At 60.9% G+C, this 55,836-nt stretch carries 50 protein-coding genes (1 of these 50 only partly in view); 29 read left to right on the top strand and 21 right to left on the bottom strand.

Annotated elements, in window-relative coordinates:
- Positions 1 to 6,830, top strand: a 6,830-nt coding sequence (locus tag ABIE16_RS14840; protein ID WP_429521425.1) for an Ig-like domain-containing protein, incomplete at its 5' end; no start/stop codon positions are given.
- 81 nt (positions 6,831 to 6,911) lie between these two features.
- Here the strand turns inward: ABIE16_RS14840 and lapD are convergent.
- From lapD to ABIE16_RS14820, 4 genes are all read right to left on the bottom strand, one after another.
- On the bottom strand, positions 6,912 to 8,858 hold the full coding sequence (gene lapD / locus ABIE16_RS14835; RefSeq protein WP_218497000.1) for a cyclic di-GMP receptor LapD: 1,947 nt from the start codon (positions 8,856 to 8,858) through the stop codon (positions 6,912 to 6,914).
- A 22-nt stretch (positions 8,859 to 8,880) separates the two neighbouring features.
- Positions 8,881 to 9,588: a cysteine protease LapG gene (gene lapG, locus ABIE16_RS14830; protein ID WP_218497002.1), complete on the bottom strand. Its 708-nt coding sequence runs from the start codon at positions 9,586 to 9,588 to the stop codon at positions 8,881 to 8,883.
- 256 nt (positions 9,589 to 9,844) lie between these two features.
- Positions 9,845 to 10,240 carry a YbaN family protein gene (locus ABIE16_RS14825; RefSeq protein ID WP_057715950.1) on the bottom strand — a complete coding sequence of 132 codons (396 nt, stop codon included), beginning with the start codon at positions 10,238 to 10,240 and terminating at the stop codon, positions 9,845 to 9,847.
- A 10-nt stretch (positions 10,241 to 10,250) separates the two neighbouring features.
- A complete protein-coding gene (locus ABIE16_RS14820; protein ID WP_057715949.1) occupies positions 10,251 to 10,838 on the bottom strand; it encodes a YecA family protein in 588 nt (195 codons plus the stop codon).
- Between the two features lie 428 nt (positions 10,839 to 11,266).
- Between ABIE16_RS14820 and recQ the strand changes: the two genes are divergently transcribed.
- The 4 genes from recQ to ABIE16_RS14800 all read left to right on the top strand — a co-directional run bounded on the left by recQ (position 11,267) and on the right by ABIE16_RS14800 (position 15,643).
- Entirely contained in the window at positions 11,267 to 13,393 is a 2,127-nt protein-coding gene (gene recQ, locus ABIE16_RS14815; protein ID WP_057715948.1) for a DNA helicase RecQ, read from the top strand.
- A gap of 119 nt (positions 13,394 to 13,512) precedes the next feature.
- The gene (locus tag ABIE16_RS14810; protein ID WP_007984163.1) at positions 13,513 to 13,947 is read left to right on the top strand and encodes a MarR family transcriptional regulator; all 435 of its coding nucleotides are present in this window, start codon (positions 13,513 to 13,515) and stop codon (positions 13,945 to 13,947) included.
- Positions 13,948 to 14,074: 127 nt separating this feature from the next.
- Positions 14,075 to 15,322: a type IV pilus assembly protein FimV gene (locus tag ABIE16_RS14805; RefSeq protein WP_218497004.1), complete on the top strand. Its 1,248-nt coding sequence runs from the start codon at positions 14,075 to 14,077 to the stop codon at positions 15,320 to 15,322.
- 33 nt (positions 15,323 to 15,355) lie between these two features.
- The gene (locus tag ABIE16_RS14800; RefSeq protein ID WP_057715946.1) at positions 15,356 to 15,643 is read left to right on the top strand and encodes a SelT/SelW/SelH family protein; all 288 of its coding nucleotides are present in this window, start codon (positions 15,356 to 15,358) and stop codon (positions 15,641 to 15,643) included.
- On the opposite strand, the gene ABIE16_RS14795 is transcribed toward ABIE16_RS14800, so the two are convergent.
- Both ABIE16_RS14795 and ABIE16_RS14790 read right to left on the bottom strand, forming a co-directional pair.
- Complete coding sequence (locus ABIE16_RS14795) at positions 15,637 to 16,530, bottom strand: DMT family transporter (protein WP_154947157.1); 894 nt, start codon at positions 16,528 to 16,530, stop codon at positions 15,637 to 15,639. The genes ABIE16_RS14800 and ABIE16_RS14795 overlap by 7 nt on opposite strands.
- Positions 16,531 to 16,607: 77 nt before the next feature.
- Positions 16,608 to 17,366, bottom strand: a complete 759-nt coding sequence (locus ABIE16_RS14790) for a helix-turn-helix transcriptional regulator (protein ID WP_090453771.1) — start codon at positions 17,364 to 17,366, stop codon at positions 16,608 to 16,610.
- A gap of 134 nt (positions 17,367 to 17,500) precedes the next feature.
- Here ABIE16_RS14790 and ABIE16_RS14785 point away from each other — a divergent pair, with 134 nt between their 5' ends.
- Entirely contained in the window at positions 17,501 to 18,316 is an 816-nt protein-coding gene (locus tag ABIE16_RS14785) for a UDP-2,3-diacylglucosamine diphosphatase (RefSeq protein ID WP_218497006.1), read from the top strand.
- 147 nt (positions 18,317 to 18,463) lie between these two features.
- Here the strand turns inward: ABIE16_RS14785 and ABIE16_RS14780 are convergent, their stop codons facing one another.
- The gene (locus tag ABIE16_RS14780; RefSeq protein ID WP_218497008.1) at positions 18,464 to 19,054 is read right to left on the bottom strand and encodes an HD domain-containing protein; all 591 of its coding nucleotides are present in this window, start codon (positions 19,052 to 19,054) and stop codon (positions 18,464 to 18,466) included.
- 27 nt (positions 19,055 to 19,081) lie between these two features.
- The gene (locus ABIE16_RS14775; RefSeq protein WP_218497011.1) at positions 19,082 to 19,393 is read right to left on the bottom strand and encodes an Mpo1-like protein; all 312 of its coding nucleotides are present in this window, start codon (positions 19,391 to 19,393) and stop codon (positions 19,082 to 19,084) included.
- 159 nt (positions 19,394 to 19,552) lie between these two features.
- Here ABIE16_RS14775 and ABIE16_RS14770 point away from each other — a divergent pair, with 159 nt between their 5' ends.
- Positions 19,553 to 20,614: an AraC family transcriptional regulator gene (locus ABIE16_RS14770; RefSeq protein WP_429521424.1), complete on the top strand. Its 1,062-nt coding sequence runs from the start codon at positions 19,553 to 19,555 to the stop codon at positions 20,612 to 20,614.
- On the opposite strand, the gene ABIE16_RS14765 is transcribed toward ABIE16_RS14770, so the two are convergent.
- Entirely contained in the window at positions 20,571 to 22,025 is a 1,455-nt protein-coding gene (locus ABIE16_RS14765; RefSeq protein WP_057715939.1) for a TrkH family potassium uptake protein, read from the bottom strand. The genes ABIE16_RS14770 and ABIE16_RS14765 overlap by 44 nt on opposite strands.
- Before the next feature lie 121 nt (positions 22,026 to 22,146).
- On the opposite strand from ABIE16_RS14765, the gene ABIE16_RS14760 reads away from it, so the two are divergent.
- A complete protein-coding gene (locus ABIE16_RS14760; protein WP_090453776.1) occupies positions 22,147 to 22,713 on the top strand; it encodes an NAD(P)H nitroreductase in 567 nt (188 codons plus the stop codon).
- A gap of 138 nt (positions 22,714 to 22,851) precedes the next feature.
- Here ABIE16_RS14760 and ABIE16_RS14755 read toward each other — a convergent pair whose 3' ends face one another.
- The 6 genes from ABIE16_RS14755 to ABIE16_RS14730 all read right to left on the bottom strand — a co-directional run bounded on the left by ABIE16_RS14755 (position 22,852) and on the right by ABIE16_RS14730 (position 27,187).
- Complete coding sequence (locus ABIE16_RS14755) at positions 22,852 to 24,195, bottom strand: sensor histidine kinase (RefSeq protein WP_218497013.1); 1,344 nt, start codon at positions 24,193 to 24,195, stop codon at positions 22,852 to 22,854.
- A 175-nt stretch (positions 24,196 to 24,370) separates the two neighbouring features.
- Positions 24,371 to 24,820, bottom strand: a complete 450-nt coding sequence (locus tag ABIE16_RS14750) for a Spy/CpxP family protein refolding chaperone (protein ID WP_090453778.1) — start codon at positions 24,818 to 24,820, stop codon at positions 24,371 to 24,373.
- Between the two features lie 248 nt (positions 24,821 to 25,068).
- Positions 25,069 to 25,746, bottom strand: coding sequence for a response regulator transcription factor (locus tag ABIE16_RS14745; RefSeq protein ID WP_007984138.1), 678 nt, complete (start codon positions 25,744 to 25,746; stop codon positions 25,069 to 25,071).
- 7 nt (positions 25,747 to 25,753) lie between these two features.
- Positions 25,754 to 26,167 (bottom strand): hypothetical protein, encoded by a 414-nt coding sequence (locus ABIE16_RS14740; RefSeq protein WP_057715935.1) that lies wholly within the window; start codon positions 26,165 to 26,167, stop codon positions 25,754 to 25,756.
- 122 nt (positions 26,168 to 26,289) lie between these two features.
- Positions 26,290 to 26,589 (bottom strand): YciI family protein, encoded by a 300-nt coding sequence (locus ABIE16_RS14735; protein WP_057715934.1) that lies wholly within the window; start codon positions 26,587 to 26,589, stop codon positions 26,290 to 26,292.
- A gap of 1 nt (position 26,590) precedes the next feature.
- Positions 26,591 to 27,187 carry a septation protein A gene (locus ABIE16_RS14730; RefSeq protein WP_090453780.1) on the bottom strand — a complete coding sequence of 199 codons (597 nt, stop codon included), beginning with the start codon at positions 27,185 to 27,187 and terminating at the stop codon, positions 26,591 to 26,593.
- Positions 27,188 to 27,274: 87 nt separating this feature from the next.
- On the opposite strand from ABIE16_RS14730, the gene ABIE16_RS14725 reads away from it, so the two are divergent.
- The 7 genes from ABIE16_RS14725 to arfB all read left to right on the top strand — a co-directional run bounded on the left by ABIE16_RS14725 (position 27,275) and on the right by arfB (position 34,959).
- Positions 27,275 to 28,138, top strand: coding sequence for a PHP domain-containing protein (locus tag ABIE16_RS14725; protein WP_349735903.1), 864 nt, complete (start codon positions 27,275 to 27,277; stop codon positions 28,136 to 28,138).
- A 13-nt stretch (positions 28,139 to 28,151) separates the two neighbouring features.
- Positions 28,152 to 28,781 (top strand): L-threonylcarbamoyladenylate synthase, encoded by a 630-nt coding sequence (locus ABIE16_RS14720; protein WP_032829738.1) that lies wholly within the window; start codon positions 28,152 to 28,154, stop codon positions 28,779 to 28,781.
- Between the two features lie 60 nt (positions 28,782 to 28,841).
- Positions 28,842 to 29,600 carry a segregation and condensation protein A gene (locus tag ABIE16_RS14715; protein WP_172435389.1) on the top strand — a complete coding sequence of 253 codons (759 nt, stop codon included), beginning with the start codon at positions 28,842 to 28,844 and terminating at the stop codon, positions 29,598 to 29,600.
- An 11-nt stretch (positions 29,601 to 29,611) separates the two neighbouring features.
- Complete coding sequence (gene scpB, locus ABIE16_RS14710) at positions 29,612 to 30,583, top strand: SMC-Scp complex subunit ScpB (protein ID WP_429521423.1); 972 nt, start codon at positions 29,612 to 29,614, stop codon at positions 30,581 to 30,583.
- A 293-nt stretch (positions 30,584 to 30,876) separates the two neighbouring features.
- Positions 30,877 to 32,097 carry a 23S rRNA pseudouridine(2605) synthase RluB gene (gene rluB, locus ABIE16_RS14705; RefSeq protein ID WP_057715929.1) on the top strand — a complete coding sequence of 407 codons (1,221 nt, stop codon included), beginning with the start codon at positions 30,877 to 30,879 and terminating at the stop codon, positions 32,095 to 32,097.
- Positions 32,098 to 32,959: 862 nt separating this feature from the next.
- Positions 32,960 to 34,381, top strand: a complete 1,422-nt coding sequence (locus tag ABIE16_RS14700) for an amino acid permease (RefSeq protein ID WP_057715928.1) — start codon at positions 32,960 to 32,962, stop codon at positions 34,379 to 34,381.
- A gap of 164 nt (positions 34,382 to 34,545) precedes the next feature.
- Positions 34,546 to 34,959, top strand: a complete 414-nt coding sequence (arfB, locus tag ABIE16_RS14695; RefSeq protein WP_057715927.1) for an alternative ribosome rescue aminoacyl-tRNA hydrolase ArfB — start codon at positions 34,546 to 34,548, stop codon at positions 34,957 to 34,959.
- Here arfB and ABIE16_RS14690 read toward each other — a convergent pair.
- From ABIE16_RS14690 to phhA, 6 genes are all read right to left on the bottom strand, one after another.
- On the bottom strand, positions 34,956 to 36,155 hold the full coding sequence (locus ABIE16_RS14690; protein ID WP_218497029.1) for an MFS transporter: 1,200 nt from the start codon (positions 36,153 to 36,155) through the stop codon (positions 34,956 to 34,958). The genes arfB and ABIE16_RS14690 overlap by 4 nt on opposite strands.
- 99 nt (positions 36,156 to 36,254) lie before the next feature.
- Positions 36,255 to 36,440 carry a hypothetical protein gene (locus ABIE16_RS14685; protein ID WP_057715925.1) on the bottom strand — a complete coding sequence of 62 codons (186 nt, stop codon included), beginning with the start codon at positions 36,438 to 36,440 and terminating at the stop codon, positions 36,255 to 36,257.
- A gap of 72 nt (positions 36,441 to 36,512) precedes the next feature.
- Positions 36,513 to 36,644: a hypothetical protein gene (locus tag ABIE16_RS14680; RefSeq protein WP_008051162.1), complete on the bottom strand. Its 132-nt coding sequence runs from the start codon at positions 36,642 to 36,644 to the stop codon at positions 36,513 to 36,515.
- Positions 36,645 to 36,918: 274 nt separating this feature from the next.
- Positions 36,919 to 38,112 (bottom strand): amino acid aminotransferase, encoded by a 1,194-nt coding sequence (locus ABIE16_RS14675; RefSeq protein WP_429521422.1) that lies wholly within the window; start codon positions 38,110 to 38,112, stop codon positions 36,919 to 36,921.
- Positions 38,112 to 38,468, bottom strand: a complete 357-nt coding sequence (locus ABIE16_RS14670) for a 4a-hydroxytetrahydrobiopterin dehydratase (RefSeq protein ID WP_007938547.1) — start codon at positions 38,466 to 38,468, stop codon at positions 38,112 to 38,114. The genes ABIE16_RS14675 and ABIE16_RS14670 overlap by 1 nt, the downstream gene beginning before the upstream one ends.
- 105 nt (positions 38,469 to 38,573) lie before the next feature.
- Positions 38,574 to 39,359 (bottom strand): phenylalanine 4-monooxygenase, encoded by a 786-nt coding sequence (phhA, locus tag ABIE16_RS14665; RefSeq protein ID WP_095963831.1) that lies wholly within the window; start codon positions 39,357 to 39,359, stop codon positions 38,574 to 38,576.
- A gap of 382 nt (positions 39,360 to 39,741) precedes the next feature.
- On the opposite strand from phhA, the gene ABIE16_RS14660 reads away from it, so the two are divergent.
- The 14 genes from ABIE16_RS14660 to ABIE16_RS14595 form a co-directional block, all read left to right on the top strand.
- The gene (locus ABIE16_RS14660; protein WP_095945466.1) at positions 39,742 to 41,301 is read left to right on the top strand and encodes a sigma-54-dependent transcriptional regulator; all 1,560 of its coding nucleotides are present in this window, start codon (positions 39,742 to 39,744) and stop codon (positions 41,299 to 41,301) included.
- A 157-nt stretch (positions 41,302 to 41,458) separates the two neighbouring features.
- Positions 41,459 to 41,626, top strand: a complete 168-nt coding sequence (locus ABIE16_RS14655) for a periplasmic nitrate reductase, NapE protein (protein WP_173677902.1) — start codon at positions 41,459 to 41,461, stop codon at positions 41,624 to 41,626.
- Positions 41,627 to 41,663: 37 nt separating this feature from the next.
- The gene (locus tag ABIE16_RS14650; protein ID WP_340314984.1) at positions 41,664 to 41,930 is read left to right on the top strand and encodes a chaperone NapD; all 267 of its coding nucleotides are present in this window, start codon (positions 41,664 to 41,666) and stop codon (positions 41,928 to 41,930) included.
- Positions 41,921 to 44,425, top strand: a complete 2,505-nt coding sequence (gene napA / locus ABIE16_RS14645) for a nitrate reductase catalytic subunit NapA (RefSeq protein WP_429521421.1) — start codon at positions 41,921 to 41,923, stop codon at positions 44,423 to 44,425. The genes ABIE16_RS14650 and napA overlap by 10 nt, the downstream gene beginning before the upstream one ends.
- Positions 44,426 to 44,466: 41 nt before the next feature.
- Positions 44,467 to 44,928, top strand: coding sequence for a nitrate reductase cytochrome c-type subunit (locus ABIE16_RS14640; protein ID WP_371319448.1), 462 nt, complete (start codon positions 44,467 to 44,469; stop codon positions 44,926 to 44,928).
- Positions 44,929 to 44,937: 9 nt separating this feature from the next.
- Positions 44,938 to 45,534: a cytochrome c3 family protein gene (locus ABIE16_RS14635; RefSeq protein ID WP_085723386.1), complete on the top strand. Its 597-nt coding sequence runs from the start codon at positions 44,938 to 44,940 to the stop codon at positions 45,532 to 45,534.
- A gap of 202 nt (positions 45,535 to 45,736) precedes the next feature.
- Complete coding sequence (locus tag ABIE16_RS14630) at positions 45,737 to 46,477, top strand: flagellar basal body rod protein FlgF (RefSeq protein WP_154910924.1); 741 nt, start codon at positions 45,737 to 45,739, stop codon at positions 46,475 to 46,477.
- 45 nt (positions 46,478 to 46,522) lie between these two features.
- On the top strand, positions 46,523 to 47,308 hold the full coding sequence (gene flgG, locus ABIE16_RS14625; protein ID WP_057715916.1) for a flagellar basal-body rod protein FlgG: 786 nt from the start codon (positions 46,523 to 46,525) through the stop codon (positions 47,306 to 47,308).
- Positions 47,309 to 47,360: 52 nt separating this feature from the next.
- The gene (flgH, locus tag ABIE16_RS14620) at positions 47,361 to 48,056 is read left to right on the top strand and encodes a flagellar basal body L-ring protein FlgH (RefSeq protein ID WP_057715915.1); all 696 of its coding nucleotides are present in this window, start codon (positions 47,361 to 47,363) and stop codon (positions 48,054 to 48,056) included.
- 27 nt (positions 48,057 to 48,083) lie between these two features.
- Complete coding sequence (locus ABIE16_RS14615) at positions 48,084 to 49,172, top strand: flagellar basal body P-ring protein FlgI (protein WP_057715914.1); 1,089 nt, start codon at positions 48,084 to 48,086, stop codon at positions 49,170 to 49,172.
- A gap of 11 nt (positions 49,173 to 49,183) precedes the next feature.
- Positions 49,184 to 50,470, top strand: a complete 1,287-nt coding sequence (gene flgJ / locus ABIE16_RS14610; RefSeq protein WP_429521420.1) for a flagellar assembly peptidoglycan hydrolase FlgJ — start codon at positions 49,184 to 49,186, stop codon at positions 50,468 to 50,470.
- A 23-nt stretch (positions 50,471 to 50,493) separates the two neighbouring features.
- Positions 50,494 to 52,539, top strand: a complete 2,046-nt coding sequence (flgK, locus tag ABIE16_RS14605) for a flagellar hook-associated protein FlgK (RefSeq protein ID WP_429521419.1) — start codon at positions 50,494 to 50,496, stop codon at positions 52,537 to 52,539.
- Between the two features lie 13 nt (positions 52,540 to 52,552).
- The gene (locus ABIE16_RS14600; RefSeq protein WP_429521418.1) at positions 52,553 to 54,124 is read left to right on the top strand and encodes a flagellar hook-associated protein 3; all 1,572 of its coding nucleotides are present in this window, start codon (positions 52,553 to 52,555) and stop codon (positions 54,122 to 54,124) included.
- A gap of 116 nt (positions 54,125 to 54,240) precedes the next feature.
- Positions 54,241 to 55,836 carry the 5' portion of a glycosyltransferase gene (locus ABIE16_RS14595; RefSeq protein WP_429521417.1) on the top strand. It continues 1,998 nt past the right edge of the window, so only the first 1,596 of its 3,594 coding nucleotides appear in the window; its start codon is at positions 54,241 to 54,243; the stop codon falls past the right edge of the window.

Raw genomic sequence — 55,836 nt, 5'->3', positions numbered from 1 at the left:
ACGCCGGCCCGATCACCCCCGGTACCTTCACCGGCACCTACGGCACCCTGGTGCTGAATGCCAACGGCACTTACACCTACACCCTCAACACCAGCGATGCGGATTTCAAAGCCCTGCACGGCGGTGGTGACGGCACCGAAACCTTCACCTACACAATCACCGATTCGGACGGCGACAGCAGCACCGCCAACCTGGTACTGCAGATCCACAACAACGATGACCCGATCACGATTGGCGGTTTGAATACTGAGGGCGGCGAGTTGACCGTCTTCGAGAAAAACCTCAGCGACGGCAGTGCACCGGATGCCACTGCCCTGACCCAGAACGGCACCTTCACCGTCGCCGCCCTCGACGGCGTGACGACCCTGACTGTCGGCGGTATCGCCGTGGTCACCGCTGGCGTGGCCGCCGGCTTCCCGCAATCGATCACTACGCCGCTGGGCAGCACCCTGACCATCACCGGGTTCAACGCGGCGACCGGCGTGGTGAGCTACAGCTACACCCTGAACGATAACGAAGCGCACCCAACCGCCAACGGTGCCAACACCCTGCCTGAGCAGTTCGCGGTGACCGTGGTCGACGACAACGGCACCACTGCCACCGGTTCTCTCGACGTGAACATCGTCGACGACCTGCCGAAAGGCGTGTACGACAGCAATGCATCAACGGCTTCGGAAACCCAGCTGACCCTCAACGGCAACGTGCTGACCAACGACGTGCAAGGCGCCGATCGGGTAACGGTTGGGGAGAGTAGCGGCCCGATCACCCCCGGCACCTTCACCGGCACCTACGGCACCTTGGTACTGAATGCCAACGGCACTTACACCTACACCCTCAACACCAGCGATGCGGATTTCAAAGCCCTGCACGGTGGTGGCGACGGCACCGAAACCTTCACCTACACAATCACCGATTCGGACGGCGACAGCAGCACCGCCAACCTGGTGCTCAACGTCTACAACAACGACGATCCGGTGACCCTCAACGGCCTCAACGTGTATGGCGGTGAGCTGACGGTCTACGAAAAAAATCTCGGCGACGGCAGTAACCCCAACGCGTCGGCCCTGACCCAGAGCGGGGCGTTTACCGTCACCGCCCTCGATGGCTTGCAAACCCTGACCGTCGGCGGCATCGCCGTGGTCACCGCTGGCGTGGCCGCCGGCTTCCCGCAAACCGCCGTCACGCCGTTGGGCAGCACCCTGACCATTACCGGGTTCAACGCCGCCACTGGCGTGGTGAGTTACAGCTACACCCTGAACGACAATGAAGCGCACCCGACCGCCATCGGCGCCAACAGCCTGACCGAGAACTTCAACGTCGTCGCTACCGACAGCGATGGCGACAGTGCAACCGGGCAGATCAACGTCAACATCGTCGATGACTTGCCGAAGGGCGTGGACGACAGCAATGCATCAACGGCTTCGGAAACCCTGCTGACCCTCAACGGCAACGTGCTGACCAACGACGTGCAAGGCGCCGACCGCGTGACGATCGGCGAAAACGCCGGACCCATCACCCCCGGTACCTTCACCGGCACCTACGGCACCTTGGTGCTGAATGCCAATGGCACTTACACCTACACCCTCAACACCAGCGATGCGGACTTCAAGGCATTGCACGGCGGTGGCGACGGCAGCGAAACCTTCACCTACACAATCACCGATTCGGACGGCGACAGCCGTACCGCCTACCTGGTGCTCAACGTCTCCAACAACGACAATCCGGTGACCCTCGACGGCCTCAACGTGTATGGCGGTGAGCTGACGGTCTACGAAAAAAATCTCGGCGACGGCAGCAACCCCAACGCGTCGGCCCTGATCCAGAGCGGTACTTTCACCGTCACTGCACTCGACGGTGTAACGACCCTGACTGTCGGCGGTATCGCCGTGGTCACCGCTGGCGTGGCTGCCGGCTTCCCGCAATCAATCACCACCCCGCTGGGCAGCACCCTGACCATAACCGGGTTCAACGCGGCGAGCGGCGTGGTGAGTTACAGCTACACCCTCAACGACAATGAAGCGCACCCGACCGCTAACGGCGCCAACACCCTGCCTGAGCAGTTCGCCGTGACCGTGGTCGATGATAACGGCACGACCGCCACGGGCAGCCTCGACGTGAACATCGTCGATGACCTGCCGAAAGGCGTGTACGACAGCAATGCATCAACGGCTTCGGAAACCCTGCTGACCCTCAACGGCAACGTGCTGAGCAACGACGTGCAAGGTGCTGACCGGGTGACGCTTGGCGAAAACGCCGGCCCGATCACCCCCGGTACCTTCACCGGCACCTACGGCACCCTGGTGCTGAATGCCAACGGCACTTACACCTACACCCTCAACACCAGCGATGCCGACTTCAAAGCCCTGCACGGTGGTGGCGACGGCACCGAAACCTTCACCTACACAATCACCGATTCGGACGGCGACAGCCGTACTGCCTACCTGGTGCTCAACGTCTCCAACAACGACAATCCGGTGACCCTCGACGGCCTCAACGTGTATGGCGGTGAGCTGACGGTCTACGAAAAAAATCTCGGCGACGGCAGCAACCCCAACGCGTCGGCCCTGACCCAGAGCGGCACCTTCACCGTCACTGCACTCGACGGTGTAACGACCCTGACTGTCGGCGGCATCGCCGTGGTCACCGCTGGCGTGGCCGCCGGCTTCCCGCAATCGATCACCACCCCACTGGGCAGCACCCTGACCATTACCGGGTTCAACGCGGCGAGCGGGGTGGTCAGTTACAGCTACACCCTCAACGACAATGAAGCGCACCCGACCGCCAACGGTGCCAACACCCTGCCTGAGCAGTTCGCCGTGACCGTGGTCGATGACAACGGCACGACCGCCACGGGCAGCCTCGATGTGAACATCGTCGACGACCTGCCGAAAGGCGTGTACGACAGCAATGCATCAACGGCTTCGGAAACCCTGCTGACCCTCAACGGCAACGTGCTGAGCAACGACGTGCAAGGTGCTGACCGGGTAACGATCGGCGAAAACGCCGGCCCTATCACCCCCGGCACCTTCACCGGCACCTACGGCACTCTGGTGCTGAATGCCAACGGCACTTACACCTACACCCTGAACACCAGCGATGCCGACTTCCAGGCATTGCACGGCGGTGGCGACGGCACCGAAACCTTCACCTACACAATCACCGATTCGGACGGCGACAGCAGCACCGCCAACCTGGTGCTCAACGTCTACAACAACGACGATCCGGTGACCCTCGACGGCCTCAACGTGTATGGCGGTGAGCTGACGGTCTACGAAAAAAATCTCAGCGACGGCAGCAACCCCAACGCATCGGCCCTGACCCAGAGCGGCACCTTCACCGTCACCGCACTGGACGGCGTGACGACCCTGACCGTGGGCGGCATCACTGTCGTCAGCGGAGGTGTGGCCGTCGGCTTCCCGCAAACGGCCGTTACGCTACTGGGCAGCACCCTGACCATCACCGATTACAACCCGGCGACCGGGGTAATCAGCTACAGCTACACCCTCAACGATAACGAAGCCCATCCAACCGCCAACGGCACCAACAGCCTGACCGAGAACTTCAACGTCGTCGCTACCGACAGCAATGGCGACACGGCGACCGGGCAGATCAACGTCAACATCATCGATGACTTGCCGAACGCCAAACCTGACTCGTCGTCGGTAGTGGAGGGCGGCACCGTCAACATCAGTGTGCTGGGCAATGACGCCAGCGGCGCCGATGGTCCGGCGACGGTGGTCGGCGTGCGTGCCGGCGGCAACACCTCGACCTCGGCCATCGGCGGACTGGGTAACCAGATCAACGGCACCTATGGCTACCTGACCCTCGATGCCAACGGCAACGCGGTGTATCACAGCAACCAGGATTCCGTCGGCGATCCGGGCGCCACTGACACGTTCACCTACACCGTGCGTGATGCCGATGGCGATGAAAGCACCACCACCATCACCATCGACGTCGCCAGCAGCACGATCAAGGCCAACCCCGATAGCGACGTGACGGTCTACGAAAAAGCCCTCGACCTGAGCAAGGACGGGCTGGACCTGGTCGCCGGTACGGTCACCGGCAGCGACCCGGGCAACACTGGCGAAACCGCGTCCGGGACCCTGGTCGGTTCGGTCTCGGGTGCCAGCGGCGCGCTCACCTACACCCTGGTCGGCAGCGCGACAGGCACCTACGGAAAGATCCTGATCAACCCCGACGGCAGCTATACCTACACGCTGACCTCGGCTCCGAAAACCTTGCCGAATGCCAACGACGGGCCGAACAGCCTGAGTGAAAGCTTCACCTACAAAGCGACCGATGCGCTGGGCAACAGCAGCACCAGCACCATCGTGGTCAACATTGTCGATGACGTGCCCAAGGCGGTGGCAACGGATCGCTCGGTGGCGGCGGTGGAGATCGATTCCAACTTGCTGATCGTGCTCGACGTCTCCGGCAGCATGGCCGACCCATCCGGCGTGTCGGGCCTGTCGCGTCTGGCCCTGGCCAAGCAGGCCATCAGTGCCTTGCTGGATAAATACGATGACCTCGGCGATGTGAAAGTGCAGCTCGTCACCTTCAGCAGCAGCGCTACCGACATGACCTCTGTGTGGGTCGATGTCGCGACCGCCAAGACACTGCTGGCCGGCCTCACCGCGAACGGCGGGACCAACTACGACGCGGCCGTGGTGACCATGCAGGCCGCGTTCAACACCTCGGGCAAACTGACCGGTGCGCAAAACGTCGGCTACTTCTTCTCCGACGGCAAGCCCACCACCGGCCAGGAAATCGGCACCGCCGACGAAACCGCGCTGAAAGCCTTCCTCGATGCCAACAACATCAAGAACTACGCGATCGGCCTGGGCAGTGGCGTGAGCAACGCCAACCTCGATCCGCTGGCCTACGACGGCATCAGCCACACCAACACCAATGCGGTGGTGGTCACTGACCTCAACCAACTCAACTCGGTGCTGTCCGGCACCGTGGTCGGCTCACCGGTCACCGGTTCGTTGCTGGGTGAGGGCGGCACGTTCGGCGCTGATGGCGGTTTCATCAAATCCATCGTGGTCGACGGCACTACCTACACTTACGATCCAAACGCCCTCAGCGGCCAGGGTTCGTTGACGTCAAGCGGCGGCACCAACCACGGCACCTTCAACACCGTGAACAACACGGTGAGCATCGCCACCAACAACAGCGGCACGTTGGTGATCAACCTCGACACTGGCGATTACAACTACACCTCGCAGAAAACCACTGCGGTGGTGATCACCGAGAACATCGGTTTCACCGCCAGCGACAACGATGGCGACCTCGCCAGCTCGACGCTGACCGTGAAAGTGATCCCCAACGCGCCTCCGGTGGCGGTGGACGACCACGTCATCACCAACGTGCTCTCGGGCACCATCGTGGTGCCGGGCGAACTGTTGCTGGCCAACGACACCGACCCCAATGGCGACCAACTTTCGGCGACACCGACCTCGTTCAACACCGGCTGGGTCGTGAAAGGCGCGGACTTCACCGGCACCGGCGCGATCAGCTTCGCCGGCGAAAACAACAACCCCGGCAACCAGAATCTGGCCAACGTGCGCAACGCCTTTGCGGCCAACGCGGCGACCATGACGGCGCTGCTGGTGGTCAGTGGCTATCTTGGCGCAGCGAACAACTCCAATGGCAACAATGAAGACTTCATCACGGTCAAGCTGAATCAAGGTGAGACACTCAACCTCAATCACAACCTGGATGCCGGGCACATCACGATGGAGTATTCGCTCAACGGTGGGGCGTTCGTAAGCATCGCCGATGGTGACACCATCACCGCAGGCGCCGATGGCACTTACCAGATCCACGTGACCAACATCGCCAACTCCAGTGGCGGCAATAAGAATGGGGCAGAAAACTACGAACTGACCATGACCGTCAACTACGCCGGAGCACACGAAGTCACTACGGACTACCACGGCACCTACACCGCCAACGACAACCACGGCGGCAGCGACTCGGCCAACCTGACCATCAGCTATCAGGACGGCCATACCCTCACCGGCACCAGTGGGGATGACGTACTGGTCGCAGGTGCGGGCAACAACATCATCAATGCCGGCGACGGCAACGATGTGCTCACTGCCGGCTCCGGCAACAACGAGCTGCATGGTGGCGCCGGCAATGATCTGCTCTTCAGCGGCCAGGGCAATGACATCCTTGATGGCGGCACGGGTATCGACACGGCCAGTTACGCCCACGCCACGGCTGGGGTGACGGTCGGTCTCAGCCTGCCAGGTGGGCAAAACACTCTCGGTGCCGGCACTGACACCCTGAGCGGTATCGAAAACCTCATCGGCTCGAACTTCAACGACACCCTGACCGGCGACAACACTAACAACACGATCAATGGCGGCCTTGGCAACGACATCCTCAGCGGCGGGAGCGGCGATGACTTGCTGATTGGTGGCCTGGGCAATAACACCCTGACCGGGGGGGCGGGGGGCGATACCTTCCAGTGGTTCAAGGGCAACAGTGGCCATGACGTGATCACTGACTTCACGCCCGGCACCGACAAACTCGACCTGTCGCAACTGCTGCAAGGGGAAAGCGGCACCACGGCTTCGCTGGATGATTACCTGCACTTCACCGTCACCGGCAGCGGGCCGTCGACAGTGACCAGCATCGACGTCAGCGCCATGGCCGGTGCCGCGCCGAACCAGACCATCGACCTGGCCGGCGTCGACCTCGCCAGTCAATACGGTGTAACGCCAGGCGCGGGTGGGGTGATCGCGGGTGGGCATGACACGGGGACCATTATCAACGGCATGCTCAACGATCATTCGTTGAAGGTGGATACCGTGTGAGCTGAAACCCGCTAAAGAACCCGCCATCCCTGTGAAGGGGAGGCGGGTTTTTTGTTGCCCGGGACAATGGTCGATGCCCGGTCAGTGGTTAGAAAACCTGGGCGCCCCGATCAATCGACCCATGGCCCCGAATATCCCCAACTCACTGATGACCTCCAGTTCCCCACGCGTCTCGACCATTTCCGCAATCAGCGGCAAATCTATGCTGTGGGTCGCGCGAAAGATCGCGTCGATGAACAGCCGTTTGTCAGGCTGCTCGTCGATGTTGCGAATGTAGGCTCCATCGATTTTCAGGTACGCCAAGCCCAATTGGGTCAGGTTGCCGATCTGGCTGAAGCGCCCGCCAAAGTGTTGCAGGCCGACTCGATAACCGGTCTTGAGCAATGTGCTGCAAAGGTTCTGCAGCACTTCGGGGGAGGGCAACTGGCGCTCGTCGATTTCCAGGGTCAACAGCGGCGCCAGTTCGGGAAGGGATTCGAGCAGGTCGAGAATTGTTCGCCATTGCACCGGGTCGCGCAGGGTGCTCCCGGACAGGCTCAATGCCAAGGGGCTGCGGTTGACCACCAGCTCGTCCAGCGTGGCTTCGAGCATCGCCAGGTCGAACCGTCCCGACCAGCCGAGACGCTCGATCCACGGCAGGAAATGCCCTGCGGCAATCGCTTCGCCCTGCGGGTCGAGCAGGCGTGCGAGTACTTTGTGATGCAGCATCTGGCGGGTGTCGGCGCATTGCACGACGGGCTGAAAGTACAGCTGCACTTTGCCATGGGTCAGGGCGTCGTCGATCCAGGTGCGCCAGTCGTGCTGGGAGTGATTGGGTGCCGTGTCACGATGGCTCAAATGAACCCAGGGGCGTTCGGGATGCTGCCGGGACTCCGTCAGCGCCTGATCAAGGCGCAGGAGAACGGTGCTGATCGGCTCACCGGGGCGGTAGGCGACAACGCCCAGATGGGCGACCGGCATGCAATCGCTGGCGCCGGTCAGGCGCAGGTTCTCCAGGCTGACGCTGACATCGGCGGCCAGGCGCGCGGCACTTTCAGCATCCAGACCCGGTGTCAGCAGGCTGAATTCGCCGCCACGGTTGCGCGCCGCCAGCCAGGTTCGACGCTCCGGCAATTGAGTCAGGCGCTTGAGCAATTCGCCGACGGCAGTGATCAGCGCATCAGTCCGTTGGCCACCCAGGCGCTGGTTGAGGCCGTTCAGGTCGTTGATTCGCAACATCAGCAAATGGCCGTCACGGCTCTGTTCGCACACGCGTAAATGGTCGGCCAGTTGCTCGTCGAGCAGGCGTCGGTTGGCCAGGCCGGTGAGGCTGTCCAGATAGGATTCGGCCCGCAGTTTTTCGCTGCGTGCAGCCTCCTCGACGAACAGCGCCTTGAGCTTTTCGACCATCTGGTTCATCGCCAGCACGACCCGTTTCAATTCCGGTGTGCGCGGCAGTTTGGGCAGACTGAGAAATTCGCGTTTGCTGATGGCCTCGGCTTGTCGGACCATGCTGTCGAGTGGGCGAAATTGCCGGCGCAGCATCCATCCTCCAATCACGGCGCTGAACAGCCCGCACAGTAGCAGCCAGATCAGGCTGCCAAGGGTGCTTTCCCAGAGCTTGGCCAGGGCGAATTGCGGATTGCTCAGCACTTCGACCCGTGCCAGTTGTTCCCAGCCGCGCATGATCAGGGCATCGCCGCCTTCCGGGCGCAGGTCGACCAGGTTGACGAACCAGTCAGGCACGCCGTCGATTTTTGTCGGTGCGGTGCGTTCCACCAGGGTTTGCTGATCCTTGAGCCTGATGACGCGGATGCTGCTGAAATAGCCGCTGTCGAAAATCGAGCTGACCATCAGTTCCATCATTGCCGGGTCATCGACCTGTGCCGTCAGCGACAGCCCCAGCGCGGTGGCCGCGTCCTGGGCGTGGGCGCGCAGTTGGCTGAGCGTTTGTTCGCGGGAGCTTTCCAGGCTGGCAAAAAAACTGCCGCTGAACGCCACCAGCAGGAACAGGCAGATTGCCAGGAACAACTGTTTTCGCAGTGTCATGCTTCGCTCCTTGCCAAGGCGGTTAGCCGTCGCCGATGTCGAACCCTTCGGCCTGCATCTTTTTCAACACGTCCTGCCAGCGCGACAGCTTTTTCGAGTCGCTGCTGCGCTGGCCGCCGTTTTTGCCCGGCAGGTACAGGCCTTCGGCATTGAAGGCGTACACCGGCAGCAAGTCTTTGCGTTGGGAGGCGGGGCGGATATCGCCGATCAGGTTGTCCAGCACCAGTGGTTCGCTCGTGGGGGTGCTGTAGAACGTCAACACCATGTGCGCCTGGTTCTGGCTCAAGGCCTTGACGTAGGTGATGCGCAGTTTTTCGCTGGGAATACCAAGCCGGCGCAGGCTGAAATACTTCGCCAGAGCATAGTCCTCGCAATCGGCGGCGCCCTTGATCAGGGCTTCGACGGGCGTGGCCCAGTAATCGGTCTGTTGCCAGATGCGCGTGTCGTCCTGGAAGTTCAGCTGTTGATCGAAGAAGCGGTTCACCGCGTTGAGCTGCTCGCGTTCGGGGGCGCCGCGTGCACTTTGCAGCATTTGACTCCAGGCCTCGATCCGGCCTCGCGCCGGTCCAAGGGGGCCGTAGCGTTTTTCAACGGTTTGCAGGATCTGCGCAAAATCCCAGTCGGCCCGGACCCCGTTGCATACAGTCAGTACCAAACCAGCCAGCAGCAACCAGCCGCCGAGCCGAAGTCGGAGCGTTGGCCATCCTGGACTACGCAGACTGCGGGCCATGTCTGGCTGCTCGAGTGTAGGTTTGTGAAGTTTAGGTGGAGTTTTGGGCGCGGTAGGTCAGGTCGTCGGCCGAAGGACGCTCGCTGAGTTTTTTGTGGCGAGGGGGCTTGTCGGAACGCCGCACCGCCCCGTTCGGTGGCGAAGCCGCCGTGAACCTGTGAGCGCGATCTATCTGGTGATCTGCGGTGAATGGCTTTAGGGCTGCTGCGCAACCCAACGGGGGCAAGCCCCCTCGCCACAATGGTCGCGGGAAATTTCAGGATTTGCGCAGGGTTTTCTGCTTGAGGATGTAAATCGTCACCAGCACCGCGCTAGTCAGCATGAAACACCGTGCCCAGTACAGCGGCACCAGGTAGCAGGAGAACAGGATACTCGGCCACATCAGGCCAATGGCGTAGACCTTGCCCTTGAGCGGAATGCCGTTGCCGTTGAGGTAATCGCGAATCCACGGGCCAAGCCGTGGATGCTCGACCAGCCATTGATAAAAGCGCGGCGAACTGCGGGCGAAGCAGGCGGCCGCCAGCAGCAGGAAAGGGGTGGTGGGCAATACCGGCAGGAAAATCCCGATCACCCCCAGCGCCACGCTCAGCCAGCCGATGGCCAGCAGCACGTAGCGCAACATCAGGGGGCGGTTGCCTATGGGGTTGTCCATAGGCAGAACCTTAGTGGTGGCGGGGCTTGAGAATCGCCGGTTTTTCGTCTGGCGCGTTGCAGAGCAGGTACAGCGCGGTCAGGGCTTCCGGGATCTGTACGATCATGTCGTCCATCAGGTTGGCATCTTTGGCGATGTCTTCGAACTCCGGCTGCTCGTCGAACAGGCCCGAACCGACCATGATCGGCAGCAGCATTTCGCTGACTTCGTCTTCGGCGCTTTCGAACCAGGCCGCTTCGCGCAGGAATACGCCTTCCATGAAGCCGATGCACCAGCCGCGCAGGTCGGAATCGTCCGGCTCGTCGCCCAGGTCCAGGTCGCATGGCAGTTCGAATTCTTCATCGGAGGCCAGCTGGCGAGCGATGTGGGCCTTGAGGCCGATCAGGGTGGCTTCGATCTCTTCGCGCTGGGCTTCGCTGCTGTAATGCGGCTCCTCGGCGAAAAGTGCATCGATCCACTCACGATCAGGAACGACTTCGGAACAGATCGACAGCGCGGTGAGGTAGCCGTGGGCGGCCACGTAGTCCAGCGCCTCGTCATGCAGTTCATCAGCGTCGAGGAAGACTTGCAGGCGGGTTAGTTGCTCAGCGAAGGACATTAAAGGACTACCTTGGGGAATGTTCGATGCGGGAATTCTAGGCCTTCTTGAGCACTTGGGCCAGCCGCACGGCATATTTGCCCGTTTGTGGGAGCTGCTCCCCTTACAGTTCGGTCAAGCGCTACCCCTGTGGGAGCGAGCTTGCTCGCGATAGCGGTGGTTCAGGCGAAATCAATGTTGACTGTGATGGCCTCATCGCGAGCAAGCTCGCTCCCACAGTTTTTTATGCACATCGGGTTTGCCGGTGTCTTCTCAGCGGTGCCCTTTGCCGGACGGGGCTCGGGTATACTCGCGCGTTTTGTGATGCCCTGCTGGCGTCACGGCTGAAATGTGAAGCGTCATGCAATGCGCACTTACGATTTATCGGTGCAGCGTCGCGGGTTCTGAACCAGCCTTGCAGGGATGTTTCGGTGATTTTTGGAGTTTTTATGCTCGAACAGGCTCAACGCGTCCTCAAGGACATCTTCGGCTACGACAGTTTCCGTGGCCGCCAGGGTGCAATCATTGAGCGCGTGGCCAGCGGCGGCGATGCCCTGGTCCTGATGCCTACCGGCGGCGGCAAGTCCCTGTGCTTCCAGGTTCCGGCGCTGTTGCGCGAAGGCCTGGCCGTGGTGGTCTCGCCGCTGATCGCACTGATGGACGATCAAGTCGCTACCCTCGAAGAACTGGGCGTGGCCGCCGCCGCGTTGAACTCCACCCTCAGTGCCGAGCAGCAACGCGACCTCGCCGCCCGTATCCGCCGCGGTGAAGTGAAAATGCTCTATCTGGCGCCGGAACGCCTGGTCCAGCCGCGTATGTTGTCCTTCCTGCAGGGCCTGGACATCTCTCTGTTCGCCATCGACGAAGCGCACTGCGTGTCGCAATGGGGCCACGATTTCCGCCCGGAATACCTGCAACTGGGCCAGTTGGCGGAAATGTTCCCCGACGTGCCGCGCATCGCCCTGACCGCCACGGCCGACAAGCGCACCCGGGAAGAAATCGTCACCCGGCTGCACCTGCAAGACGCCGAGCGCTTCCTGTCGAGCTTCGACCGGCCGAACATCTTTTATCGCATCGTGCCCAAGGAACAGCCGCGCAAGCAGTTGCTGGCGTTCCTCGCCGAGCGCCGTAGCGATGCGGGCATCGTGTATTGCCTGTCGCGCAAGAAAGTCGAGGAAGTCGCCGCGTTCCTCAGCGAGCAAGGCTTCCCGGCGCTGCCGTACCACGCCGGGCTACCCAATGATCTGCGGGCCTACCATCAGAAGCGCTTCCTCAATGAGGAAGGCCTGATCATGGTCGCGACGGTGGCGTTCGGCATGGGCATCGACAAGCCCAACGTGCGTTTTGTCGCGCACCTCGATTTGCCGAAATCCCTTGAGGCCTATTACCAGGAAACCGGTCGTGGTGGCCGTGACGGTCTGCCGGCGGATGCCTGGATGGCCTACGGCCTGCAAGACGTGGTGATGCTCAAGCAGATGCTGCAGAACTCCGAAGGCGACGAACGCCACAAACGTCTGGAGCAGCACAAGCTCGACGCCATGCTCTCGCTCTGTGAAGAAACCCGCTGCCGTCGGCAAACGCTGCTGGCCTACTTCGACGAAGACATGCCCGAGCCCTGCGGTCATTGCGACAACTGCGTCGACGGCGTGCAGACCTGGGATGCCACGGAGCCGGCGCGTCAGGCGCTGTCGGCGATCTACCGCACCGGTCAGCGCTACGGCGTCGGGCACCTGGTGGATGTATTGCTGGGCAAGGACAACGAGAAGGTCCGCAGCTTCGGCCATCAGCACCTGTCGGTGTATGGTGTTGGCAAGACGATGGCGGAGGGCGAATGGCGCTCGTTGTTCCGCCAACTGGTGGCCCGTGGTCTGGCGGACATCGACCTCGAAGGCTACGGTGGCCTGCGCCTGAGCGACAGCTGCCGGCCGCTGCTCAAGGGTGAAGTGACCCTGGAACTGCGTCGCGATCTCAAGGCGCAAACCGTGGCGAAAAGCAGCAAGAGCCAGGCGAGCCAGCTGGTCCGTGGCGAGGAGCGCGAGCAATGGGAAGCCTTGCGCGCCCTGCGTCGCAAGCTCGCCGAAGAACATGGCGTGCCGCCGTATGTCATCTTCCCCGACTCGACCTTGCTGGAGATGCTGCGCAGCCAGCCGACCTCGCTGGCGGAAATGGCCACGGTCAGCGGCGTCGGCGCGCGCAAGCTGGAGCGTTACGGCGAGGCCTTCCTCGAAGTGCTCGGCGGCCAGGTCGAGGCGCCGAAACCGGTGGCCGACGTACGTCACGAACTGATCACGCTGGCGCGGGCCGGGATGACGCCGGTGCAGATCGCCGGTCAGTTGCAGTGCTCGGAAAAGAACGTCTACACCATGCTGGCCGAAGCGATCGGCAAGCAGCAGTTGTCGTTGGAGCAGGCGCTGGATCTGCCTGAAGACCTGATGGGTGAAGTCCAGGACGCCTTCCTCGACGGCGAAGGCGAGTTGCCGCCGGTTTCCGAGATCGCCGCGCTGTTCGCGGGCCGGGTGCCGGAAGGGGTGTTGTACTGCGTTCGCGCTGCCTTGCAGTCGGAGTTCGAGATTTGAGACATCCGTAGTGCTGATGTAACGATTCACTACAGATCAAGCCTTGCCTCAAGTCGAGGCTCATGCTTAGCTGACTAATAATTAGTTTTTATTTATTTCAGTCTAATCATGAGTGTTTTATGCCGTTAACCGATCAACACCGCTTTGGCATGCAATTGGCCCAGATGTCCCGTGGCTGGCGTGCCGAACTGGACCGCCGACTGGCGGGCATGGGCTTGTCCCAGGCACGCTGGCTGGTGCTGCTGCACCTGGCCCGTTTCGAAGAAGCACCGACCCAGCGTGAGCTGGCACAAAGCGTCGGCGTCGAAGGTCCGACCCTGGCCCGTTTACTCGACAGCCTGGAAAGCCAGGGCCTGGTGCAACGCCAGGCAGTGCTGGAAGACCGTCGGGCGAAGAAAATCGTGCTCTGCGCGCCAGCGCGTCCCCTGATCGAACAAATTGAAACCATTGCCACGCAACTGCGTCACGAACTGTTCGAAGGCGTCGATGAGGCGGATTTGAAGGTGTGCATGCGGGTTCACGGGCACATCCTGGGCAACCTTGAAAAGTCTTGAGGCATAACCGAACGCCAGGTTTTTGAGAGACCGCATTGGACAGACTATAAGAACTACTCGGCAATATCGTGTTCGTAACGGATGTACGAACCCGTGCGGATGGTTTCTGTAGATCTCAAGGATGCTCATGCTCAAGTGTTGGCGATTGGTTTTACGCGGTGGTTCTCTGTGGTTGCTGGCCGGGGCCGCGGTCACTTATTCGGCATGGGCACCTGCGCTGGGCCTGGGTGAAATCACCCTGCATTCGGCGCTGAATCAACCGCTGCGTGCCGATATCGCACTGGTGGATGCTGCTGGCGTGGAGGAAAACCAGCTGTCAGTGAGCCTGGCAACGGCAGACGAGTTCAGCCGTGCCGGGGTCGACCGGGCGTTTTTCCTCAGCAACCTGAAGTTCACCCCGGTGTTGCGCGGTAATCGCAGCGTGATCCAGGTGACCTCCAACAAACCGGTGAGTGAGCCGTTCCTGAATTTCCTCGTGCAGCTCAATCAGCCTAATGGGCGATTGCTGCGTGAGTACACGTTACTGATCGATCCGCCGGGTGCGCCTGGGGTTGTTCCCGCCGCTGATGAAGCGGCATCCGGTTCCCCGGTGTCCGCATTCCCCCGTGTTAAACCGGTCGTGGCGCCGTCACCCGTGGCCAGGACGACGCCAGAAACGGACGTCGCATTGGTTGATCCCGCTGTCGAACAACTGGCCGCCAGCGCCCTGCAAAACCACCAGTTGCAAACCACTGTCGATGAGCTCAACGCGAAGCTTCAAGGCCAGGATGAGCTGATCGCCGGCCAGAAAAAACATTTGGCCGAGCTGCAAACCCAACTCGCGGAGCTCCAGAAGGTAAAGGCCCAACCGGTTGCTTCCGACGTGGCGACGCCAGCCCCTGTTGTTGCTGAAACCCCCGGGATTGGCTGGCTGCCGATTGCCGGTTTGTCGGCGCTGATAGCGTTGCTGGCGCTGGGCTGGTTTGTTCGCCGCCAGCAGCATCAAGCCACAGCGTCAGAGGCGCTGCCGTCGCAGCATGAACCGCTGGCTGAGCTCTTTACCGAGCCAGTGATGTGGCCCTCCGTCATGCAACCATCCACTGTGCATCGCGACGGGGTGCCGGCCAACGAAGAGCTTGAGCGGGTCGATAGCCATCATTCCGTCCCGGTTGCTGTTGCCATGGCGGTGGTTCCGGGTTTGGCGGTATCCGGCGAATCCGCTACTGACGATGAGTACCGGCTCAACCTGGAGGAGCTGTCCATGGCTTCGAGTTGGGACGTGATCAGCCTGACCGGGAACCCGCAGCCGGCGGCTCTGGCCATGATCGAGCCTGAGTTCGAGTTGGAGATGCAACCCGTTGCGCCGTCTCGACAGCCTCCGGTCGGGCTATCATAGCGGCGTCGTCAAACTCTGGAGTCAGGTCCCACCATGACCGTCAACAAACCGGAAATCATCATCACCTACTGCACGCAATGCCAATGGCTGTTGCGTGCGGCCTGGCTGGCCCAGGAACTGCTCAGCACCTTTGGTGATGACCTGGGCAAAGTCTCCCTGGTGCCAGGCACCGGCGGGGTCTTTCATATCTACTGTGACGCCGTGCAGATCTGGGAGCGCAAGGCGGACGGTGGCTTCCCCGAGGCCAAAGTGCTCAAGCAGCGGGTCCGCGACCAGATCGACCCGGACCGCGACCTGGGGCACAACGACCGCACTCAGTGAGACGCGGCCTCGGCTGCAATGGCTTTCTTGCTTGTGCCACTTGAGAACCGGCTGGAGACCACAATCGCCACAATGATCAGCGCACCCCCCAGCAACATGCGCAGGGTCGGGTTTTCGTTGAACAGCAGCCAGGCGACGGTGATGCCGTAGACCGGCTCCAGGGCGAACACCACGGCGGCAGTGCGGGCCTTGATCACCGCGAGGCTGGCGACGAACAGGCTGTGGGCGACACCGGTACAGAACACACCGAGCAGACCGATCCACAGCCAGTCGATGGCGCGCACTTCGCTCAATTGAGGCGCCGCCACCGGCAGCAGGCACAGGGCAACCACCACGTTCTGGCACAGTGCCGCCTGTACCGGCGGAACTCGCCCGGAGCTGGCACGGTTGGTCAGTGACAGCAGGGCGAACAGCAATCCGGAACCCACGGCCCACAGCAGGCCGGTGGTGGCGCCGCTGGCGAGGTCAAAATCGGGCGTGACCAGCACCAGGCCGACACTCACCAGCAGCACCAACACGATCTCATTGGCGCGAATGCGCTCGCGAAAGATCAACCCTTCGAGGATCACGGTAAAGGCCGGGAAACTGGCGAAACCGAGCGTCGCAATCGCCACGCCTGCGACTTTTACCGCAATGAAGAAGCTCACCCAGTGTCCGGCCAGCAACAAGCCGCTGAGCAACAACCGACGCCAGTCCATGGCCTCGAGTTTCTGCCAGCGCGTCTGGCTGGCGAACCGTGCAAAAAACGCCAGCGCGAGCACGGCGAAAGCGGCACGGCCGAAAACGATGATCGCCGGGGACGCAGCGGCCAGTTTGCCGAACACACCGGTCAGGCCGAACATCAATGCGCCTATATGCAAGGCGCCAAGGGCGGTACGGGGAGTCATTGCAATCCTTAACGACAAACGAACAGAGGCCTCATTGAAGCGCGTAATGGCCCATCAAGTCTGTCGGCAAACTCGCGTTATTTGTCGCCAGCCTCGCGCCGCAGTTTTCCGGGGGATGCCCCGAACTCGCGCAGCACCGCCGCCGCAAAGGCACTCTGGGAGCTGTAGCCGACGCGGCTGGCAATCTCGCCGATGGGCAACGCCGAATTGCGCAGCAAGCCCACCGCGATGTGCAGGCGTCGGCTGCGGATGTAGTCCATCGGCGTCTGCCCGCATTCGGCCACGAACCGCGCATGCAAACGGGCACTGGAAAGGCCGGCGACCCGGGCCAGGTCGGCCACTTGCAACGGGTACGCCGCGTACTGATCGATGTGTGCGTTCAGCGCCGCATAGGGCAGGCGCCGACCGCCGACGGCCTCGGGCCTGGCGTTGTTGAGACTGGCCAGCAAAAGCACCGCGCCTTGTTGAGCGATCAGCGGATCATCGACCGGACTGTTCGCCAGCCAACTGACCAATTGGCTTTGCCCGGCGTCCAGAGGCAGGCGCCCGGCGTTGTCGAGCAGGCGTCGGCTGGAGTCGGCGTGATCGCCCAACGACTGGGCAACCCATTGTTCGCTGGGGACATCCAGCACCAGGCAACGGCTGCCATTGGTGCTGCCACACGCGTGATGCGCTCCGGAGGGCACCACCACGAAACTCTGCTGGACCACCTGGCTGCCACGGCCGTCGACCTCGAAATCCAGGGCGCCCGAGAGCCCGAACACCAGTTGCGCGTGTTCGTGGCTATGGACGATCAGGTCGTGGCTGTATTGGCGAAGCGTGAGGATCGGTCTCATCGCGGGTCTCCCGGTTCAGGGTGTCAGTCTACACCGAGCGGGCCGACAAGCGCTGTCACAGGACTGACTTGACGCTGTCATGGACCATTAACCGGGCCGGGGCAGACTTGGCAAAACTTGTCAGAGGGTTGCCCATGACCAGCGCCGAGCTCGCCAAACCCACCCGTAAGCAACGCGTACGGACTTTATGGATTTCCGACGTGCATTTGGGCACCCGGGATTGCCAGGCTGAACACCTGTCGCAGTTTCTCAAGAGCTACCACGCAGACAAGATCTACCTGGTCGGCGACATCATCGACGGTTGGAAACTGCGCGGCGGCATGTACTGGCCGCAAGCACACACCAACGTCATCCGTCGCCTGCTGACCATGAGCAAGCGTGGTACCGAGGTGATCTACGTCACCGGCAACCACGACGAATTCCTGCGCCGCTATTCGAAGCTGATCCTGGGCAACATCCAGTTGGTCGACGAAGCCGTGCACATCACCGCCGACGGCCGACACCTGCTGGTGATACACGGCGACCAGTTCGATGTGATCACCCGTTACCATCGCTGGCTGGCGTTTCTCGGTGACTCGGCCTACGAATTCACCCTGACCCTCAACCGCTGGCTCAATCATTGGCGCGCGCGATATGGCTACGGCTACTGGTCGCTGTCGGCCTACCTCAAGCACAAGGTGAAAACCGCGGTCAGCTTCATCAGCGACTTCGAAGAAGCCATCGCCCATGAATGCGTCAAGCGCGAGCTGCACGGAGTGGTGTGCGGGCACATTCACCATGCCGAGATTCGCAAGGTCGGCGAGGTGGACTACCTCAATTGCGGCGACTGGGTGGAATCGTGCACCGCGCTGATCGAGCACTGGGATGGCTCGATCGAGTTGTATCGCCTGGCGGATGCCCAGGCGCGCGAGGCACAGATGAAGGCGGGCAGGGTTGCGGAGTTGGCCTGATAATCATTCGGTGTTCGTACTGGCCTCTTCGCGGGCAAGCCCGCTCCCACAGGGTTAACTGGCGGTCACAAGTGCTGCGTTCACCTTCGCCCATTGTGGGAGCGGGCTTGCCCGCGAATGGAGCGCGAAGCGGTCCCGCTGGATCTGTCAGGCTGGCGAATGTTCTTCCATCGCCGCCTTGTAGATCGAATTCCTGGGGTGCGCAAACAGGCGCTCCATCATCGGCTCGAAAAAGCTCAACGGCAGCGTGTCGTACGCCGGATCAAACGCCGCCGCATCGTATTTGGCGCAGAACTCGACGGTCGCCTGGTACTGCGGATGGTCCTTGAATTGCTCGCGCAAGTGCCGATCCATACCCAAGTGATGGAAGAAATAGTAGCCCTGGAAAATCCCGTGCTTTTCCACCATCCACAAGTTCTCGGCGCTGACGAACGGCTTGAGGATCGCCGCCGCGATGTCCGGGTGATTGTAGGTGCCCAGGGTGTCGCCGATATCGTGGAGCAGGGCGCAGACCACGTACTCCTCGTCGCGACCATCGCGCCAGGCGCGGGTGGCGGTTTGCAGGGAGTGGGTCAGGCGATCCACCGGGAAGCCGCCAAAATCCCCCTCCAGAAACTTCAGGTGCGCCACGATCCTTGTCGGCAATTGTCGCGCATAGGCACTGAAGTCCGCGGCGATGATCGCCCAGTCTTCCTGTGTGCCGTCCTTCATGTGGGTGAAGCGGGCATTGGCATTCATCGGTAACTCTCTTGTGACGCAAGTCAGCTAGAACGGAACGCGCCCCAGGACCATGTCCCGGTACATGACAAAATCGCCGAGCAGGCTATAGAAGGGGTGTTGGAACGTTGCCGGGCGGTTCTTCTCGAAGAAGAAATGCCCGACCCAGGCAAAGCTGTAGCCTGCCAGTGGCAGGGTCCACAACAGAATCCATGCTCCGCGACCAATGGTCAGCGTCAGAATCAAGATAACCAGGGTCGTGCCGATAAAGTGTAAACGGCGGCAGGTACTGTTGCTGTGCTCACTGAGGTAGTAAGGATAGAACTCAGCGAAGCTGTTGAATCGTTTGACGTTTTCCACGACAGCGATCTCTGTGGTTATTGTTCTTGCTGCAAGTTGTTCTGCGGGTAGCTTATTTGAGTCTAGAGTGATCAATGGCATCAGCCACTGACAATAGGCGCCACTTTAGTATCCTTCGGTCAATAGCCGTAGCATGCGGCCACCATGTAAGAAAACGCCATGAGCGAACGAACGACTTCTGCAAGCTGGGCGATGGGGATTGTCAAAGCGCTGGAGATGGACGGCCTGGATTGCCGGGCTCTGTTCAAGCAGTTGGGGCTCGACTACGCGGCACTGGATGATCCGGACGCACGCTTCCCCCAAGATTCCATGACCCGGTTGTGGCAACGCGCGGTCGAGCTGTCCGGGAACCCGGCCATCGGCCTGAACATGGGCAAGGTGCTGCGACCGGCGCAGTTTCATGTGGCCGGTTACGCCTTGATGTCCAGCCGGACCCTGGCCGAAGGCTTTCAGCGTCTGGTGCGCTATCAGCGGATCATCGCCGAAAGTGCCGACCTGAGTTTCCAGCTGCTGGAAGAAGGCTACGGGCTGATTCTGACGGTGCATGGCGATCATCTGCCGCCGATCCGGCAAAGCGCCGAAGCTTCAATGGCCTGTGCCTTGGCGCTGTGTGGCTGGTTGACCGGGCGTACGTTGCAACCGCGCAAAGTGTTGTTGCAAGGTACCGAACCGGTCAATCTGGAACCCTATAAACAAGCTTTCCATGCACCGCTGGTGTTCAACGCACCTTACGATGCGCTGATTTTCGAACCCGCCGATATGGAAGCGCCGCTGCCGACGGCCAACGAGGCCATGGCGTTGCTGCATGACCGCTTTGCCGGCGAGTACCTGGCGCGTTTTTCCGAAAGCCGCGTGACCCACAAGGCGCGGCAGGTGTTGTGCCGCCTGTTGCCCCAAGGCGAACCCAAGCGCGATACCGTGGCGCAGACGCTGCATCTGTCCCAGCGCACCTTGCAGCGGCGCTTGCAGGAAGAGGGTACGAGTTTTCAGGCGCTGCTGGACGATACCCGGCGCGAACTGGCCGAACAGTACCTGGCACGACCGAACATGACCTTGCTGGAAATTGCCTACTTGCTGGGGTTTGCCGATCCGAGCAACTTCTTCCGTGCTTTCCGGCGCTGGTTCGATGCCACACCCGGCGAGTACCGGATGCGGCTGATGCAAGCACCTGATGCAGTCAATGACGCCAAAATGCCGGAATACACAGCACAAACACCGTAATGATCTCCAGTCGGCCCAGCAGCATGCCGAACGAGAGAATCCACTTGGCGGCATCCGGCAGGGTGGCGAAGTTGCCCGCCGGGCCGATGGTTTCGCCGAGCCCCGGGCCGACGCCGGACACGGTACTGGCCGCGCCGGTGAGGGCGGTCATCCAGTCCACGCCGAGCAGCGACAGCAGCAGCGCGATCACACAGATGGTGATTGCAAAGAAGAACGAAAAGGTCAGGATCGACCGTACGATTTCTTCGTCGAGGCGGTGACCGTTGTACTTCTGCTTGATCACCGCCCGCGGGTGAATCAGCTGGTTAAGGTTGGCCTTGAGCAGGATATAGGCCACCTGGAAGCGGAAAATCTTGATCCCGCCCGCGGTCGAGCCGGAACAACCGCCGATAAACCCCAGGTAGAAAAACAGCATCAGCGAGAAATTGCCCCAGAGGCTGTAGTCCCCCAGCGCGAAACCGGTCGTCGTCACCACCGATGTCACGTTCAGCGCCACATGCCGCAACGCCTCCAGCCAATGCAGCTGGGTAGTCCACCAATACCAGGTGCCGAGCACCAGCCAGGTCACCAGCAGCATGCCGAGCAGGCCTTGAACCTGTTCGTCCTTGATCAGTGCCCGACGGTTTCCACGCAACGTGGCCACATACAGGGTGAACGGCAGGGCACCGAGAATCATGATGACGATCGCTACCCAATGCACCGCCGGTTGCGGCCACTTGGCCAAAGACTGGTCGGAGGTCGAGAAGCCGCCGGTGGAAATGGCCGACATCGCATGGTTGATGGCGTCGAACGGGCTCATCCCGGCCCACCAGAACGCCAGGCTGCCGACAATGGTAATGCCGACGTAGGCCGCCACGATCAGCCGCGCCACCATGTGTGAGCGGGGCATGACCTTTTCCGAGCGGTCCGACGATTCGGTCTGGAACAGCCGCATGCCACCGATGCGCAACAGCGGCAGGATCGCCACCGCCATGCCGATGAAGCCGATGCCGCCGATCCAGTGCAGCAACGAGCGCCACATCAGGATGCCGGGGGACATGTTGTCCAGGCCGTTGAGCACGGTTGCGCCAGTGGCGGTGATGCCGGACATGCTTTCGAAGAATGAGTCGGTGTAGCTGATGTGCTGGGTCAGCAGGAATGGCAGCGCGGCGAAGATGCACACCACCAGCCAACTGCTGACGGTCAGCAGGTACATGTCCCGGGGGCGCAGGTGAACATGTTCGGGGCGCCCTGGAATCACCAGCGCCAAACCGGCGACAAAGGTGATCATGCTGGCCCAGAGGAACGACGGCAGATCGCTGGTGCGCTCGAAAATGACCAGCGTGGCCATGGGCACGACCATGGAGATCGCCAGCGTGATCAGGAAGATGCCGATGATGAAACCAATGATCCGTAAGGTCGGCAACGCCATGAGGTCCGCTCGGCTGATAGTGGAAAGGGCGCCATTCTACCTGCGGGGCAGGGCATGTAAACCGGCACTGCTGCGACAGTTACAGCTAGAATAGCCGCACAAATTTTTCAGGAGGTGGCCGATGCAGGCTCTCGACGCTTTGCTCAACCGTGTTTCCGTTCCACGACTGATTGACCCTGCACCCACTGCCGAGCAGCGCGAGGTGCTGTTTGGCGCCGCCATGCGCGCTCCGGATCACGGTCACTTGCAGCCTTGGCGTTTCCTGACGGTGGAAGGCGCGGCGCGTGAGCAGATGGGCGAGTTGCTGGCCGAGGCGGCGAAACTGCAAGACAGCGAAGTCGGCGAAGCGGCCATCGACAAGGCGCGCAATAATCCACTGCGTGCACCACTGGTGGTGGTGGTGATTGCGCGGTTGCAGGATCACGTCAAATATCCGAAGTCCGAGCAATTGCTGGCGGCAGGCTGTGCGGCCCACGGGATTTTGCTCGCGGCGTATGCGCAGGGCATTGGCGCGGTGTGGCGTACCGGTGACCTGGCTTACTCGCCCCATGTGGCCAAGGGTTTGGGCCTGGCGGAAGGGGAAGAGGTGATTGCTTTCCTGTACCTCGGTACGCCGCAGAAAGAACCGCGTGTGGCCGAGAAAGTCGACCTGGCCGAATTCGTCAGCGCCTGGCCGGGCAAAGTCTGACACCGCAAAACCTGTGGGAGCGAGCTTGCTCGCGATAGCGGCCGGTCAGTCAATTTGATTGTTGAGAGTGCCTGCGTCATCGCGAGCAAGCTCGCTCCCACAGTAGATCCAGGTAGCTCACATCAAAGGGTGTTCGTTTCAGGGCTGTACGACAGCCCCCGGCACCAACGGCAATTCCAGGCTGGCAATGAACCCGCCTTCCGGGTGATTGGCCAGCACCAGGCTGCCGCCATGTCGCTCCGCCGCGCGCCGGGCGATGGCCAGGCCCAGGCCGTGTCCGGCCGCAGTCTGCCCCGGCGCCCGATAGAACGGCTCACCGAGCTGGCTCATGTATTCGGCACTGACACCGGGCCCATGATCGCGCACAGTCACGACGATCCGCTCACCCTGACGCAGCGCCTGCATTTCGATCGGTAGGCCACCCACCGGATTGAAACGCTGTGCATTGCGCAGCAGATTGTCGACGGCCCGTTCGATCATGGTCGGCCAGCCCTTCAGATTCAGTTGCGATTCGGCTTCGAGGTGGACCAGTTGCTCGGGTGAACCGAGTTGCGCATCCTTTTGCAGGGTATAGAGCAAGGCGTTCAGGTCCACCTCTTCCGCACTGGCGTTATCGGAGTCGACCCGCGCCAGTACCAGGATTTCGCTGATCAGCGCTTCCAGTCGGTCGCACTCGCGGGTCAGGCGCGGCCACAGCTGTTCCCGTTCTTGCGGGGTGGCCCGTTCGGCCAGTGCCAGCGCGATACGCAGGCGGGCGAGGGGCGAGCGCAGTTCATGGGACACATCCCGCAGCAGTTGCCGCTGACTGCCAATCAGGCTTTGCAGGCGCGCGCCCATGCGGTTGAAGTCATTGGCCAGGACGCCGAACTCATCGCGACGGTTGGCCAGCTTGACCAGGCTGTTCTGTTGATACGTGGTTTGTCCCAGGTCATGCACCGCGCCGCGCAGACGGCTGAGCGGGCGAGTGATGGAGAAGGTCACAAGCAGGCTGAACAGGGTCAGCACCACCAGGGCGATTCCCAGCGCACTGAGCGGCCAGAGCAGGCTCTCGCGGTGCCAGGCGTCCAGTTCCGGGTGCGCGATGCGGTAGATGAACAGGTAGGTGTCGCCGGTTTTTTCGCTGGTGAACTCATCGGTCAGACGCCGCCACGGCAGGCGCCGGTCCTCATTGTTCTGGCGCGCCTCAAAGGCCGCCGCACGTTTGGGGAAAGTGCCGCGCACCAGCGGATCGCCGCTTTCGTTAAGCACCTGAACGTCGATGTGATACTGGCGTTTGCGTTGCTGGAGAATGTCCTGGGCGGCGTCTTCACCCTGGCTTTCGTAGGTTTGCGTCCACTCTTCGGCCAGCGTGTTGAGGCCCGGGTGGCGGCTGAGAATCCATGCGTCCTGGTTGAGCATGTGCCCGAGCAGGATGGAAAGCCCTGCAACCAGGGCGATGGCCAGCCAGAAGCTGGCCAGGATACGCCAGAACAATGAACGCACAGGAAATCCTCAAACGATCACAAATCCATGTGGGAGCGAGCTTGCTCGCGATGGCGGTCTTTCAGTCACGTTGATGTTGAACGTGCTGACGCTATCGCGAGCAAGCTCGCTCCCACAGTGAATTGTGTGGTGTCAGACCCAACGGTGTTCAGCCGTCGGGTCCGGGGTCAGCGCATTATTGCGCCTTTTGCGGTTGTTGCGCTTTCCAGGCCTTGAACTCGGCCCACTCGGCGCGACGTTCAGCCTGTTTTTTCTGGATCTCGTCGAATTTCTTCTGTTGATCCGGTTTCAGCAAGGCGCGCACATCCGCTTCCGCTTTCTTGTGGTTGGCGGCCATCTCGTCCTTCATGGCTTTCTGGTCGGCTGGCGAGAGTTTCTCCAGGTACTTATCGACCAGTTGCTTACGCTCGTGCATCTGCTCGCCCATGATCTTGCGGATCTGCTCGCGCTGTTCGCGGCTCAGGTCCAGTTCACTGTACGGGCCTTTGCCGTGCATGCCGTGCATCTGACCGCCGTGGCGCGAGCCGTCCATCGACCCACCCATGGGGCCCGTGCCTTCAGGCATGGCCATGGCAACGGTCGGCAGGGCAGCAGCGAACATCAGAGCGATAAGAGTCTTGCGCATGGTGTATCTCCTTGTCTCGTTCCCGGTACGTTCCGGATGAGTACAGATTACGCAGATCAAAGTCAGCGGCGGTCAGCGGTACGTAAAGCTTGGGTAAAGATGATTTTGCGCCGACCTGACAAAACGTCCAGGTGCCTTGCTGTAGGAGCGAGCTCGCTCGCGATGGAGTTGAACGATTACGCGTGCTGTCTGGAAAAGCGCGTTGACTGTGAGACCATCGCGAGCAATCGAGCGTCGACCGGCTGCTCCTACAGGCTGTAGTAGTAACCGCGGCTGCGCAGGGCCACGATGCGGGGTCGACCATCGGGGTGTGGGCCGATCTTCTTGCGCAGGTTGCTGACGTGCATGTCCAGGCTGCGGTCGTACAGGGTCAGCTTGCGGCCGAGGGCGATCTGCGCCAGTTCCTGTTTGTCCAGGGGCTCGCCCGGTTGCTTGAGCAAGGCTTCCAGCAGGCGGCTTTCGGAGACGGTGAGGGTGAATTCCTGTTCGTCGATGCTGACCACGCCGCGCACCGGGCTGAAACACAGGTCGCCCAGTTCCATCTGGCTGGACACCGCCGCCGGGTGGCTACGGCGCAGGACTGCGCGCAGGCGGGCGGTCAGTTCCCGTGGGTCGCAGGGCTTGGCCAGGTAATCGTCGGCGCCGAGTTCCAGGCCGAGGATACGGTCCAGCGGTTCGCCCCGGGCCGAGAGCATCAGTACGGGCAAATCCGGGTGATCGCTGCGCAACTGCTTGAGCAGTTCCAGGCCGCTGCCATCGGGCAACATCACATCCAGCACCACGGCCGCCGGGGCGGTTTCAGCCAGCGCGCGGCGTGCGCTCTGGCCGTCGTGACAGGCCCGAACCTGAAACCCTTCCTGGCTCAGCCAACTGCTCAGGAGCTCACACAGCTCCTGGTCATCATCAATAAGTAACAGCTCGCTCATGACTCACTCAATTTAGCCATTGTCGACGTTTTCGACTTGCTCCACTGGCGAAGATACCGCAGAGCAGAGCCAATAGCGCTACCCCGGCGCCAATGACGAACCATTGTTGCTGGTCGGTCAGCAGGCGCGGCAGCGGACTGCTGGCCTGGGCTTCCTTGAGTTGCAGCTTCAAACGCTGGTTCTCCTGGCGCAACCGGGCCAGGAGCGGGCTTTCGCGTTCGCCATCGGCAGTTTGCAATTGTTTGTTCAGTTCTTCCCGTTGCCGTTCGCTTTCTTTCAAGCGTTGCTGCAGCTCGGTGATCTGGCTTCCGGCGCTCAAGGAAAGCGGCGTCGAGTTGCCCCCCTCGGCGTTTTCTTCACCGTGGGCGGGCGCCACGATCGACAACGTGACCAACATCAGGCACAACGGACCCTTGCGCATGGCGACTCCTGGTTCCAATACGAGTATTGGGAAAGTTGTCGGCCGGCAAACGAGAATAATGAGCGATTGAGAGCGCGATGAACCGATATGGTTCACCGCGTGGGGGCATTGCGAGAAGAAAGTTACGGCAGAACTTGCTTGAACGGCTTCACCAGAACGTTGGCGTAGACGCCTGCGGCGATGTACGGATCAGCGTCGGCCCAGGCCTGGGCGGCGCTCAGGGAATCGAATTCGGCGACGATCAGGCTGCCGGTGAAACCCGCCGCGCCCGGATCATTGCTGTCGATCGCCGGATGTGGGCCGGCCAGTACGATGCGACCTTCGCCCTTGAGTACTTGCAGGCGCTCGAGGTGTGCAGGCCGAGCGGCCAGGCGGGCTTCCAGGGAGTTGGCGACGTCTGTGGCAATGATTGCGTAAAGCATGTCAGTCCTCGGTTTTTGGCGTTGTGGTGTCGGCATCGTGCAGATGACGGGACAGGTAGATGCCCTGGCCGATCAGGAACAGCAAAGTCATGCCCAGGCTGCCGAAGACCTTGAAGTCGACCCAGTAGCTCTGGAAGGTGAACGCGACAAAGAGGTTGGCGGCACCGCAAAACAGGAAGAAGGCGATCCAGGCGATGTTCAGGCGCGTCCAGACCGGCTCCGGCAAGCTCAGCGCATGGCCCATGATGCGTTTGATCAGCAGGCTGTCACCGACGAAGTGGCTGCCGATGAACGCAAGGGCGAACAGCCAGTTGACCACCGGGGCTTTCCACTTAAGGAACGTCTCGCTGTGGAACGCGAGCGTCAGGCTGCCGAAGACCAGGCAGGCGATCAGGGTCAGCCACTGGCTCTTCTCCAGCTTGCGCTGCTTGATGAACAGTGTGCCGTAGACCACCAGGGAACTGACGATCAGCATCGCGGTGGCGCTGTAAATACCGCCTACAGTGATCTCATGACCGGCGATGTCGACAACCTGTGGGTCGATTTTGAAGACGATGAAAAACAGCAGTAGCGGGATGAAATCGATGAATTGTTTCACAGTGGCAGCCAGAAGCAGGATGTGGCGGCATAATAACAAACATATGGGCGCGCGATAGCGCCAGCTTATTTGAGGTTACAAAGCCCTGTGAATGTTGATTTGCACTGCCATAGCACGGCCTCCGATGGCGCCCTGGCGCCTGCGGTTCTGGTGGCGCGGGCGTTCGAGAAAGGCGTGCGAGTCCTGGCCTTGACCGATCACGACACCCTCGAGGGCCTCGACGAGGCCCGGCACGCGGCTGCCGCGCTGGGGATGCAACTGGTCAACGGCGTCGAATTGTCCTGCACCTGGGGCGGCGCGACCATTCATATCCTGGGCTACGGTTTTGACGTGAACGCCGCGCCGTTGGTCGAGGCCATTGCCAGATTGCATGATGGCCGCTGGCTACGCTCCGAGGAAATCAGCCGCAAACTGGCGCTCAAAGGCATGCCGGGGGCGCTTGAAGGCGCCCGGGAGATCCAGCAGGAGCTGGGCGACAGCGGTAACGCGCCGGCCCGCCCGCATTTCGCCGACTGGATGGTGCGTGAAGGTTTCGTCAAGGATCGCGCCGAGGCGTTCCGCAAATGGCTGGGCGCCGGCAAGCTGGGCGACGTCAAGCAACACTGGCCGACCCTGGAGGAAACCGTCGAAACCCTGCGCGCGGCCAAGGCCTGGGTCAGTCTGGCACACCCATGGCACTATGATTTCACGCGCAGCAAGCGACGTCGCCTGATTGCCGACTATATTCAAGCAGGGGGCCACGCCATCGAAGTGGTCAATGGTTACCAGCCTGCCGAGCAAGTGGGCAGCCTGGCCATTCTGGCCCGCGAGTTCGGTCTGCTGGTCAGTGCCGGCAGTGATTTTCATGGCCCCGGAGGCTGGTCGGAGATAGGTGAATACCGGCCACTCCCGGAGGATCTGCCACCGCTATGGTGTCGATTCAAACATGACCCAATTATTGCCGCCGTCTGAACAGGTAGAGAATGTGAGTCAATTTTTCCAGATTCATCCGGAAAACCCGCAAGCGCGCCTGATCAAACAGGCAGTCGAGATCATCCGCAAGGGCGGGGTGGTGATTTATCCCACGGACTCTTCCTACGCCATAGGTTGCCAAATCGGCGACAAGGTAGCCGTGGAGCGCGTTCGGCGTCTGCGGCAGCTGGATGAAAAGCACAACTTCGCGCTGATTTGCAGCGACCTGTCGCAACTGGGGCTGTTCGCCAAGATCGACACCGGCACTTTCCGCATTCTCAAGGCCCATCTGCCGGGGCCGTATACCTTCATTCTCAATGCCACCCGCGAAGTGCCGCGGCTGTTGTTGCACCCGAAGAAGCGCACCATCGGACTGCGTGTGCCTAGCCACCCGATTGCCCTGGCGCTGCTGGCTGAACTGGGCGAGCCGTTGATGAGCGTAACCCTGATCATGCCAGGCGATGAAGATCCGTTGAGCGATCCCCACGAAATGCGCCAGTTGCTCGAACATCAGGTCGATCTGATCATCGACGGCGGTTTCGGCGGGATCAAGGCGTCCACCGTGATCAGCCTCGCCGACGGCGAGCCGGAAGTCATTCGCGTTGGTTGCGGCGACCCTGCGCCGTTCATGGTCGAGGCCTAGATGTCCGCAGTAGAACCCGTCGACAGTCAGGCCGGAGCCCAGCAGGAACTGCCCTTCGCCATGGTCTATGGCCAGGCGGTCATGGAAATGCCGCTGGACCTGTACATCCCGCCGGATGCCCTCGAAGTCTTTCTCGAGGCGTTCGAAGGCCCGCTCGACCTGCTGCTGTACCTGATCCGCAAACAGAACATCAACATCCTCGACATCCCGGTGGCGGAAATCACTCGCCAGTACATGGGCTACGTCGAGTTGATGCAGTCGGTGCGCCTGGAACTGGCCGCCGAATACCTGGTGATGGCCGCGATGCTGGCCGAGATCAAGTCGCGGATGCTGTTGCCACGGGCCGAAACCGTCGAAGACGAAGAGGAAGACCCGCGCGCCGAACTGATCCGCCGCTTGCAGGAATACGAGCGTTTCAAGGCTGCCGCCGAAGGCATCGACGGCCTGAGTCGCGTCGGTCGCGATGTGGTGGTGCCCAAGCTTGACGCCCCGGAGGCCCGGGCACGCAAGCTGTTGCCGGATGTGCGCTTGTCAGAGCTGCTGTTGTCCATGGCCGAGGTGTTGCGCCGTGGCGACATGTTCGAAAGCCATCAGGTCAGCCGCGAAGCGCTGTCGACCCGCGAACGCATGAGCGATGTGCTGGAGCGCCTCAAGGGCGGCGGTTTCGTACCGTTTGTCGAGCTGTTCACCGCTGAAGAAGGGCGCCTGGGGGTGGTGGTGACTTTTATGGCGATCCTTGAATTGGTCAAGGAATCCCTGGTCGAGCTGGTGCAGAATGAGCCATTTGCCGCGATCCACGTGCGAGCCCGAGCCGAGTAACGAGTCGAAACATGAACCTGACTGAACCCCGTGATCTGGCACCCTTGCTTGAAGCCTTTCTGTTGGCCTCGGGAAAGCCGCAATCTTTGGAAGGCCTGTTCGAACTCTTCGAAGAAGGCGAACGCCCGGAACCACCGGTCTTCAAGAAGGCCCTGACGATTCTCGCCAAGTCCTGCGATGGCCGCGCGTTTGAACTCAAGGAAGTGGCCTCGGGATATCGCCTGCAAATTCGCGAGAAATTTGCGCCTTGGGTCGGGCGTCTGTGGGAAGAGCGCCCGCAGCGTTACTCTCGGGCCATGTTGGAAACCATGGCGCTGATTGCCTATCGCCAGCCGATCACCCGCGGTGAAATCGAAGACGTGCGGGGCGTGGCGGTCAACAGCAATATCGTCAAGACCTTGATGGAGCGCGAGTGGATCCGCATCGTCGGCTACCGCGATGTGCCCGGCAAGCCGGCGATGTTCGCCACCACCAAGGCGTTCCTCGATCACTTCAACCTGAAGAACCTCGACGACCTGCCACCGCTGGCGGAACTGCGCGAGCTGGAACCGGATCCGGTGCTCGACTTCGATGATGCCCCGGTACCGGCAGCCCTGCAGGAACTGGCCGACGCCAGTGCCGAACCGGAAGAACCCAAGGAAGAAACCAGTTTCCACACGCTGCTGCTGGAGCTGGACAGCATGGAGGAGGGGATCAAGACCGATTTCGACGATTTGCTGCGTGATGGGGCGTCGCCTGAATTCGATCCGGAACAGTCGGTCATCGAGCCAGAAGTCGAAGCGGCACAGCCCGAGCCTGAACCGGAAATTGAACCGGAGCAAGAAGACGACATCCTCGGTGTCGCCGAAGCCCGGGAAAAGCTCCTGGCCGCCGTTGCCGCTCTCGAACAACCGAAACCCGAGCCCGAACTGTCGGACGAAGAAGCCGAAGCCCAGGCCCTGGCCGAAGCCATCGAGGCCGAACGGCGCCAGTTCGAAGATTGATACGATTCTCATGAGCAATGGAGATTCACTGTGGGAGCGAGCTTGCTCGCGATGGCGACAGGTCAGTCGCTTCGATGTCGGATGTGCCACCGTCATCGCGAGCAAGCTCGCTCCCACAGGGTTTTGTGTTCGCAAGCAAGTTGCGTGTCACCGGTCGGCGGAAAAACAAATAACCTTGCCTTGATCAGCTAGTCTCTGATGCGCAAACGCCCTCATGCGCGTATGATTTGCGACCCTTCGGCGATCCCTTCGCCCAAGTACCCAGTTTTCAGACCACACCGGGAGGTGCCCAGATGAGTATCAAAGACCAGCAAGACGACCAGCCAATCGGCCCAGCAGGCGAAAAACTGCAGAAAGTCCTCGCCCGTATTGGCGTCGGCTCGCGCCGTGACGTGGAAGCCTGGATCAGCCACGGCCGCATCAAGGTCAACGGCAAAGACGCCACCCTTGGCCAGCGCGTCGACATGCACGACGCCATCACCATCGATGGCAAGGTGATCAAGCGCGAAGAGGCTGCCGAGTCGGTCCGCCGCGTGATCATGTACAACAAGCCCGACGGCGAGATCTGCACCCGCGTTGACCCGGAAGGCCGTCCGACCGTGTTCGACAAGATGCCGCGCCCGAAAGAAGGCCGCTGGATCAACATCGGTCGCCTGGACATCAACACCACCGGTCTGCTGATGTTCACCACCGACGGTGAGCTGGCAAACCGCCTGATGCACCCTTCCTACGAAATGGACCGTGAATATGCGGTACGTGTGCGTGGTGAAGTCGATGACGAGATGATCGAGCGTCTGAAGGCTGGTGTTGTCCTTGAAGACGGCCCGGCCAAGTTCACCGACATCAAGCAGGCGCCAGGCGGTGAAGGTTTCAACCATTGGTATCACTGCGTGGTGATGGAAGGTCGTAACCGCGAAGTTCGTCGCCTGTGGGAATCCCAGGGCCTGGTGGTCAGCCGTCTGAAGCGCGTGCGTTTCGGCCCGGTGTTCCTCAACTCCGACCTGCCGATGGGCCGCTGGCGCGAAATGAGCCAGTACGAAGTCGACATCCTGAGTGCCGAGGTCGGCCTGACGCCGGTCGCGATGCCGCAGATGAACGCCAAGAGCAAGGACAAGCTTGACCGGATGCAGCGCAAGTCGTCGCGTCCGATGGCCAAGACCGAACGCGTTCGTACCCTGCGTCCAGCCACTGGTGCAGCCGCCGCACCTGCCGCGCCTCGTGCCAGCCGCGAGCCGCAGATCGAAGGCGAGCGTCCAGGGCGCAAGCCTGCTGCCCGTCAGGACGGCGAACGCGGTCCACGTACGCCACGTCCGGCCAACGGCCGTACCGAGCGTGGCGAAGGTCGTGGTACGCCGGTAGCCGATCGCCCGGCCGACACCAAGCGCCCGGCCAAGCCCGCGCCGAAGCGTCCGGGGATCAAACTGGTCGACGGTGACACGCCATCGGGCAAGCGCCGTGGCGCACCGGCCGGTTCCGGCCAGCGTCCAGGCTTCGGTCGTCGCAAGCCGGAGTGAGGCAGCGGTAAGCTGTTAGCGACAAGTGAAAAACGCCAACCTTCGGGTTGGCGTTTTTTTTGTCTGGCTTTATGTCCGTATTGTTTTTGAGGGCGCCATCGCGAGCAAGCTCGCTCCCACAGGGTGATGAGTTTGCTCGGAGAATCGCGATTAAAATGTGGGAGCGAGCTTGCTCGCGATGGCGTCAGTCGTCGCGCTGAGACCTCCAATATGGAAATCATGGTTTACGCCATGTAAAGAAATCCTGACAAAAACCACGGATTAACCCCGTGGAATCGCCATCCCCTGGATACCGTAAGAAAACGCTTACGCTTCAGCGTCCTCCTTCCTCCTTCCGACCCTCTGGCCCGCTTGTTTCACCGCTCCATGCAGGGTGTTATGCGCGCCATGCCTGTCGTGCAGGTGCATAACAAAAAGGAGGCGCAATGAACGCCGCAATCCGTTTTCATCTCTCCGCGAGTGGCGTGTTTGGCGCCGTCTGCGTCGATGATCCGCAAGGATCTGACCCATTTTTTGCAGCCGCCCGAGCCTCTCGGGGCGGACACAGGCAATCCCGGCCATAGACACGCTTGTCCAGCGGGTCTGGCAGCAGGGGGTTACAGGTGTACAATGCGCCGCGTTTTACCTGTGACCTCCTGCGCATCTGCGCAAACCTCAAGGCTATCCGCCTTGTTCACTCCGTCGCGTCACGAGCGTGTCGGGTTCGATTTCGTCACAGATAAAAACAAACAGGTGACGCATGACCGTTGTAATTACGCTGAACTCCTGGTGCCTGCGCTGGGGTTTGATCGGTGCCGCTTAACGCCTTTCTTGAGCAGCAACGTCTACTGAACATCATCAAACCTTGCGTGAGACCCTTTTCATGAGTGGACAAAACCCGCAATCAGGCGAGCTGAAACGCGGCCTGAAAAATCGCCACATTCAATTGATCGCCCTCGGTGGCGCGATCGGTACCGGCTTGTTCCTCGGCTCGGCCGGGGTGCTGAAATCCGCCGGCCCGTCGATGATCCTCGGCTACGCCATCTGCGGCTTCATCGCCTTCATGATCATGCGCCAACTGGGTGAAATGATCGTCGAAGATCCGGTGGCCGGCTCCTTCAGCCACTTCGCGCACAAGTACTGGGGCGGCTTTGCCGGCTTCCTGTCGGGCTGGAACTGCTGGATCCTGTACATTCTGGTGGGTATGTCCGAGCTGACCGCGGTTGGCAAGTACATCCACTACTGGGCGCCGGACATCCCGACCTGGGCCTCCGCAGCTGCCTTCTTCGTGCTGATCAACGCCATCAACCTGGCCAACGTCAAAGTCTTTGGCGAGGCCGAGTTCTGGTTTGCGATCATCAAGGTCGTGGCGATCGTCGGCATGATTGCTCTGGGCAGCTACCTGCTGGTCAGTGGCAATGGCGGCCCGCAAGCTGCGGTCAGCAACCTGTGGTCCCACGGTGGCTTCTTCCCGAACGGTGTCACGGGTCTGGTGATGGCCATGGCTTTCATCATGTTTTCCTTCGGTGGCCTGGAAATGCTCGGTTTCACCGCTGCCGAAGCCGACAAACCGAAAACCGTGATTCCGAAAGCGATCAACCAGGTGATCTACCGGATCCTGATTTTCTACATCGGTGCATTGGTGATCCTGCTGTCGTTGACGCCGTGGGACAGCTTGCTGACCACCCTGAACGCTTCCGGTGATTCCTATAGCGGCAGCCCGTTCGTGCAAGTGTTCTCGATGCTGGGCAGCAATACCGCCGCGCACATTCTCAACTTCGTGGTCCTGACCGCTGCGCTGTCGGTGTACAACAGCGGCACCTACTGCAACAGCCGCATGCTGCTGGGCATGGCCGAGCAAGGCGATGCGCCAAAGGCATTGGCGAAGATCGACAAGCGCGGTGTGCCGGTGCGCTCGATCCTGGCCTCGGCCGCCGTGACTCTGATCGCGGTACTGCTGAACTACCTGATTCCGCACAGCGCGCTGGAACTGCTGATGTCGCTGGTGGTGGCCACCCTGGTGATCAACTGGGCGATGATCAGCTACTCGCACTTCAAGTTCCGCCAGCACATGAACAAGACAAAACAGACGCCGCTGTTCAAGGCCTTGTGGTATCCGTACGGCAACTACATCTGCCTGGCGTTCGTGTTGTTCATCCTTGGCGTGATGTTGTTGATTCCGGGGATCCAGACATCGGTGTACGCGATTCCAGTGTGGCTCGTGTTCATGTGGGTCTGCTACGGCATCAAGAACAAGCGCAGTGCGCAACATGCACTGCAGGTTGCCGGCTCTGCGGCGAAGTAAACGCAGAACGCAGAAACAACGAACCCGGCCATGTGCCGGGTTTGTTTTTTTTCGGGGTTCACATAAATCCCTTTGTGGGAGCAAGCCCGCTCCCACATTGGTTCTGCTGCGTTCCTGACACTCATTCGCGGTATCCTGCACGTTCTGAATACGGACGCTTTTCCATGCTGGTGATTTCCAACAACGTGCAACTGCCGGATGCCGAGATCGAGTTGACGGCCATTCGAGCCCAGGGCGCGGGTGGGCAGAACGTCAACAAGGTTTCCAGCGCCGTGCACCTGCGCTTCGACATTCCGGCGTCGTCCTTGCCCGAGTTCTACAAGGAGCGGCTGCTGGCGCTGCGCGACAGTCGCATCACCAGCGACGGTGTGTTGATCATCAAGGCCCAGCAGTACCGGACGCAGGAGCAGAACCGCGCCGATGCGCTGTTGCGGCTGACCGAGTTGATCCTCAGTGCCACCAAGGTCGAGAAAAAGCGCCGTCCGACCAAGCCGACCCTCGGCTCGAAGACCCGTCGCCTCGAATCCAAGAGCAAGCGCGGCAACATCAAGGCCGGGCGCGGCAAGGTCGACTTCTAACGGGCGTCCCGCGCTTCGCGTTGCTTCGGCGCCTGCCGGTAAAGGTATAGGCTCAGCATCAAACCGCTGAGCGCGGCGAGGGCGGCGAACAGGAAGATCGAAGCGAACCCGAACCCGGCGGCAATCGCCCCGGCCAGCGGCCCGGTGATCCCCAGCGACAAGTCGATGAACAGCGAGTAGGCGCCGACCGCTGCACCACGGCTGGAGGCCGGGACCAGGTTGACCGCCTCCACGCCCAGTGCCGGAAACACCAGTGAAAAGCCGAAGCCGCTCAGCGCCGCACCCGCCAGTGCCCAATGGGCATCCGGTGCCAGCCACAGCAAGAGCAATCCCAGGGTTTCCACTGACAGGCAGGCAATGGCCACGCGAAAGCCGCCGAGGCGGTTGATCAGGTTGCCGAACAGCAAGCGCGCGCCGATGAAGCTGGCGCCGAACAGGCTTAGGCACAGCACCGCGTTGTCCCAGTGTTGCGTGGCGTAATACAAGGTGATGAAGGTGGCGATGGTGCCGAAGCCGATGGAGCCCAGGGCCAGGCCGCAACCGTGGGGGAAGACTCGCCCCAGCACATGCATGAACGGCAGGCGCTCACCGGCAACAATCGGTGCGGCGGTTTTCGGCCAGGCCAGCAGCAGACCGAGCACGGCCAGCAACACAATACTGACGCCCATGCTCCACAAGCCCAGTTGATGGACGATCAACACGCCCAGGGGCGCGCCGACAGCCAGTGCGCCATAGCTGGCGATACCGTTCCAGGAGATGACCTTGGCGGTGTTCGCCGCACCGACCCGGCCGATACCCCAGCCAATCGAGCCCGAGCCCACCAGGCTTTCCGCGCTGCCGAGAACCAGACGGCCGATCAACAGGCTGATCAGGCTCAAGGTCGGCAGGCTCTGGGTCCAGGCCGAGACCAGCATGAACACACCGCTCAAGCCGCAACCGGCCAGGCCATACATCACAGCCAGTTTGCTGCCCTTGTTGTCGATGATCTTCCCTGCATAGGGGCGGCTGAGCAGGGTGGCCAGGTATTGCACGCTGATCACCAGACCCGCGATCACCGCACCGAAGCCCAGGTCGCTGTGGACGTAACCGGGCAATACGGCCAGGGGGATGCCGATGTTCAGGTAGCCAATGAAGGTGAAAAGGACGATGGAAACGACTTGCAGCGTGACCGCCAGGGGGCGCTGGTTTTCAGGCATGGGTAAAGGTCCACGGTAAAGCAGGATAGATAGGCTGCTTATGATAGCGGTGTGGACGGTCGGCGGTTGTGAAAAAGTAAAACTATTTACCGGGCGGTGTCATTCAGCTTTGACGGGAGCGACCAGTTGCGTGGTGACCAGGGCGGCCAGCGCATTTTCCTGGGTGCCGAAGCGGGCGAGCAAAGCGGCTTGTTTCTCGGGAGAGAGGCGATTCCAGATCTCGATCATTTTCTCGGCGGTGCCGATCAGGACGCTGGCCTGCGCTTCGCTGAATTCATCGGTCATGGAAAGTTCTCGTTTCAGGCAGTGTGGAAAGCGCATGGTAGCGCTTTCCACACGGTCTGTACGGCGGGTGTTTCAGTCTTCTCTGTCAGCCTGGCGGCTGTCAGTGGCTTCTTTCGGCTCGGGCTGTTGGGCTCCGGCTTGCTGCGTGGTCGTCTGCTCAGGTACGTGCAGGCTTGGGAAGGGGAGATTAGGAATCTCGTGCATGGTTGCGCTCCTCGCTAAGTCTGTTGATAGATCTGGTAGATCCGCGCTTTAAAAAAGCCTGGGCAGGATACAGCACTGAAAATGACAAACGGACTTTTATATCCATTTGTTTCGACGGATGGGGTTGTATAGACAGATAAGTAACAATTACGCAGAAGCAAATGTGGGAGCGAGCTTGCTCGCGATTGCGGAGTGTCATTCAACGATGATGTTGACTGATAGACCGCTATCGCGAGCAAGCTCGCTCCCACAGGGGGATTGCAGTGCCCGAGGGTTACTTGCAGACGTTGGCAATCGCCTCGGCCAGCAAATCCAGGCGCGTGGCATCAATGCCGGCCACGTTGGCCCGGCCCGAGCTGACCATGTACACGCTGTGATGATCGCGCAGGTTCTTCACTTGCTCAGGCGACAGGCCGGTGTAGGAGAACATTCCGCGTTGCACGCCAATATGGGCAAAGCGCTCGCGCAAACCGTGAGGCTCCAGCGCTTCCACCAAACCGCTGCGCAGTTGGGCGATACGCAGGCGCATCGCTTCAACTTCGTCGGCCCACAGGCGTTTCAGCTCTGGATCACCGAGGATGGTCGCTACAACGGCAGCGCCATGATCCGGCGGCGTCGACCACAGGTTGCGGGCGATGTTGGCCAGTTGGCTGCGGATATCCACCAGCTTGTCGGGGGTTTTCGCGCAGACAATCAGCGCGCCGGTGCGGTCGCGGTAGAGGCCGAAGTTCTTTGAGCAGGAACTGGTGATCAGCAGTTCCGGCAACTCGGCGGCGAACAGCCGGGTCGACCAGGCATCCTGTTCCAGGCCATCGCCGAATCCTTGGTAGGCGAAGTCGATCAGCGGCAGCAGTTCGCGACGGCGCACCACGTCCAGCACCCGTTGCCAGTCATCCTGGGACAGGTCGAAACCGGTCGGGTTGTGGCAGCAGGCGTGCAGCAAGACCACGTCACCCTTGGGCGCTTCATTGAGCGCCGCCAGCATGCCGTCGATGTCGAGACGGTTGTCGCTGCCCACGTACGGGTAGTGGCTGACCTTGACCTTGGCTGCGGCAAAAATCGTTTCGTGGATCGGCCAGGTCGGGTTGCTCAACCACACGCCACGCCCTGGCAGGCACTGGGCGATGAAGTCCGCGCTCAGGCGCAAAGCCCCGGTGCCGCCCGGAGTCTGGGTGGCGCCGGCGCGTTGTGCGCTGATCAGCTTCGAGTCGGCACCCAGCACCAGCTCGTTGATCGCTTTGCCGAACGCCGGTTCGCCGTGACCACCGATGTAGGTCTTGGTGGACTGGTGATCCACCAGGCGCTGCTCGGCAAGCTTCACCGACTCGAGAATCGGCGTCAGGCCCTGGGCGTCCTTGTAGACACCCACGCCCAAATCGAATTTGCGCGGGTTCGGGTCCTGCGCGTAGGCCTCCATCAGGCCCAGAATCGGGTCGCCAGGCACTCGACCGATGGCGTCGAAATGCATTACTTGCGCCCCTCAGCGTCCTTCGCCACTTCGTCGGTGCGCGCGGCCATGATGAAATCGTTGCGGTGCAGGCCCTTGATCGAGTGGCTCCACCAAGTCACGGTCACTTTGCCCCACTCGGTCAGCAGGCCCGGGTGATGGCCTTCGGCCTCGGAGATTTCGCCGACGGCGTTGGTGAACGCCAGGGCGTGCTTGAAGTTCTTGAACAGGAAGACCTTTTCCAGTTGCATGACGCTGTCACGTACTTCGATGTTCCAGTCCGGGATCTGCTTGATCAGGATCGGCAGTTCTTCGTCGCTGACTTGTGGGGCGTCGGCGCGGCAGGCTTCGCAATGGGCTTGGTTCAAAGTGGACATGGTGTGTTTCCTGTAATCGAGTGTTTTTATATCGGTCGACAGTGCCGTCACGCTAAACCAAAGCGACGGTGACTGACAGACTCACTTGTCAGCAAAAGTCGCGGTTCACGCGGCCTTTGGCGGAAATTTCGGCGTGTGCAGACCCATCTGCATCGCTTGCTTGACCATGCCCATGATGTCTTCGTGGGCCAGGTCGAACAGGCGCTTGAGGTTCGGCAGAACGAAATACAGGGGTTGCAGGATGTCGATGCGGTAAGGCGTGCGCATGCATTCCAGCGGGTCGAAGGCTTGGTGTTCAGGCTCGTTCGACAGGCTGTAGACGGTCTCTTTCGGCGAGGACAGGATGCCACCGCCGTAGATGCGCTGGCCTTGCGGGGTGTCGAGCAGGCCGAACTCGATGGTCATCCAGTACAGGCGCGCCAGGTACACGCGTTCTTCCTTGGACGCCTTGAGGCCGAGCTTGCCGTAGGTGTGGGTGAATTCGGCGAACCACGGGTTGGTCAGCAGCGGGCAGTGACCGAAGATCTCGTGGAAAATGTCTGGCTCCTGCAGGTAGTCCAGTTCTTCGCGGGTACGAATGAAGGTCGCCACCGGGAACTGCTTGCTGGCCAGCAATTCGAAAAAGGTCTGGAAGGGAATCAGTGCCGGAACCCGGGCAACCTGCCAGCCGGTGGTTTCACCGAGGACCTTGTTGATTTCGCCGAGTTGAGGAATGCGGTCGTGGGGCAGACCGAGTTTTTCGATACCGTCCAGGTATTCCTGGCACGCACGCCCTTCGATCACTTTCAGTTGACGAGTGATCAGCGTGTTCCACACCGCGTGTTCTTCGGCGGGGTAGTCGATAAAACCTTGCGCATCGGGCTCGCGAGCCACGTATTGCGTCTGCTTCATGCTGCTCTCCTGCTAGGGGGATTCGTTCTTGTTATGTGCTGCTATAGACCTAGAAATACCCCATGAATTGCACTGTTGCAGCAGGTGCTCAGCGTCGCGCGCAGGAAAATCCCTCGATATTCGTAAAGTTTTCGTGACGAATTGCTCGAGGTCGCGCAACTATTGAGATTTCCTGGTTTGAAAAACGCTTTGCCTGTCACATAATCTTGACGACTATCTGGGTGCCTCGAAAGAAAAATGCGATCGCAATACCCCTGTGGGAGCGGGCTTGCTCGCGAAAGCGGTCTGTCTGATACATCAATGTTGGCTATGCCGACGCTTTCGCGAGCAAGCCCGCTCCCACAGGACCTCAACCTCACTCACTGCATTTTCGGGTCTTTTTATGCGTATCAAAGTCCACTGCCAGAACCGCATCGGCATCCTGCGCGACATTCTCAACCTGTTGGTGGAGTACGGGATCAACGTGGCCCGCGGTGAGGTGGGCGGTGAGCATGGCAATGCCATCTACCTGCATTGCCCGAACCTGATCAACATTCAGTTCCAGGCCTTGCGTCCGAAATTCGAAGCGATTGCCGGGGTCTTTGGCGTCAAGCGTGTAGGGCTGATGCCCAGCGAGCGTCGACACATGGAACTCAATGCACTGCTCGGTGCGCTGGAGTTTCCGGTGCTGTCGATCGACATGGGCGGTTCCATTGTCGCGGCCAACCGTGCGGCGGCGCAGTTGCTCGGGGTGCGCGTCGACGAGGTGCCGGGGATTCCCCTGTCGCGGTACGCCGAGGATTTCGATTTGCCGGAACTGGTGCGCGCCAACAAGTCGCGGATCAACGGGCTGCGGGTCAAGGTCAAGGGGGATGTGTTCCTGGCCGACATCGCGCCGCTGCAATCGGAGCATGACGACAGCGAGGCCATGGCCGGTGCGGTGCTGACATTGCACCGCGCCGACCGGGTGGGCGAGCGCATCTACAACGTGCGCAAGCAGGAGTTGCGCGGCTTCGACAGCATCTTCCAAAGCTCGAAAGTCATGGCCGCCGTGGTGCGCGAAGCGCGACGCATGGCGCCATTGGATGCACCGCTGTTGATCGAAGGGGAAACCGGCACCGGCAAAGAGTTGCTGGCGCGGGCCTGCCACTTGGCCAGTCCTCGAGGGCAGTCGCCGTTGATGGCGCTCAATTGCGCCGGTCTGCCGGAGTCCATGGCCGAGACGGAACTGTTCGGTTACGGCCCGGGCGCCTTTGAAGGGGCGCGGGCCGAAGGCAAGCTCGGGCTGCTGGAGCTGACGGCGGGCGGCACGCTGTTTCTCGATGGCGTCGGGGAAATGAGCCCGCGCTTGCAGGTGAAATTGCTGCGTTTTTTGCAGGACGGTTGCTTCCGTCGTGTGGGCAGTGATGAAGAGGTCTACCTCGACGTGCGAGTGATCTGCGCGACTCAGGTCGACCTGTCCGAATTGTGCGCTCGCGGTGAGTTCCGCCAGGACCTCTACCACCGCTTGAATGTGTTGTCGCTGCACATCCCGCCGTTGCGCGAATGCCTCGACGGTTTGACGCCGCTGGTGGAGCACTTCCTCGATCAGGCCAGCCGGCAGATTGGCTGTCCGCTGCCCAAACTCGCCCCGGCGGCCATGGAGCGGCTCAGCCATTACCATTGGCCGGGTAACGTGCGGCAACTGGAGAATGTGCTATTCCAGGCGGTTTCCCTATGCGACGGCGGCACGGTCAAGGCCGAGCATATTCGTCTGCCGGATTATGGCGTGCGTCAGCCCCTTGGCGATTTTTCGCTGGAGGGTGGGTTGGACGAGATCGTCGGGCGTTTCGAGAAGGCGGTACTGGAACGGCTTTATTCGGAACATGCCAGCAGCCGATTGCTCGGCAAGCGACTGGGTGTTTCCCACACAACGATTGCCAACAAGTTGCGTGAATATGAAATAGGCAAACTGGAGCGTTAAAAACTCACTCAAATAATAACTCTTCTCGAGTGTCAATATTTGTCCAGTGCTGTCAGTTCGCATTTAAAGCGCTAAAGCTTCTGCTATTGATCTGAATCATGGAACTTATAGAGGAAGCCATCTAGGCTCCTCTCAAAGTTTGGCAGGAGTGCTGACCATGCCATCAATGGATGACTCTACCCAGCGAGTTCGCAAAGAAACACGCCTCTTCTATTTCCTGATCATTGTTCTGTTTCCACTGTTATCGGTGGCGATAGTCGGTGGTTACGGTTTTTTTGTCTGGTTCCTGCAAATGCTCCTCGGTCCGCCAGGCCCCCCCAACTGATCGCCATCTATCTCTAATTCAGCAGGGAGTACGGGACATGGGAAAGACGCTGCACATTGCCAGTCTGGTAGTACATGCCCGTCCGGCCCTGTTCGAGGCGGTGAAAGCCAACTTGCGTTTGCTCACGGGCGTTGAACTTCATCAGGAAAGCCCTGCCGGCAAACTGGTGGTTGTGTTGGAAACCGATCACGAAAGCCAGATTCTTCAGCGAATCGATCAGATCAATCGCTTGCCAGGCGTGCTCAATGCCGCCCTGGTTTATCACGAGATTCTCGATGTAACGGGAGAAAGCACATGCCTATGACGCGGCGAGAGTTTGTCAAAGCCCAGGCTGCCGGGATCGCGGCAGCGGCTGCGGGCCTCCCGGTGTTTACCTCTGCCAGCAACCTGATTACCGAACAAGACATGGTCGCCCTGGACTGGAACAAGGCGCCCTGTCGTTTTTGCGGCACCGGTTGCAGCGTCATGGTGGCGACCAAGGACAACAGGGTTGTTGCAACCCACGGCGACGTAAAAGCCGAGGTCAATCGCGGGTTGAACTGCGTCAAAGGCTACTTTTTGTCCAAGATCATGTACGGCGTTGATCGGCTGACTCAGCCGCTGTTGCGCATGACCAATGGGCAATATGACAAACAAGGCGAGTTTCACCCGGTGTCCTGGAAACAGGCGTTCGATGTGATGGAGTTGAAGTACAAGGAGGCGCTGAAGAACAAGGGCGGGGAGTCTATCGCCATGTTCGGTTCCGGACAGTGGACGATCTGGGAAGGGTACGCGGCCAACAAATTGATGAAGGCGGGGTTTCGCTCGAACAACATCGATCCCAATGCACGCCATTGCATGGCCTCGGCGGTCATGGGCTTTATGCGCACGTTCGGTATCGATGAGCCAATGGGCTGTTATGACGATATCGAAGTCACCGATGCATTCGTCTTGTGGGGTTCGAACATGGCGGAAATGCATCCGATTCTGTGGAGTCGGGTCACCGATCGCCGTCTAAGCCAGCCGAATGTGAAAGTGGCCGTGCTCTCTACTTTCGAACATCGCAGTTTTGAACTGGCCGACATTCCGATGGTGTTCAAGCCGCAGACTGACCTGCTCATTCTCAACTACATCGCCAATCACATCATTGAAAGCGGTTCGGTCAACAAAGACTTCGTCAGCAAACACACCAAGTTCGCCAAAGGCACGGATGACATCGGCTACGGTTTGCGTGCCGATAATCCGCTGGAGATGAAAGCCAAAAATGCCGACAAGGCGAACACCTGGACCGACATCGACTTCGAGCAATTCGCCGCTTTTGTAAAACCCTACACCCTTGAGCGCACGGCGAAAGAAACCGGTGTGCCAGCCGAACGCCTCAAGGCATTGGCCGAACTGTACGCCGACCCCAAGCGCAAGGTGGTTTCGTTCTGGACCATGGGCTTCAACCAGCACACCCGGGGTGTGTGGGCCAACAACCTGATCTACAACATTCACCTGCTGACCGGGAAAATCAGCGAGCCGGGCAACAGTCCTTTCTCCCTGACGGGGCAGCCTTCGGCCTGCGGGACGGCACGTGAAGTGGGCACGTTCTCCCATCGTTTGCCGGCCGACCTGGTGGTCACCAATCCGGCGCACCGCGCCACCGCGGAAAAAATCTGGAAGCTCCCGGCGGGCACCATCAAGGAAAAGGTCGGGTTCCATGCCGTGCAGCAGAGTCGCATGCTCAAGGACGGCGTGCTCAATGTGTATTGGACGATGGCCAGCAACAACATGCAGGCCGGGCCCAACATCATGCAGGAAGTACTGCCGGGGTGGCGTAACCCCGAGAACTTCGTGGTGGTGTCGGATGTGTACCCCACCGTCTCGGCACAGGCGGCCGATCTGATTTTGCCGACGGCGATGTGGGTCGAGAAAGAGGGCGCTTACGGCAACGCGGAGCGGCGCACGCAGTTCTGGCATCAACTGGTCTCGGCGCCGGGTGACGCGAAATCGGACCTTTGGCAATTGGTCGAGTTTTCCAAGCGCTTTAAAACCGACGAGGTCTGGCCGCAGGAACTGTTGGCCGGCTCACCGCAATACAAGGGCAAGACCCTGTATGAGGTGCTGTTCAAGAATGGCCAGGTCGATCAGTTCCCTGTTGAACAAATGGCGGCGGGCTATCAGAACGACGAAGCCCGGGATTTCGGTTTCTACCTGCAAAAAGGCCTGTTCGAAGAATATGCCCAGTTCGGCCGTGGACATGGTCATGACTTGGCGCCCTTTGATCGTTATCACTCCGAGCGCGGGTTGCGCTGGCCTGTCGTCGAAGGCAAGGAAACGCTTTGGCGCTTCCGCGAAGGTTACGATCCGTATGTCGAGAAGGGCAGTGGCGTGCAGTTCTACGGCTACCCCGATAAGAAGGCAATCATCTTCGCGCTGCCTTACGAGCCTCCAGCGGAAGCCCCGGACGCGGACTTCCCGTTCTGGTTGAGCACCGGTCGGGTGCTTGAGCATTGGCACACCGGGACTATGACCCAGCGTGTCGAAGAACTTTATAAAGCGGTCCCCGATGCGCTGGTCTACATGCACCCGGCCGATGCCAAGGCCTTGAATGCCCGGCGTGGCAGCGAAGTAAAGCTGATCAGTCGGCGCGGCGAGATGCGTGCACGGATTGAAACCCGGGGGCGCAACAAGCCGCCCCAGGGCCTGGTGTTCGTGCCGTTTTTCGATGCCAACAAGCTGATCAACAAAGTCACGCTTGATGCGACGGACCCGATCTCCAAACAGACCGATTACAAGAAATGCGCGATCAGGATTGAGTTGATCAAGACGGCATAAGGAGAGCTTTCATGAATTATCGTTCGCTGTCCTTGCTTGTCATGCTGCTGATGTGGCTGCCCGCGACATTTGCGGCAGAACCCGGTTACCCACTGGATGCGCCGGCACCGGATGGGCGGCGAGTCGGCGGGACCCTGACCCAGGAGCTGCCGGCACCGCCCATTGCCGAAGACGAGAACAAGGACCTCAAGCGTGAGCGCAATTACCCCGATCAACCGCCCACCATACCCCACAGCATTCGCGGGTATGCCATCGACATGAACAGCAACAAGTGCCTGACCTGCCACAGTCGCGCCAACAGTGCGCGTACCCAGGCGCCGATGATCAGCATCACTCACTACATGGACCGTGACGGCCAGGCATTGGCGGCGGTGTCGCCGCGCCGATACTTCTGCAACCAGTGTCACGTGCCGCAAAAGGATGTGAAGCCACTGGTGAGCAACAGCTTCAAGAACATCGACCAGGTCTTGCAAGACGAAATCAACCACCAGCCGAAACCTTGAGGAAAGGCCATGAAATCTTTGCTTGCCTTGCTCAAGGATTATTGGGGTGTGCTGCGTCGGCCCAGTGTGCATTACAGCCTGGGTTTCCTGACCCTCGGCGGGTTTATCGCCGGGGTGATTTTCTGGGGTGGGTTCAACACCGCGCTGGAAGCGACCAACACCGAGAAGTTCTGCACGTCCTGCCATGAAATGCGCGACAACGTTTTTGTCGAGTTGCAGGAAACCATTCACTACACCAACCGTTCGGGCGTGCGCGCCACGTGCCCGGACTGTCACGTCCCCCACGAGTGGACGCACAAGATCGCCCGCAAGATGCAGGCTTCCAAGGAGGTCTGGGGCAAGCTGTTCGGCACGATCAGTACCCGGGACAAGTTTCTGGGCATGCGCCGGGAGCTGGCAGAGCACGAGTGGGCACGGCTCAAGGCCAACGATTCCCGGGAGTGTCGCAACTGCCATAACTTCGAGTTCATGGACTTCACACGCCAGGGTAAACGCGCTGCCAACATGCACTCCACCTCATTGGCCAGCGGCCAGGCGACCTGTATCGATTGCCATAAAGGCATTGCCCACAAATTGCCCGACATGAGCGGCGTGAAAGGTTGGTAGCCGACATTTCACGGCATTGCCGCCAAGCGGCATAACCGCGCCGGTTTTTCGTCTTCGATACATCGTTCGATTCCCTTCTGATTAGCCTCCAGCCCCTGTTTAAAGGGGGTTGGAGCCGCTGCGCGCAAGTTGGTCTGCAAATTGCTACAGCCTGCGCAACACAGCAGTGGGCGGCAAACGTCCGGCAGGCAGAGGAAAGAGTGTGGACAAGTACCTTTATGTGGCAATGACCGGCGCCAGCCAGAATGCACTGGCGCAAAAGGCTCATGCCAACAACCTCGCGAACATCTCCACCAACGGCTTCCAGAAAGACCTGGAGCAGGCCCGTTCGATGCCGGTGTTCGGTGACAGCTTTCCGGCGCGTGCGTTTGCCATGTCCGAACGCCCGGCCACGGATTTCTCCCCTGGCTCACTGGTGGAAACCGGCCGCGACCTCGACGTTGCCGTGCAAGGCAACGGCTGGATTGCCGTACAGAATCCCGATGGCGGTGAAAGCTACGTGCGCACCGGCAGCCTGAACGTTGACGCCCTGGGTGTGCTGCGCGCCGGCAACGGCATGCCGGTCATGGGCAATGGCGGGCCAATTGCCGTGCCGCCGGAGCAGCAGATCGAAGTCGGCGAGGACGGCACCATCAGCATCCGCGCGATGGGTGAAGGTCCCCGGGTGATGGCGGAAGTCGATCGCATCAAGCTGGTCAACCCGGACTTCAAGAACATGACCAAGGGCCTGGATGGTTCGATCCACACCAAAGACGGCGCGCCTGCGCAGGCCGATGCCAACGTCAAGCTGGTGTCCGGGTTCCTCGAATCGAGCAACGTCAATGCCGTGGAGGAGATGACCTCCGTTCTGGCCCTGGCCAAGCAGTTCGAGCTGCACATCAAGATGATGAACACCGCCAAAGACGATGACCAGGCCATGGCTCGGGTCTTGCAGATCAGCTAATTACCAGAACGTCGCGCCGTAAAACAGGCGCACGAGGAGAATCGAATGCTTCCGGCTCTATGGGTTGCCAAGACAGGTCTGTCCGCCCAGGACACCAACCTGACCACCATTTCCAACAACCTGGCCAACGTGTCGACCACGGGTTTCAAACGTGACCGCGCCGAGTTCCAGGACCTGCTCTACCAGATCAAGCGCCAGCCAGGCGCCCAGTCGACCCAGGACAGCGAACTGCCGTCGGGTCTGCAACTGGGCACCGGTGTGCGCATCGTTGGCACCCAGAAAAACTTCACCGCCGGCAGCCTGCAAACTACCGAGCAGCCGCTGGACATGGCCATCGACGGCCGTGGTTTCTTCCAGATCCTGCAACCGGACGGCACCACGTCCTACACCCGTGACGGTACGTTCCACCTGGACTCCAACGGCCAGATCGTCAACGCCAGCGGCTTTGCCCTGGAGCCGGCCATTGTCATTCCGAACGACGCGCAGACCTTCACGGTCGGCCGCGACGGCACCGTGTCCATCACCGTTGCCGGCAACCCGGCAGCCCAGGTGATCGGCAACCTGCAAACCGCTGACTTCATCAACCCGGCCGGCCTGCAGGCGGTGGGCAACAACCTGTTCCTGGAAACCGCCGCCAGTGGTGCGCCGCAAGTCGGCACTCCGGGCCTGAACGGTTTCGGCTCCACGCTGCAGAACACCCTGGAAACGTCCAACGTCAGCACCGTTGAGGAGATGGTCAACATGATCACCACCCAGCGCGCCTACGAGATGAACTCCAAGGTGATCTCCACCGCCGACCAGATGCTCTCGTTCGTAACGCAGAATCTGTAATCAAGTCTATGTGGCGGCCATTGGGTCGCCTGCAACACCGTGAGGTAGGGTCATGAATCGCTATGTATCTGTTCTGGCACTGAGTGGGATCACCGCGCTCGCAGGTTGCGTGCCTGCGACGCCCAAGCCCAATGACCCTTACTACGCTCCGGTGTTGCCGCGCACGCCGTTGCCGGCGGCCGCGAACAATGGCTCGATCTATCAGGCCGGTTTCGAACAGAACCTCTACAGCGACCGCAAGGCGTTCCGGGTCGGTGACATCATCACCATCACCCTGAACGAAAGGACCCAGGCCAGCAAAAACGCCAACTCGCAAATTGGCAAGAACAGCAAGGCCAACATCGGCCTGAGTTCGCTGTTCGGCAGCAGCGCCACCACCAACAACCCGTTCAGCGATGGCGACCTGAGCCTGAGTGCCAGCTACGAAGGTGACCGCGCGACCAAGGGGGACAGCAAGGCGGCTCAGGGCAACACCCTGACCGGTTCGATCACTGTCACCGTCGCCGATGTGTTGCCCAACGGCATTATCGCGGTACGCGGCGAGAAGTGGATGACCCTCAACACCGGCGACGAGCTGGTGCGGATTGCCGGCTTGGTTCGCGCCGATGACATCGCCACCGACAACACCGTGCCGTCGACCCGTGTCGCCGATGCGCGCATCACCTACTCGGGCACCGGTTCGTTTGCCGATGCGAGTCAGCCAGGCTGGTTCGACCGTTTCTTCCTCAGCCCGCTGTTCCCTTTCTAGGTGGCTACGTTGAATTTCAGAAGTCTCATGATGGCTGCGTTCCTGATGTCCGCAGCGTTCAACGTTCAAGCCGAGCGCCTGAAGGACATCGCCAGCATTTCCGGCGTGCGTTCCAACCAATTGATCGGCTACGGCCTGGTGGTCGGGCTGAACGGCACCGGCGACCAGACGACGCAGACCCCGTTCACCCTGCAGACCTTCAACAACATGCTCTCGCAGTTCGGCATCAAGGTGCCGCCGGGTTCGGGCAACGTGCAGTTGAAGAACGTCGCGGCGGTGTCGATCAGTGCCGATTTGCCGGCGTTCGCCAAGCCGGGTCAGCAGGTCGATATCACCGTTTCGTCCATCGGTAACTCCAAGAGCCTGCGTGGCGGCACCTTGCTGCTGACGCCACTCAAGGGTATCGATGGCAACGTCTATGCGGTGGCCCAGGGCAACCTGGTGGTCGGCGGTTTCGACGCGGAAGGGCGAGACGGCTCGAAGATCACCGTCAACGTTCCGTCGGCCGGTCGCATCCCCGGTGGTGCGTCGGTGGAACGTGCGGTGCCGAGCGGTTTCAACCAGGGCAACAGCCTGACGCTGAACCTCAACCGTTCCGACTTCACCACCGCCAAGCGCATCGTCGACAAGATCAACAACATGCTCGGTCCTGGCGTGGCCCAGGCCATCGACGGCGGGTCGATTCGCGTCACCGCGCCGCTCGATCCGAGCCAGCGCGTCGACTACCTGTCGATCCTGGAAAACCTCGAAGTCGATCCGGGCCAGGCAGTCGCGAAAGTCATCATCAACTCCCGTACCGGCACCATCGTGATCGGCCAGAACGTCAAGGTTTCTCCGGCCGCCGTGACCCACGGCAGCCTGACCGTGACCATTACCGAAGACCCGATCGTCAGCCAGCCCGGCCCTCTGTCCAATGGCACGACGGCGGTGGTACCGCGTTCGAAGGTCAACGCCCAGCAGGAAGCCAAGCCGATGTTCAAGTTCGGCCCTGGTACCACCCTCGACGAGATCGTGCGGGCGGTGAACCAGGTCGGCGCGGCACCGGGTGACTTGATGGCCATCCTCGAAGCGCTGAAGCAGGCCGGCGCCCTGCAAGCCGATCTGATCGTGATCTGAGGACGGCCATCGTGGATATGCGCAAGAGCGGTCTGGTCAGCAGCAGCGATTCGGGCTCCTATTCGGACCTCAATCGTCTGAATCAGCTCAAGGTCGGCGACAAGAACAGTGACGGCAACATGCGCAAGGTGGCGCAGGAGTTCGAATCGCTGTTCCTCGGTGAGATGCTCAAGTCCATGCGCTCGGCAACCGAAGCGCTGGGGCAGGACAATCCGATGAACACGCCGGCGGCCAAGCAGTACCAGGAAATGTACGACCAGCAACTGGCCGTTTCCATGTCCCGCGAGGGCGGTGGTATCGGCCTGGCGGACGTGCTGATGCGCCAGATGTCGAAGAACAAGCCATTGGCGCCGGGCGAGGCCGCTGCTGCATCGCTGGCCAAGCAAGAGGCTGCCAAGGCCGCCGTGCAAACGCCGGTGGCGGCGGGCACGGTTGCGGTCAATGGGCCGCTGTCGCGGGTCAATGGCCAGCGTCCATTGTGGGCTTCGCGATCGGTCCAGGCGCCGCAAGAGGCGGGCGAGGGTGGTCACCGCAATGACATGGCTCTGATCAATCAGCGACGCCTGGCGTTGCCGCCGAAGCTGGCTGATCGTCTGTTGGCCGGGCTGGTGCCTTCGGCGACGGCCGCAGCCACGACGATCAACAAGACACCGTTGCCTGAGCGCGCGACAAGCACTGGCACCGGTCCTTTGTATAACGGCGACTGGTTGACCAGCGCGCAGCAAACTTCCAGTGGCGGCATGCAGATCTACGGTCGCGCCATGGCGCAGATTCCGCTGGCGCCGGCGAAGAAAGCCTTCGGTTCCGCCGACCAGTTCGTCAACACCATGTTGCCGATGGCCAAGGAAGCGGCGGCCCGCATTGGTGTCGATCCGCGTTACCTGGTGGCGCAGGCGGCCCTGGAAACCGGCTGGGGCAAGTCGGTCATGCGTGCTCAGGACGGCAGCAGCAGCCACAACCTGTTCGGCATCAAGGCCGGCAATAGTTGGCAGGGCAATTCGGCGCGGGCGATCACCAGCGAATTCAGGAACGGGCAGATGGTCAAGGAGACGGCGCAGTTCCGCTCCTACGACTCCTACGAGGACAGTTTCCACGACCTTGTAACTTTGCTGCAGACCAACAATCGCTATCAAGATGTCGTGAAGTCGGCCGATAACCCAGAACAGTTTGTACGCGAGTTGCAGAAGGCCGGTTACGCAACCGATCCGAACTACGCGAGCAAGATTTCGCAGATAGCCAAGCAGATGACGAGTTACCAGAACTACGCTGCGGCGGGCGTTTCAACTACGCCTTTATAGGCACAAGGTATAAGGTCTGAACCATGAGTTTGCTCAATATCGGGATGTCGGGGCTGAGTGCTGGCCATAACTCGTTGGTGACGACCGGCAACAACATTGCCAACGTCGACACCGCCGGGTACTCGCGCCAGCAATCTGTGCAGAGCACCAAAGGCTCGATTCAGTACGGCAATGTGTTCATCGGCACCGGCACAACGCTGGCCGATGTGCGTCGCGTGTACAACGCCTACCTCGATTCGCAGTTGCGTACCGCCACCTCGCTCAACAGCGAAGCGGCGTCGTACAACGCTCAGGCCACTCCGCTGGACGCCACGCTTTCCGATACCAACACCGGGCTGACCGGCGTGCTGCAAAAGTTCTTCACCTCGATGCAGGGCGTTTCGACCTCGGCCACCGACGACACGTCCCGCCAGTCGGTGCTGACCGGTGCCCAGGCCCTGTCCGCCCGCTTCAATTCGATTGCCAAGCAGTTGAACGACCAGAACACCAACCTGAACGGCAGCCTGGGCGACATGGCGGATCAGGTGAACAAGCTGTCTACCACTATTGCCACGCTCAACCAGAAGATTTCCGAGCTCTCCACCGGCACCAATCAGCCAAACGACCTGCTGGACTCACGCAACGAAGCCGTGCGGCAACTGTCCGAGCTGGTCGGTACCCAAGTGGTCGAGCGTGGCAGCAGCTACGACATCTACATCGGCAGCGGCCAGCCCCTGGTGGTCGGCAACACCACCAATTCACTGCAAACCGTGCCGAGCCAGAGCGATCCATCGCGCATGGCGTTGCAGCTGAACCGTGGCTCCAGCACCATCGACGTGACCTCGGTGATCAGCGGTGGTGAAATCGGTGGTCTGCTGACTTACCGCAAGGAAGTGCTCGACCCTTCGCTCAATGAGCTGGGGCGCGTGGCGCTGGTGGTGGCCGACCAGATCAACAGCCAGCAGGCGCAAGGCATCGACAAGAACGGTGACTTCGGCGCGGCGATCTTCAACAACATCAACAGTGCCGCCCTGATTAGTCAGCGCAGCATTGCGGCAGCGGGCAACAGTGCCGGCTCCGGCAATCTGGATGTCACCATCAAGGACACCGGCAAGCTGACCGCCAGCGACTATCAGGTGACGTTCACCAGCGCGACCAACTACACCGTCAAGCGCTCGGACGGCACCGACATGGGCTCGTTCAGCACCACGACGACGCCGGCTCCGGTGATCGACGGCTTCAGCCTGAACCTGAACGGCGGTGCGTTGAGCGCTGGCGACTCGTTCAAGGTGACACCGACCCGTGGCGCGGCGGCCGGTATCCAGACCGTGCTCACCGACCCGAAAAAAATCGCCGCGGCCGCACCCTTGACCGGCGTGACCAGCGCCAACAACACCGGCACCTACACCCAGCCGACGCTGACCAGCACCATCGATATCTACAACCCGGCGGCCCAGGCAGAAATGCAGACCGCGCTCAAGAACTCGACGCCGGTCAAACTGGTGTTCGGGGCGGCCAGCGGCGGTAGCCAGACCTACAACATGGTCGATGCCAAGGGCAACTCGATCGGCACCGGCACCATCGTTCCCGGCCAGAGCAACACCCTGAACCTGAAAGTGGGCATGGTCGATGCCAGCGGTGCGCCGGTGATGGACAACAGCGTCACGCCAGCCGTGCAGAAGACCTTCACTGTGCAGACCACGGTCGGCGCCACGCCAGCGAGCGGCGAAAGCTTCACCATCAACCTGACCGGCGCGGCGTCTTCGGACAACCGCAATGCTCAAGCGCTGGTGGGTTTGCAAACCAAGCAGACCGTAGACACCGGCACCGCGAGCAAGGGCATCAGCCTGACCGATGCCTACAACAAGCTGGTGACCAACGTCGGCGCCAAGGCTGCCCAGGGCAAGTCCGACAGCGACGCCACCACGGCAATCCTGGCCAATGCCAAGGGGGCGCGGGATTCGAACTCCGGGGTCGACCTTGATGAGGAAACCGGCAACCTGGTCAAGTACCAGCAGTACTACACCGCGTCTTCGCAGATCATCAAGGCTGCGCAGGAAATTTTCACCACGCTGATCAATAGCCTTTAAGGAGTCGTAATTCATGCGCATTTCCACCGCCCAGTATTACGAAATCACCGCTGCCAACTACCAGCGCAACTTCAACAAGGCCATCGCGACCAGCAACGAAGCCAGCAGCCTGGTCCGCATCAATACCGCCGCCGATGATCCGATCGGCGCCGGTCGTTTGCTGCAACTGGGTCAGCAGAGCGCGATGCTTGAGCAGTACAAAACCAACATCGGCAGCACCAAGAATGCGTTGAGCCTGCAGGAAACCACGCTCGACTCCATCGGTACCGCTTTGCAGCGCGTCAAGGAACTGGCCCTCGCTGCCAGCAACGGCATTGCCACCGACGCGGACCGCAAGGCTTATGCGTCGGAACTGGGCCAGATCCAGCAACAAGTGCTGGGCCTGATGAACTCCAAGGACGCGAGCGGCAACTACCTGTTCTCCGGTTCGAAAACCGACACTGCGCCTTACTCGCAGAACGCCGACGGCACCTACAGCTACAACGGTGACCAGACCACCATCGACCTTGGTATTGGCGATGGCATGACGGTCGGGACCAACACCACTGGCTGGGATGCGTTCCAGCAGACCATCAATACCAGTCGCACCCAGACCACCATGACTGCTCCGGCGGTGGATGACGGTCGCGTGGTGCTGTCCAACGGTACGGTTGGCACCAGCTCCACCTACAACGCGAAGTTCACTGGCGGCCAGCCCTACACCGTCAGTTTCCTCAGCAGCACCCAGTTGAAGATCACCGACTCGCTGGGCAACGACGTGACCGCCGAAGCCAGCCAGAACGGTCTGATCAGCAATGCCAACGGCGCCAACCAGACGGTCAGTTTCCGTGGCGTCGACCTCAAGCTGAACATCAACCTCAAATCCGGTGATACCAACCCGGATGCGGTGATCGCCGGCCACAGTTTCAATCTGTCTTCCACGTCGGATACCTTCAACACCTCGCGCAGCGCCGGTAACCCGTCGACGGCGGTCATCACCGGTTCCAGCGTGACCGACCCGACGGCTTACACCAACGCCTTCCCGGCGGGCGGGGCGATCCTCAAGTTCACCAGCGCCACCAATTTCGACCTGTATGCAGCCCCGGTCACCGCTGACAGCAAGCCGGTCTCGTCGGGCACGGTTTCGGGCGGCAACGCCACCGCGGCGGGCGTGACCTTTGCCCTGGGCGGAGGCACTCCAGCGTCCGGCGACCAGTTCGTGATCCAGAACAACAACCATCAGACCCAGAACGTGCTCGACACCCTGGGCCAGATGATCACCGCGCTGAACACGCCAGTCGACGGCGACGCAGTGGCCAAGCAGAAGTTTCTGGGGGCCATGGAGTCGGGAATGGGCAACATCGACAGTGCGGCCAACCAGATCGGCTCGGCCATCACCACGATCGGTGCCCGCGGTCAGGCGCTGGATAACCAGACCGCGACCAACGAGAGCCTGACCCTTGCGAACAGCGAGAGCCAGAAGTCAATTCGCGATTCGGACCCGGCCGAAGTCATGACTCGCCTGACCTTGCAGCAAACCATGTTGCAGGCTGCGCAGCTGGCCTTCAGCAAGATTTCCCAGCTGGGCCTGTTCAACAAGATCTGACGGTGGTTGGGCGCGCAGGCGCCCGATGGCCTTGTCCCTTCAGTATTTATCGTCTTTTTTTGCGGTAACAAAGGGCTCGCTTTTCAGGGCGGGCTCGCGCCGCCTGTGAGCCCGCCGTGAATTCACTCCCGCTTGTCAGCCTGGTCATTCCCGCCTTCAATCCGCGCTTTTTCGGTCGTGCCTTGCACACGGCGGTGAGCCAGAGCTACGGCAATCTGGAGATCATCGTTTGCGATGACAGTCGCGGCCAGGAAATCGAAGACATCGTGGCTTCGCTGGTTGAGGAGGGGGCGAGCGTACGTTATGTGCGTAACCCGCGAACCCTGGGGCTGGTGGGTAACCTGCAGGCTTGCCTGGAGCAGGCGCGGGGCGAGTACATCAAATTTCTTTGTGATGACGACCAGTTGTTCTCGGCCTGCATCGAGCGTCAGGCGCAGATGCTCATCGATTGTGCCGACGTCAACCTGGTCGTCGCCCAGCGACTGCTTTGGGATGCCGACGACATGCCTCTGCCTTCACGCCTGGAAAATACCCCGCTGTCCCCTGTGGGCGGGGTGTTCAAGGGGGAGGACCTGCTGGCGATCTTCGAAAATTTCCCGGTCAACATCCTCGGTGGTTTCAGCAACGCGATGTTCCGTCGGGCTGACGTGCTCGAACTGTTCCCGGCACTGACTCAGCCAGGCCATTGCTTCGTCGCGACCCTCGACTTCGCCTTGTATGTCTGCCTGATGCGGCGCGGCAACCTGGCGGTGTCCAATCACGTGCTCGGCGTCGAACGCCTGTACCCCGAACGATTGAGCGGCCAACAGTCGATGAAGGACGCAGCCGAAATCGAGCGGCAGTGGCTGTCGCAGATGCTCAAAGCACGTAGCGGCGAATCAGCGCCGGCCCAGGGCTGGGTGCGCTATCTGCCATTGACCCGGGTGGACGAGTCGCCGCGGGTTTGGGAGGAGTTGCCGCTGAGCCGGACCCTGGGCACCAAGCAGACCACCCAGGACTGGCATGTCGGCATTGCCAGTGTCAGTTTCGCGCAACTGTATGCCCAGTGGCTGGCGTGCCGCCGTCTCACCGACGGTCAGCGCGAGCTGTTGGCGGACACGTTGGAAGCGTGGCCAACAAAGCCCAAAATCGTTCCGATCATCATCGATGAGCACGGCAGCCGTTCGGCGTTGGAGCTCACCCTGCAATCGCTGGCGGATCAGGATTACGCCCCTGAACTGACGCTGGTGCTGTCGGCATCGTGCACAGAAGCCGTGCTCGACGAGCGCGTGTTCCGTTTGCCGTTGCAGGACGACTGGCAGCAGCAGATCAACGCCTTGTTACCGCAACTGGAAGGCACTGGCTGGTTCTATCTGCTGCGTGCCGGTGATCGGCTGGTGGCGCCGGCCTTGCTGGTCATGGCTGAACGCATTGCGCTGTCGCGCGCGATTACCTGTCTGTACAGCGACGAAGGTGGGTTGCATCAGGGGGAGTCGGCCGAGCCTGCCTTCAAGCCGGACTTCAACCTGGACCTGATGCGCAGTTATCCCTACGTGGGGCGAGCGCTGGCATTCGAGCGCGAGCAGTTCCTGGCGCTGGGCGGTTTCGATTCGGTGTACGGCGAACTGGCGCCACACGATGTGTTGTGGCGAATGGTCGAGAGCGGCGGTACGCAGGTGGTCGGACACGTTTCGGAGGTTCTGCTGGAGTCGGCGTTCGACCTGACCAAATGG

It is taken from the genome of Pseudomonas sp. 2725, from assembly GCF_050434585.1.
Taxonomy (GTDB): domain Bacteria; phylum Pseudomonadota; class Gammaproteobacteria; order Pseudomonadales; family Pseudomonadaceae; genus Aquipseudomonas; species Aquipseudomonas jessenii.
This window is presented reverse-complemented; position numbering and strand designations above follow the sequence as displayed.

Coding starts and splice junctions, on each gene's coding strand:
- ABIE16_RS14785 (WP_218497006.1), top strand. CDS start 17,501: ATGACCAGCGCCGAGCTCGCCAAACCCACCCGTAAGCAACGCGTACGG.
- ABIE16_RS14690 (WP_218497029.1), bottom strand. CDS start 36,155: ATGCCTGAAAACCAGCGCCCCCTGGCGGTCACGCTGCAAGTCGTTTCC.
- ABIE16_RS14650 (WP_340314984.1), top strand. CDS start 41,664: ATGGGAAAGACGCTGCACATTGCCAGTCTGGTAGTACATGCCCGTCCG.
- ABIE16_RS14680 (WP_008051162.1), bottom strand. CDS start 36,644: ATGCACGAGATTCCTAATCTCCCCTTCCCAAGCCTGCACGTACCTGAG.
- ABIE16_RS14805 (WP_218497004.1), top strand. CDS start 14,075: ATGCTCAAGTGTTGGCGATTGGTTTTACGCGGTGGTTCTCTGTGGTTG.
- ABIE16_RS14810 (WP_007984163.1), top strand. CDS start 13,513: ATGCCGTTAACCGATCAACACCGCTTTGGCATGCAATTGGCCCAGATG.
- ABIE16_RS14765 (WP_057715939.1), bottom strand. CDS start 22,025: ATGGCGTTGCCGACCTTACGGATCATTGGTTTCATCATCGGCATCTTC.
- ABIE16_RS14640 (WP_371319448.1), top strand. CDS start 44,467: ATGCTGCTGATGTGGCTGCCCGCGACATTTGCGGCAGAACCCGGTTAC.
- recQ (WP_057715948.1), top strand. CDS start 11,267: ATGCTCGAACAGGCTCAACGCGTCCTCAAGGACATCTTCGGCTACGAC.
- ABIE16_RS14660 (WP_095945466.1), top strand. CDS start 39,742: ATGCGTATCAAAGTCCACTGCCAGAACCGCATCGGCATCCTGCGCGAC.
- flgH (WP_057715915.1), top strand. CDS start 47,361: ATGAATCGCTATGTATCTGTTCTGGCACTGAGTGGGATCACCGCGCTC.
- scpB (WP_429521423.1), top strand. CDS start 29,612: ATGAACCTGACTGAACCCCGTGATCTGGCACCCTTGCTTGAAGCCTTT.
- ABIE16_RS14600 (WP_429521418.1), top strand. CDS start 52,553: ATGCGCATTTCCACCGCCCAGTATTACGAAATCACCGCTGCCAACTAC.
- ABIE16_RS14635 (WP_085723386.1), top strand. CDS start 44,938: ATGAAATCTTTGCTTGCCTTGCTCAAGGATTATTGGGGTGTGCTGCGT.
- lapG (WP_218497002.1), bottom strand. CDS start 9,588: ATGGCCCGCAGTCTGCGTAGTCCAGGATGGCCAACGCTCCGACTTCGG.
- napA (WP_429521421.1), top strand. CDS start 41,921: ATGCCTATGACGCGGCGAGAGTTTGTCAAAGCCCAGGCTGCCGGGATC.
- lapD (WP_218497000.1), bottom strand. CDS start 8,858: ATGACACTGCGAAAACAGTTGTTCCTGGCAATCTGCCTGTTCCTGCTG.
- rluB (WP_057715929.1), top strand. CDS start 30,877: ATGAGTATCAAAGACCAGCAAGACGACCAGCCAATCGGCCCAGCAGGC.
- flgK (WP_429521419.1), top strand. CDS start 50,494: ATGAGTTTGCTCAATATCGGGATGTCGGGGCTGAGTGCTGGCCATAAC.
- ABIE16_RS14745 (WP_007984138.1), bottom strand. CDS start 25,746: ATGAGCGAGCTGTTACTTATTGATGATGACCAGGAGCTGTGTGAGCTC.
- ABIE16_RS14670 (WP_007938547.1), bottom strand. CDS start 38,468: ATGTCCACTTTGAACCAAGCCCATTGCGAAGCCTGCCGCGCCGACGCC.
- ABIE16_RS14675 (WP_429521422.1), bottom strand. CDS start 38,112: ATGCATTTCGACGCCATCGGTCGAGTGCCTGGCGACCCGATTCTGGGC.
- ABIE16_RS14740 (WP_057715935.1), bottom strand. CDS start 26,167: ATGCGCAAGGGTCCGTTGTGCCTGATGTTGGTCACGTTGTCGATCGTG.
- ABIE16_RS14735 (WP_057715934.1), bottom strand. CDS start 26,589: ATGCTTTACGCAATCATTGCCACAGACGTCGCCAACTCCCTGGAAGCC.
- ABIE16_RS14655 (WP_173677902.1), top strand. CDS start 41,459: ATGCCATCAATGGATGACTCTACCCAGCGAGTTCGCAAAGAAACACGC.
- ABIE16_RS14615 (WP_057715914.1), top strand. CDS start 48,084: ATGATGGCTGCGTTCCTGATGTCCGCAGCGTTCAACGTTCAAGCCGAG.
- ABIE16_RS14685 (WP_057715925.1), bottom strand. CDS start 36,440: ATGACCGATGAATTCAGCGAAGCGCAGGCCAGCGTCCTGATCGGCACC.
- ABIE16_RS14770 (WP_429521424.1), top strand. CDS start 19,553: ATGAGCGAACGAACGACTTCTGCAAGCTGGGCGATGGGGATTGTCAAA.
- ABIE16_RS14800 (WP_057715946.1), top strand. CDS start 15,356: ATGACCGTCAACAAACCGGAAATCATCATCACCTACTGCACGCAATGC.
- ABIE16_RS14750 (WP_090453778.1), bottom strand. CDS start 24,820: ATGCGCAAGACTCTTATCGCTCTGATGTTCGCTGCTGCCCTGCCGACC.
- ABIE16_RS14795 (WP_154947157.1), bottom strand. CDS start 16,530: ATGACTCCCCGTACCGCCCTTGGCGCCTTGCATATAGGCGCATTGATG.
- ABIE16_RS14760 (WP_090453776.1), top strand. CDS start 22,147: ATGCAGGCTCTCGACGCTTTGCTCAACCGTGTTTCCGTTCCACGACTG.
- flgG (WP_057715916.1), top strand. CDS start 46,523: ATGCTTCCGGCTCTATGGGTTGCCAAGACAGGTCTGTCCGCCCAGGAC.
- ABIE16_RS14715 (WP_172435389.1), top strand. CDS start 28,842: ATGGTCTATGGCCAGGCGGTCATGGAAATGCCGCTGGACCTGTACATC.
- ABIE16_RS14790 (WP_090453771.1), bottom strand. CDS start 17,366: ATGAGACCGATCCTCACGCTTCGCCAATACAGCCACGACCTGATCGTC.
- ABIE16_RS14825 (WP_057715950.1), bottom strand. CDS start 10,240: ATGGACAACCCCATAGGCAACCGCCCCCTGATGTTGCGCTACGTGCTG.
- phhA (WP_095963831.1), bottom strand. CDS start 39,359: ATGAAGCAGACGCAATACGTGGCTCGCGAGCCCGATGCGCAAGGTTTT.
- ABIE16_RS14820 (WP_057715949.1), bottom strand. CDS start 10,838: ATGTCCTTCGCTGAGCAACTAACCCGCCTGCAAGTCTTCCTCGACGCT.
- arfB (WP_057715927.1), top strand. CDS start 34,546: ATGCTGGTGATTTCCAACAACGTGCAACTGCCGGATGCCGAGATCGAG.
- ABIE16_RS14700 (WP_057715928.1), top strand. CDS start 32,960: ATGAGTGGACAAAACCCGCAATCAGGCGAGCTGAAACGCGGCCTGAAA.
- ABIE16_RS14780 (WP_218497008.1), bottom strand. CDS start 19,054: ATGAATGCCAATGCCCGCTTCACCCACATGAAGGACGGCACACAGGAA.